The 57,671-nt window shown below is 53.4% G+C and carries 39 protein-coding genes (2 of these 39 only partly in view); 10 read left to right on the forward strand and 29 right to left on the reverse strand.

The window, feature by feature from the left end; genetic code table 11:
- Both porW and CCY01nite_RS01185 read left to right on the forward strand, forming a co-directional pair.
- Window positions 1-180, forward strand: the 3' end of a protein-coding gene (porW, locus tag CCY01nite_RS01180) for a type IX secretion system periplasmic lipoprotein PorW/SprE (protein WP_146857474.1). It extends 2,841 nt beyond the left edge of the window; only the last 180 of its 3,021 coding nucleotides appear in the window; the start codon falls outside the window, past its left edge; it ends in the stop codon at window positions 178-180.
- Window positions 181-283: 103 nt separating this feature from the next.
- Entirely contained in the window at window positions 284-2,662 is a 2,379-nt protein-coding gene (locus CCY01nite_RS01185; protein WP_146857475.1) for a penicillin-binding protein 1A, read from the forward strand.
- Window positions 2,663-2,694: 32 nt separating this feature from the next.
- Here the strand turns inward: CCY01nite_RS01185 and CCY01nite_RS01190 are convergent, their stop codons facing one another.
- From CCY01nite_RS01190 to pyrG, 3 genes are all read right to left on the reverse strand, one after another.
- On the reverse strand, window positions 2,695-3,615 hold the full coding sequence (locus CCY01nite_RS01190) for a M20/M25/M40 family metallo-hydrolase (RefSeq protein WP_146857476.1): 921 nt from the start codon (window positions 3,613-3,615) through the stop codon (window positions 2,695-2,697).
- Window positions 3,616-3,678: 63 nt separating this feature from the next.
- On the reverse strand, window positions 3,679-5,511 hold the full coding sequence (gene yidC / locus CCY01nite_RS01195) for a membrane protein insertase YidC (RefSeq protein WP_146857477.1): 1,833 nt from the start codon (window positions 5,509-5,511) through the stop codon (window positions 3,679-3,681).
- A gap of 121 nt (window positions 5,512-5,632) precedes the next feature.
- Window positions 5,633-7,288, reverse strand: a complete 1,656-nt coding sequence (gene pyrG / locus CCY01nite_RS01200) for a CTP synthase (RefSeq protein ID WP_146857478.1) — start codon at window positions 7,286-7,288, stop codon at window positions 5,633-5,635.
- A 270-nt stretch (window positions 7,289-7,558) separates the two neighbouring features.
- On the opposite strand from pyrG, the gene CCY01nite_RS01205 reads away from it, so the two are divergent.
- Window positions 7,559-8,089: an acyl-CoA thioesterase gene (locus CCY01nite_RS01205; RefSeq protein WP_146857479.1), complete on the forward strand. Its 531-nt coding sequence runs from the start codon at window positions 7,559-7,561 to the stop codon at window positions 8,087-8,089.
- Window positions 8,090-8,189: 100 nt separating this feature from the next.
- Here CCY01nite_RS01205 and CCY01nite_RS01210 read toward each other — a convergent pair whose 3' ends face one another.
- From CCY01nite_RS01210 to CCY01nite_RS01220, 3 genes are all read right to left on the reverse strand, one after another.
- On the reverse strand, window positions 8,190-8,774 hold the full coding sequence (locus tag CCY01nite_RS01210) for a precorrin-2 dehydrogenase/sirohydrochlorin ferrochelatase family protein (RefSeq protein WP_146857480.1): 585 nt from the start codon (window positions 8,772-8,774) through the stop codon (window positions 8,190-8,192).
- A gap of 169 nt (window positions 8,775-8,943) precedes the next feature.
- A complete protein-coding gene (cobA, locus tag CCY01nite_RS01215; protein WP_146857481.1) occupies window positions 8,944-9,720 on the reverse strand; it encodes a uroporphyrinogen-III C-methyltransferase in 777 nt (258 codons plus the stop codon).
- A 30-nt stretch (window positions 9,721-9,750) separates the two neighbouring features.
- The gene (locus CCY01nite_RS01220; RefSeq protein ID WP_146857482.1) at window positions 9,751-11,865 is read right to left on the reverse strand and encodes a ferredoxin-like domain-containing protein; all 2,115 of its coding nucleotides are present in this window, start codon (window positions 11,863-11,865) and stop codon (window positions 9,751-9,753) included.
- Between the two features lie 452 nt (window positions 11,866-12,317).
- Here CCY01nite_RS01220 and hxpB point away from each other — a divergent pair, with 452 nt between their 5' ends.
- Entirely contained in the window at window positions 12,318-12,971 is a 654-nt protein-coding gene (gene hxpB, locus CCY01nite_RS01225; RefSeq protein ID WP_146857483.1) for a hexitol phosphatase HxpB, read from the forward strand.
- A 147-nt stretch (window positions 12,972-13,118) separates the two neighbouring features.
- Window positions 13,119-14,666, forward strand: a complete 1,548-nt coding sequence (locus CCY01nite_RS01230; RefSeq protein WP_146857484.1) for a Fic family protein — start codon at window positions 13,119-13,121, stop codon at window positions 14,664-14,666.
- Between the two features lie 130 nt (window positions 14,667-14,796).
- Here the strand turns inward: CCY01nite_RS01230 and CCY01nite_RS01235 are convergent, their stop codons facing one another.
- The 3 genes from CCY01nite_RS01235 to rpsA form a co-directional block, all read right to left on the reverse strand.
- The gene (locus tag CCY01nite_RS01235) at window positions 14,797-16,338 is read right to left on the reverse strand and encodes a SusD/RagB family nutrient-binding outer membrane lipoprotein (RefSeq protein ID WP_146857485.1); all 1,542 of its coding nucleotides are present in this window, start codon (window positions 16,336-16,338) and stop codon (window positions 14,797-14,799) included.
- A gap of 14 nt (window positions 16,339-16,352) precedes the next feature.
- Window positions 16,353-19,499, reverse strand: a complete 3,147-nt coding sequence (locus CCY01nite_RS01240; RefSeq protein WP_222614290.1) for a SusC/RagA family TonB-linked outer membrane protein — start codon at window positions 19,497-19,499, stop codon at window positions 16,353-16,355.
- Window positions 19,500-19,770: 271 nt separating this feature from the next.
- Entirely contained in the window at window positions 19,771-21,666 is a 1,896-nt protein-coding gene (gene rpsA / locus CCY01nite_RS01245) for a 30S ribosomal protein S1 (protein ID WP_146857487.1), read from the reverse strand.
- Window positions 21,667-21,848: 182 nt separating this feature from the next.
- Here rpsA and CCY01nite_RS01250 point away from each other — a divergent pair, with 182 nt between their 5' ends.
- Together CCY01nite_RS01250 and CCY01nite_RS01255 are read left to right on the forward strand one after the other, a co-directional pair.
- On the forward strand, window positions 21,849-22,745 hold the full coding sequence (locus CCY01nite_RS01250; RefSeq protein ID WP_146857488.1) for a rhomboid family protein: 897 nt from the start codon (window positions 21,849-21,851) through the stop codon (window positions 22,743-22,745).
- Window positions 22,746-22,768: 23 nt separating this feature from the next.
- Complete coding sequence (locus CCY01nite_RS01255; RefSeq protein ID WP_146857489.1) at window positions 22,769-23,995, forward strand: 4-hydroxy-3-methylbut-2-enyl diphosphate reductase; 1,227 nt, start codon at window positions 22,769-22,771, stop codon at window positions 23,993-23,995.
- A gap of 252 nt (window positions 23,996-24,247) precedes the next feature.
- Here the strand turns inward: CCY01nite_RS01255 and CCY01nite_RS01260 are convergent, their stop codons facing one another.
- The 7 genes from CCY01nite_RS01260 to CCY01nite_RS01290 all read right to left on the reverse strand — a co-directional run bounded on the left by CCY01nite_RS01260 (window position 24,248) and on the right by CCY01nite_RS01290 (window position 35,429).
- On the reverse strand, window positions 24,248-25,009 hold the full coding sequence (locus CCY01nite_RS01260; protein WP_146857490.1) for a LytR/AlgR family response regulator transcription factor: 762 nt from the start codon (window positions 25,007-25,009) through the stop codon (window positions 24,248-24,250).
- A 15-nt stretch (window positions 25,010-25,024) separates the two neighbouring features.
- The gene (locus CCY01nite_RS01265; RefSeq protein ID WP_186830840.1) at window positions 25,025-26,983 is read right to left on the reverse strand and encodes a tetratricopeptide repeat-containing sensor histidine kinase; all 1,959 of its coding nucleotides are present in this window, start codon (window positions 26,981-26,983) and stop codon (window positions 25,025-25,027) included.
- 562 nt (window positions 26,984-27,545) lie between these two features.
- Window positions 27,546-28,235 (reverse strand): (d)CMP kinase, encoded by a 690-nt coding sequence (gene cmk, locus CCY01nite_RS01270; RefSeq protein WP_146857492.1) that lies wholly within the window; start codon window positions 28,233-28,235, stop codon window positions 27,546-27,548.
- Window positions 28,236-28,314: 79 nt separating this feature from the next.
- Window positions 28,315-29,913: a T9SS type A sorting domain-containing protein gene (locus CCY01nite_RS01275; RefSeq protein ID WP_146857493.1), complete on the reverse strand. Its 1,599-nt coding sequence runs from the start codon at window positions 29,911-29,913 to the stop codon at window positions 28,315-28,317.
- Complete coding sequence (locus tag CCY01nite_RS01280; protein ID WP_146857494.1) at window positions 29,914-30,699, reverse strand: phage tail-like protein; 786 nt, start codon at window positions 30,697-30,699, stop codon at window positions 29,914-29,916. It abuts the gene before it with no gap.
- Window positions 30,700-30,768: 69 nt separating this feature from the next.
- Window positions 30,769-32,508: a phage tail-like protein gene (locus CCY01nite_RS01285; protein ID WP_146857495.1), complete on the reverse strand. Its 1,740-nt coding sequence runs from the start codon at window positions 32,506-32,508 to the stop codon at window positions 30,769-30,771.
- A gap of 389 nt (window positions 32,509-32,897) precedes the next feature.
- On the reverse strand, window positions 32,898-35,429 hold the full coding sequence (locus CCY01nite_RS01290) for an ATP-dependent Clp protease ATP-binding subunit (RefSeq protein WP_146857496.1): 2,532 nt from the start codon (window positions 35,427-35,429) through the stop codon (window positions 32,898-32,900).
- Between the two features lie 257 nt (window positions 35,430-35,686).
- Here CCY01nite_RS01290 and CCY01nite_RS01295 point away from each other — a divergent pair, with 257 nt between their 5' ends.
- The 3 genes from CCY01nite_RS01295 to CCY01nite_RS01305 all read left to right on the forward strand — a co-directional run bounded on the left by CCY01nite_RS01295 (window position 35,687) and on the right by CCY01nite_RS01305 (window position 37,919).
- Entirely contained in the window at window positions 35,687-36,061 is a 375-nt protein-coding gene (locus tag CCY01nite_RS01295) for an STAS domain-containing protein (protein ID WP_146857497.1), read from the forward strand.
- Window positions 36,062-36,104: 43 nt separating this feature from the next.
- Window positions 36,105-37,013 (forward strand): ribonuclease Z, encoded by a 909-nt coding sequence (locus CCY01nite_RS01300; protein WP_146857498.1) that lies wholly within the window; start codon window positions 36,105-36,107, stop codon window positions 37,011-37,013.
- A gap of 90 nt (window positions 37,014-37,103) precedes the next feature.
- Window positions 37,104-37,919: a DUF3575 domain-containing protein gene (locus CCY01nite_RS01305; RefSeq protein ID WP_146857499.1), complete on the forward strand. Its 816-nt coding sequence runs from the start codon at window positions 37,104-37,106 to the stop codon at window positions 37,917-37,919.
- Between the two features lie 130 nt (window positions 37,920-38,049).
- Here the strand turns inward: CCY01nite_RS01305 and dapA are convergent, their stop codons facing one another.
- From dapA to CCY01nite_RS01370, 13 genes are all read right to left on the reverse strand, one after another.
- Entirely contained in the window at window positions 38,050-38,931 is an 882-nt protein-coding gene (gene dapA / locus CCY01nite_RS01310; protein ID WP_146857500.1) for a 4-hydroxy-tetrahydrodipicolinate synthase, read from the reverse strand.
- Between the two features lie 93 nt (window positions 38,932-39,024).
- Window positions 39,025-39,978, reverse strand: coding sequence for an acetyl-CoA carboxylase carboxyltransferase subunit alpha (locus tag CCY01nite_RS01315; RefSeq protein WP_146857501.1), 954 nt, complete (start codon window positions 39,976-39,978; stop codon window positions 39,025-39,027).
- Window positions 39,979-40,136: 158 nt separating this feature from the next.
- Window positions 40,137-40,769: a carbohydrate-binding family 9-like protein gene (locus CCY01nite_RS01320; RefSeq protein WP_146857502.1), complete on the reverse strand. Its 633-nt coding sequence runs from the start codon at window positions 40,767-40,769 to the stop codon at window positions 40,137-40,139.
- Window positions 40,769-43,483: an MGH1-like glycoside hydrolase domain-containing protein gene (locus CCY01nite_RS01325; RefSeq protein WP_146857503.1), complete on the reverse strand. Its 2,715-nt coding sequence runs from the start codon at window positions 43,481-43,483 to the stop codon at window positions 40,769-40,771. Before CCY01nite_RS01325 ends, CCY01nite_RS01320 begins: the two co-directional genes overlap by 1 nt.
- On the reverse strand, window positions 43,480-44,844 hold the full coding sequence (locus CCY01nite_RS01330; protein ID WP_146857504.1) for a putative oxidoreductase C-terminal domain-containing protein: 1,365 nt from the start codon (window positions 44,842-44,844) through the stop codon (window positions 43,480-43,482). The genes CCY01nite_RS01325 and CCY01nite_RS01330 overlap by 4 nt, the downstream gene beginning before the upstream one ends.
- 10 nt (window positions 44,845-44,854) lie before the next feature.
- Window positions 44,855-45,595, reverse strand: a complete 741-nt coding sequence (locus tag CCY01nite_RS01335) for a glucosamine-6-phosphate deaminase (protein ID WP_222614291.1) — start codon at window positions 45,593-45,595, stop codon at window positions 44,855-44,857.
- On the reverse strand, window positions 45,592-46,800 hold the full coding sequence (gene nagA / locus CCY01nite_RS01340; protein ID WP_146857505.1) for an N-acetylglucosamine-6-phosphate deacetylase: 1,209 nt from the start codon (window positions 46,798-46,800) through the stop codon (window positions 45,592-45,594). The genes CCY01nite_RS01335 and nagA overlap by 4 nt, the downstream gene beginning before the upstream one ends.
- A gap of 4 nt (window positions 46,801-46,804) precedes the next feature.
- Window positions 46,805-48,130, reverse strand: coding sequence for a sugar MFS transporter (locus CCY01nite_RS01345; RefSeq protein WP_146857506.1), 1,326 nt, complete (start codon window positions 48,128-48,130; stop codon window positions 46,805-46,807).
- A 17-nt stretch (window positions 48,131-48,147) separates the two neighbouring features.
- On the reverse strand, window positions 48,148-49,491 hold the full coding sequence (locus tag CCY01nite_RS01350; protein ID WP_146857507.1) for a Gfo/Idh/MocA family protein: 1,344 nt from the start codon (window positions 49,489-49,491) through the stop codon (window positions 48,148-48,150).
- 11 nt (window positions 49,492-49,502) lie between these two features.
- Window positions 49,503-50,480 carry a Gfo/Idh/MocA family protein gene (locus tag CCY01nite_RS01355; protein WP_246129817.1) on the reverse strand — a complete coding sequence of 326 codons (978 nt, stop codon included), beginning with the start codon at window positions 50,478-50,480 and terminating at the stop codon, window positions 49,503-49,505.
- Between the two features lie 170 nt (window positions 50,481-50,650).
- On the reverse strand, window positions 50,651-52,945 hold the full coding sequence (locus tag CCY01nite_RS01360) for an alpha/beta fold hydrolase (RefSeq protein WP_186830841.1): 2,295 nt from the start codon (window positions 52,943-52,945) through the stop codon (window positions 50,651-50,653).
- 37 nt (window positions 52,946-52,982) lie between these two features.
- Window positions 52,983-56,372 carry a TIM-barrel domain-containing protein gene (locus CCY01nite_RS01365; protein WP_186830842.1) on the reverse strand — a complete coding sequence of 1,130 codons (3,390 nt, stop codon included), beginning with the start codon at window positions 56,370-56,372 and terminating at the stop codon, window positions 52,983-52,985.
- A gap of 5 nt (window positions 56,373-56,377) precedes the next feature.
- Window positions 56,378-57,671, reverse strand: the 3' portion of a protein-coding gene (locus CCY01nite_RS01370) for a RagB/SusD family nutrient uptake outer membrane protein (protein WP_146857511.1). 452 nt of this gene lie beyond the right edge of the window; the window shows 1,294 of its 1,746 coding nt (coding positions 453-1,746); the start codon falls outside the window, past its right edge; the stop codon is at window positions 56,378-56,380.

Raw genomic sequence — 57,671 nt, forward strand, 5'->3', positions numbered from 1 at the left:
AAAGCGCTCAACTATTTCGACGAGATCGTGAAAGCCGCGCCGTCCGCGATCGTTCCGAGAATAAAACCTACTGAGTATAAATTCTTTATCATATCACGCGATAATTTCATTTTGTTAAATAATACCAAAGACATCAGCGGATACCGGAAATTCTTCGACAACAACTATATAACGGAATAATATTTGTACTATTAACCACTGCTGATGGGTGGAGCATCCCTATCCCGGAAATCCCGGCAATTTTGAATAATTTAGCAGCAGACTGTTATACACTTTTTAACATATGAAGAAATCTGTAAAGTTATTGTGGATATTGTTCGGCGGAGGACTTGCGTTCTTTCTGCTCCTTATCCTGTTGATCAATCTCCGCATTATCGGGCATATGCCCAGTATTGAGGAGCTCGAGAATCCCCGTACTGCCCTTGCCTCTACCGTATATGCGGAAGACGGCACGCTCATGGGTAAATATTTACAGGTAGACCGTTCCAATATCGATTACAAGGATATTTCCAAGAATGTCATCAACGCCCTGCTGGCTACGGAAGACCGCCGCTTTTACGAGCACTCCGGCATCGACGCCAAAGGCACGCTGGCGATCCCGTTCTACCTGATGATCGGTAAAAAACGCGGCTCCAGCACCATCACGCAACAGCTGGCGCTGAACCTGCAGCAGGACGGCGAAGGCAAACGCCGTTCCCGGAATACTTTCGTGCGCGCATTCCAGAAGCTGACCGAATGGGTGATCGCCATCAAGCTGGAAAGGAATTTCACCAAGGAAGAGATACTTACCTTATATCTGAACACCGTGGCCTTCGGCGACAACGTATACGGCATCGAGAACGGGGCGCGGACATTCTTCAGTAAAGACCCTTCCCGCCTGAGCGTGGAAGAAGCCGCCGTGCTGGTGGGCATGCTGAAAGGCGTTACGCAATATAACCCGCGGAGGAATCCGCAGATGTCCAGAGACCGGCGCAATACCGTGATCGAGAACATGGTGGATGAAGGATACATCACCCGGGCGGAAGGCGATGCCGCCAAAAACCGCCCCATCGTGCTGCGGTATAACAAGATCGACCATAACAAGGGCCTCGCCCCCTACTTCCGCGAAGTACTGCGCGGCGAGCTGAAAGCCTGGTGCAAGGAACATAAAAAGGCCGACGGCACGGAATACAATCTTTACCGCGACGGCCTCAAGATATACACCACCATCAATCCCCGCATGCAGATCTATGCGGAAGAAGCGGTGGCCAGGCATTTGAAGGACCTGCAAAAATCTTTCTACGCGCAGTCCAATATCAAATCCGGCAGCGTATGGAAAAAACGCGGGAACGATCTCGAACGTTTCATGAAAGATTCTGAACGTTACAGGCAAATGAAGGAAGATGAGGCTACCGATGAAGAGATCGAAAAGGCGTTCAACACCCCCACCAAAATGCAGGTATTCGCATGGCGCAGCTTTAACGATCCCGAAATGAACGAGATCGATACGGTGATGACGCCGATGGATTCCATCCGTTATTCACGCGCGGTATTGCAGGCCGGCTTTATGGCCCTCGATCCTGAAAGCGGCGAAGTGAAAGCCTGGGTGGGCGGTCCGGATTTCCGTTATTTCAAGAATGACCACGTCATTAAAACACAACGCCAGGTAGGTTCTACATTCAAGCCTTTCCTGTATTGCTTTGCGCTGATGAACGGCATGAGCCCCAACACCATGCTCCCGAACGAACCGGTGACCATTGGCAACTGGACGCTCAGCCGCAACTCCGAAGGCAGCGTTGGCGGCGAGATCACGATGGCCGGCGCGCTGGCCAAATCGCTGAACCTGGTGAGCGCATATCTTATCAAACAAATGACCGCAAAGGCATTCGCGGAATTTGCGAACTCCAAGATCGGCTTCTCCAAAAAGATCGATCCGTACCCTTCCATCGCGCTTGGTACGTCTGAACTGTCGCTGTACGACATGCTCCGCGCATATACCATGTTCCCCGCACGCGGTGTGATCACCAAACCGATATATATCACCCGCATTGAGGACAGGAACGGCAACATCCTGGAAACCTTCGTACCGGAAAAGCGCGAGGTGATCAGCGAAACAGATGCCTACACCATGGTGAAAATGATGGAAGGCGTAACACAAACCGGCGGTACCGCCGCCCGTGTGCGCTTCCGCTACAATATCCCCGGCGAGATCGGCGGCAAGACCGGCACTACGAACGATAATACGGACGGATGGTTCCTCGGCTATACACCGCAGCTGCTGGCCGGCGCATGGGTAGGTTGCGAGAACAACTACCTGCACTTCAACACTACGGCCATGGGGCAGGGCGCCAACACCGGCCTTCCCATCTGGGCGCTGTTCATGCAGAAAGTATACGCGGATAAAACGCTCGGCATCGATCCGAAATCCACGTTCCCGGTCCCCGCCAACATGCGCAACGACCTGTATTTTAACTACGAATCCAATGTACAGCCGGGCGCGGAAGCCGAAGATGTGGGCAACGGCGCGGCCAGCGATTATGAAACGATCGACCTGAGAGATTACGGCGAGCCGGTGCAGGAAACCACACCACCGCCGGCGAAAGAAAAGGATACGGTGAAGAAGAAAAAGAAAGATGAAGAAAAGCCGAAGGCGCTGATGCCGAAGCCGATTAAAAATAATTGATAAAGAAAGCAGACCGGCCGGTCTGCTTTCTTTTATTTCACTTCCACGTAATTCAGCTTCTGATATTCCATCGCCCGCCGGATCAATTCAATAGCAATATTCAATATCCCCGCTTCCGCTTTGGCTTCCAGCTTCGGCGTATCGTCCGTAGGCTTGTGATAATCGTCATGCCCGCCGGTATGCAGGAACAGTACGGGAATGCCGGCCGTGTAAAAACTATGATGATCGGAGCCGCCTTTGCCGGCCGCATCGGTGAAGAACTTCACTTCGCCCGTCACGCCTTTGAATATCGCCGGCCATTCTTCCGCGGTGCCGTATCCGCCGATGCCCACGCCGCGCTCCGGGTTGTACCGCCCGATCATGTCCATGTTCAGCATGAAATGAATATTCGACAGTGAATCCACCGGGTTCTTCACATAATATTTCGATCCCTGCAAACCAAGCTCTTCGCCGCCGAAGGCGATGAACATGAAATTGAAATTTTCCTTCGTGCCGTTCTGCGTGTAGTACCGCGCCAGTTCCAGCAACCCGGCTACGCCGGAGGCATTGTCGTCCGCGCCGTTATGTATCTGCCCAACAGGATATTTCCCATCGAACAGTCCGCCGCGGCCAAGGTGATCATAATGTGCGCCGATAACTATCGTGTAGGCAGCGCCGTTATCGAGATAAGCGATCACGTTCCGGCTTTTCAGGCCGGTATGTTTTCCGCGGTCGAATGTAAAATCCTGGTACCAGTTGCCGTGATTGCCGGGCTCCAGTCCCAGCGCGGCAAAGCGCTGCTGCACGAAACGGCTGGCTTTCGTTCCTCCCTTCTCCCCTGTACCACGGCCCTTCAGTTTGTCGGAGGCCAGGTAGCTCACTGTTTTGATGATGCGGGCTTCAGACGGCAGATAATCCTGCGCATGAACGGAAATGCCCGCCAGTAGTAATCCTGTTAAGATGATGTTTCTCATGTCCTGAAAATGTCCTGTAAATCTCCTGAAAAATAAAGGCCCCGGGTTACGGAGCCTTTACGGTTATTTCTTTTTCGATTGTTGCTTTTGCATTTCCTGCTGCCGCTTCTGCATTTCGGCCAGCCGTTCCCCCCATTTGGAGGTCTTGGCAGGCTTCAGCTTGTTCGCCTGGATCTTTGCATGGATCTTGTCGTGATCGATGATGAAAGTCTGGATCACCCATTGCAGCGCGATACTGATCACGTTACTCAGGAAGTAGTAATAGGTCAGCGCCGCGGCCATGCTGTTGAAGATACCGAGCAGCATCACGGGGAATACGTACGGCATGTACTTCATCACCGGGTTGCTCTGATCGGTCATGCCGCGGTTATAGAACGCGAGGATCAGGCTGGTGATGGTCATCAGGATGGTGAACAGGCTGATGTGATCGCCGTACAGCGGTATGGTGAAGCCAAAGTTGTAAATGGAATCGTAGGTGGACAGGTCTTTCGCCCACAGGAAGCTTTCCTGCCGCAGCTCGATGGACGAGGGGAAGAAAGAGTACATCGCCACGAGGATCGGCAGCTGCAACAGTGCGGGGAGACAGCCTCCCAGCGGGTTTACGCCGGCGCTGCGGAAGAGCTTCATCTGCTCCATGCCGAATGCCTGCTGGTCGTCGCCGTGTTTCTTACGCAGCTCGTCCAGCTCCGGTTTCAGCACTTTCATCTTGGCGGCCGATACATAGCTCTGGTAAGTGAACGGCGCGATGATCAGGCGGATGAAGATGGTGAGCAGCAGGATGATCAGCCCGTAATTGCTGGTCAGTCCGCCGAGGAAGTTGAACACGGGGATGATGATCCACTTGTTCACATATTTCACGAAAGCAAAGATGCCGGTGCCGAGCGGGATGATCTTTTCCAGCTCGATGTCCATTGCTTTCAGGGTTTTGTAGTGGTTGGGACCGTAGTACACTTCCATCGGGAAGCTGTAAGCGGCGGCGCCATTGTAGGGGATCGCCAGGGTAGTCATGTTCTGACCCACGATGTTGCCGCTTTCCGGTACTTTGGTATTGATCTCCGCGCTGGCGAAGTTTTCCTTGCGGGCCAGCATGGTGATATTGAAGAACTGCTGCTTGAAGCTCACCCACTGCACCGGCCTTTCCAGCTTTTCCTGGGAGCGGTTCTGCAGGGTGAAGTAGTCGTGTTCCTTATCCGCGAAGCGGTAGTGCACCTGGTTGTTGAGGCGCTCCTGCTTCATGTCGTGCTCCTGGCGGTCTGCCTGGCTGTTCCATTGCAGGCTGATATTGCCTTTGGGCAGGGTGTTCTGCAGGCCCACGAGGTTGATCGTGAAGTCTACCAGGTAGCTGCCGGGTTTGATGGCGTATGTATATTCCAGATATTGGCCGGGCTGGTCCGTATTCAGGCGGTAGCTGATGGTTTTGCTGCCATCGCCGCCCTGCTGGATGTTGCCGGCGGTGAAATATACGTCAGAGGTATGCAGCGTCTGGTTGTTCTGCAAAGGTATCTTCAGGCCGGTGCGGTTGAAAGAGCCGGCTTGCAGGAACAGGGGCTTGCCTTCCGATGTTTTGAAGTCCTTCAGCTCGATGGTCTTCGGTTCGCCGCCTTTATTGGTAAATACGATCCGGAACACTTCGTTTTCAAGCACCTGCGTTTGTTCGGTACCTGCTGCGGCGGCGGCGAAGGAGCCGTATTCGCTGCTCAGGCGGGCGGAGTCCAGTACAGGGGAGGATGCAGTATCAGTGCTGACCTGCTGGTCCTTCGGCTTATTCAGGTTGGCGATGGAATCCTGACGGGCCTTTTCCAGTCTTGCTTCTGTAGTTGAATGTTGATTCCAGAAAATATATCCGATCAGCAAAGCTCCTAACAGTACAAAACCAATGACCGAGTTTCTATCCATGTCGAAAATTAAAATTTAAGGAGCAAAGGTAATATATAAGGTAGAATGATGTACGATTTCTGGCAGATGAATAATGTTAAATATCCATCTGCCGGGAACCGCACATCATGTATAAGGATTATTAATCATGCACAACCTTCTCTTCCGCCTGCTTGGTCTTGCCATTCCTGCTTTCCGCAAAGGTTTTGGCGGCTTCAATGAAGCTGACGAAGAGAGGAGCGGGACTTTCGACGGTGCTTTTCAGTTCCGGGTGGAACTGGCCGCCGACAAAGAAGGGATGGGTGGGCAATTCGATCATTTCCACCAGGCCGGTTTCCGGGTTTTTGCCGGAAGCCACGAGGCCGCCCTGTTCCATCTGGTCCAGGAAGTCGTTATTGAACTCATAGCGGTGGCGGTGGCGTTCGCTGATGACGCTGGCGCCGTTGTAGATGGCGGAAGCCTGTGAGCCGGGTTTCAGATCGCAGGTATATGCGCCGAGGCGCATGGTGCCGCCCATTTTGGTGATCTTTTTCTGTTCTTCCATGAGGTTGATCACCGGGTAGGGCGTTTCCGGGTTCATTTCGGTAGAGTGGGCTTCCCGCAGGCCGAGCACATTGCGGGCGTATTCCACCACGGCCATTTGCATACCGAGGCAGATGCCGAAGAACGGCAGGTTGTTCTCACGGGCATACTGGATGGCCGTGATCTTGCCTTCAATGCCGCGGTGCCCGAAGCCCGGAGCCACTAACAGGCCATCGAGGTTCTTCAGCTTTTCGCCTACATTTTCCGGCGTAATATGTTCGGAGTGAATATTTTGTACGATCACCTTGCACTCGTTCACCGCACCGGCGTGGATGAAGGATTCCAGGATGGATTTATAGGCGTCCTGCAGCTCCACGTATTTCCCGATCAGGCCGATGGTTACTTTTGTCTTGGGATATTTCAGTTTGTCCAGGAACTCGCGCCATTTCGCCAGCTCGGGTTCTTTTTCCACGGGCAGGTTGAGCTTTTTCAGGCAGATCACGTCCAGCTTCTCGCGCATCATTTCCAGCGGCACTTCATAGATGGTGCCTACGTCGTTCGCTTCGATAACGGCGTCTACCTGTACATTACAGAACAGGGCGATCTTTTTCTTCAGCTCGCGGTACAGGGGCTCTTCGGTACGGCACACGATGATGTCCGGATGCACGCCGTTTTCGCTCAACAATCTTACAGAGTGCTGTGTGGGCTTGGTTTTCAGCTCTTTTGCCGCCCGCAGGTAAGGTATCAGGGTGAGGTGCACTACCAGGCAGTCCTCTTCGCCCAGCTCCCATTGCAACTGGCGAACCGCTTCAATGTAGGGGAGGGATTCAATGTCCCCCACGGTGCCGCCCAGTTCGGTGATCACAATATCATACTTGCCGTCTTTCCCGAGCAGGAGGATGCGGCGCTTGATCTCGTCCGTGATATGGGGGATCACCTGCACGGTCTTGCCCAGGTATGCGCCTTCGCGCTCCTTGTTGATAACGGTCTGGTAAATACGGCCGGTGGTAACGTTGTTGGCCTGTGAGGTCGGCGTATTGAGAAAGCGCTCGTAGTGGCCCAGGTCCAGGTCCGTTTCGGCGCCATCTTCGGTTACATAACATTCCCCGTGTTCATAGGGGTTTAGTGTTCCCGGATCCACATTGATGTAGGGATCAAACTTCTGAATTGTCACTCTCAAGCCACGTGCCTGCAATAGTTTAGCGAGGGACGCTGCTATAATTCCTTTACCCAATGAGGAAGTAACACCTCCCGTAACGAAGATATATTTTGCCATAAAAACTAAGTTCCCAGAAATTTACTTGACCTAAAGAGGAAGTGCTGCCGGACTAAATTTGGTGTATCCTGTCAAGTAATTTACTTCCGTAAGGTCATGCAAAGTTACACAAATTTGCCTCGCACCCAAGTCTATTTTTCCGGGGAATATTCTGCAGCGGCCACAAACCCTTTACCACAGCGACTTTTAATATCCCTCCCGCCGTGTTCCGGGAATTTCCGCTGCATTCCCGTAATTTTGCCTGCTGAAATAAAGCTGAAACAAACAGATATGACCTTATCGCCCAAAACGGCCCATGAATCCCTCATTAATATGACGGAGCTGGTACTCCCGAACGACACCAATACTTTTGGCAACCTGATGGGAGGCCGGCTGATGTACTGGATGGACATTGCCGCCGCGCTCGCCTGCATGAAGCACTGCGCCGCGCCGGTTGTGACCGCGTCGGTGGACAATATTTCGTTCGAAACGCCCATCAAGCTGGGAAATGTAGTTCATATAGAAGCCAAGGTCACCCGGGCGTTCAACACCTCCATTGAGGTACACATGCGCGTTTGGGGCGAAGATCCCGTGCTGCAGTACCGTTACAAGTCTAACGAGGCGTTCATGACCTTCGTGGCGCTGGACCCCAACGGCAAGGCCCGCTCCGTTCCCGCCATCATCGCCGAATCAGAAGAAGAAAAGAAACTGTTCGACGGCGCCCTCCGCAGAAGGCAGCTCCGCCTGATCCTGAGCGGGAAAATGAAGCCCGCGGACGCCGGAGAGCTGAAAGCGCTTTTTGCCGGAGAGATCGAAGGCTGAAAACGGAATGCCTTCTCATCGAAAATTAACTGTCACCATAAATACAAAAAGGAGCTTCCAGGCTCCTTTTTCATTATCGTCATATCGTCAGAAATAAAATTCAATCCCCCTTCCCTACCAGCACGCTCGTCAACTCATTCAGCTTTTTCACCTTATCCGCAAAATCACCCTTCAGCCGGTCCCGTATTGCGCTCAGGTTGTGCAGCACCGCTTCCAGCGTGTCCGGTATCGCATCCTGCAGAACCTCCCGCAGCCGCTTTGCCACGGTCGGCGACTTGCCGTTGGTGGAGATCGCGATCTTCAGGCTGCCCTTCTGCACCACCGATCCCAGGTAAAAATCGCACAAGGCCGGCGTATCCGCTACGTTGATCAGCACTTTCCCGGCCTTCGCTTTCTCCCAGATGCAGGAATTCAGCTGCTTGTCCGCCGTGGCGGCGATCACCAGGTCTTTCCCGAAAATATCCCCGCAGGAAAACTCTTTCTGCACCAGCGTTACGTTCGGAAACCCCGCGGCCAGCGCTTCCAGCTCCGGCGCAAACCAGGTAGCCACCACGGTCACCCGTGCGGCGGGACAATTCTGGAGGATCGCATTCACCTTCTCGTGCCCCACGTTTCCGCCGCCCACTACCAGCACCTGCAGCTGCTCCAGCTTGAAAAACACCGGGAATAAATGATTCTGCTCCATAAAGTTGATTTACGCCTGAACAATCATCCGGACAATTTGAACGCTCTTTCCAAAATCCGGCAATCGTTCACTTTCCAAAAATACGAAGAGAAAAACGCTTCAAAGAAATCATCCCGCAAAAAATCAACCTCCTCTTTTCTTTGAAAAATTTTTCTCTCCGTGCCTTGCTTTATACTGCGAGCTTGTAATTCTCCGCGATCCTGCTCTGCAGGTCCTGGAACGCCTCATGGAACCGCACCACTTCCCCCACCACAATGATGGCCGGGTTCCGCAGCCCGTGTTCCCTGGCGATGTTGCCAAGGTCTCCGGCCACGCCCACGCCGATCTTCTGTGTGGGCAGCGTACCGTTCTGGATGATGGCCGCCGGCACCTGTCCGTACCCGAGGCGGGCGTAGACAGCGGCGATCTCGTCCAGCTTGCTCATGCCCATGAGGATCACCACGGTGGTATTCGCCTGTATGGCAAATTCCAGGTCGCGGGACAGCTTGCCGTCCTGCGTGGTGCCCGTGATCACCCAAAAACCTTCGCTCACGTTGCGCGCCGTTACGGGGATATTATTCACGCCCGGCACAGAGATAGCGCTGCTGATGCCCGGGATCACTTCGGTTTCAATACCATATTGCGCGGCGGCCGCCACTTCCTCCTGCCCGCGCCCGAACACGAAGGAGTCACCGCCTTTCAGCCGCACCACGCTGCCATATGTCAGCGCGTACTTCACGATCATGCGGTTGATCTCTGCCTGCGTATACACATGCATGCCGGCGCGCTTGCCCACGAAACGGCGAAGGCAGTTCTGCGGCGCGTGGTCCAGCAATTCGTTATTGGATAATGCGTCGTACAGGATCACCCGGGCGTTCTGGATCGCCTTCAGACCTTTAACAGTAATCAGCTCCGGGTCTCCCGGGCCGGCGCCTACCAGCGTCACTTTTGGTTGGATGGGTTGCATGATCGTTCAGTTTTGAGTTGGTTGGTAATATCAGGCAGTTACACCAGCCGCCTGTTTTTCGAGGCGGTATTGCTGTGCCTTGTCATAAAATGCTTTCGCCTGCTGGAAATATTGCTTGGCAAAGCTTTCAGTCGGTTCGTGCTGGTTGATCTGCAGCACCATGTTGCGGAAGCTGTCCATTTCAAACTTGCCGGTTTCCACAAAATGTTTGTCGAAATCGTTCATCACGCCATGTTGTGTATTGCAGCTGATGTTCTCGTCCAGCAGAATACATTTGGCGGTCTGGATCATGCAGGAATAAGTATGGTAGATACCGTCCGCCCATGCGTTGTTCGCAAAGGCCTGCGTTGCCCAGTCCAGCTTCTCTTCCGCTTCAAACAGCAGGGTGGCGATCAGGTCGATGATCACGCTGGCGCACTCACCCACGCCGATGGCCGTACTGAAAGTTTCCGCCTGGCCCCAGTCCACGAAGTCCCCGTCTTTCACAGCGCCCAGGTCAGCCAGGGGTTTCAGCAGTTCGTAAAAATATTTTTCACCGTTGCGGTCGTAATAATCGTTGAATAGTTCGTTCGGCTGGCGGTTGCTTTCATAGTTGTGCAGCAGGGTGCGCAGTACGTCCGGACCACGGCGGCTAGGCACTTTCAGCACTTTGTCCGCCACACGGCCCTCGCCGTCGCTCAGCACGCCGCCGCCCAGCAGTACCTGCAAGGCCGGCAGCACCTTGCCGCCGCTTTTCAGGGAAGAGCCGTGGAAGCCGATGTTGGCGATGCCATGCTGACCGCAGGAGTTCATGCATCCGCTGATCTTGATCTTGATGTCGTTGTTATAGATCAGGTCGGGGAACTCGTCGTGGATCACGTTTTCCAGTGCCGCGGCGATGCCGGTGCTGCTGGAAATGGCCAGGTTGCAGGTGTCTGTACCCGGACAAGCGGTGATGTCCGCAATGCTGTCAAATCCCGGTGCGTCCAGCTTTGCATCTTCGAGGAGGCTGTATACGTAGGGCAGGTATTCCGGCCGAACGAATTTCAGCAGCAGGCCCTGGTTCACGGTAACGCGAACGTCGTCCGCCACCACGGATTGCAGTTTTTCGATCAGGGTGCGGGAAGTTACGGAGCTGATGTTGCCGAGCGGCACACGTACATAAACGCCGTAGAAGCCTTTCTGTTTCTGTTCGAAAGTGTTTGTTTTCTTCCAGGCCTCGTACTGCTGCGGGTTCTTTATTTCGTAAGCCGGCAGGGCCACGTTGGCGGCGGGGGCTGCAAGCTCCGGCCAGGCCGCGTAGTCCACCGGCACTGTTTTGGATTTGATGGCCTTGTATTCTTCTTTCACGAGACGCTCAAATTCTTCCATGCCCAGCTTCTGGATGAGGAATTTCATCCTGGCCTTGTGGCGGCTGGACCGTTCGCCATAGCGGTCGAACACGCGCAGTACGCTTTCGATGTAGGGGATCAGCTGGTCTTCTTCCAGGAATTCGAAGCCCGTTTTGGCGAGGTAAGGCTGCGCGCCGAGGCCGCCGCCCACCATTACTTTGAAGCCGCGCACTTCCTTGCCGTCGATGATCCGCAGCTTGGGGATCACGCCAATGTCGTGCATGAAGGCGAAGGCCGTATCTTTTTCGCTGGAGGAGAAGGATATCTTGAACTTGCGGCCCATGTCCTGGCAGATAGGATTGCGCAGGAAGTAACGGAACGCAGCGTCCGCATAAGGCGTTACGTCGAACGGTTCGTTCGGGTCGATGCCGGCTGCGTCGGACCCGGTGATGTTGCGGACGGTGTTGCCGCAGGCTTCGCGGATGGTCACATCATCTTCCGCGAGTTTTGACCACAGTTCAGGCGTTCTGTCCAGCGACACGAAGTGTATCTGGATATCCTGGCGGGTGGTCAGGTGCAGGTTACCGGTGGAATATTCGTCTGAAATATCAGCAATACGTTTCCATTGTTGCAGGGTCATTTTGCCGTAGGGCAGCTTGATGCGCACCATCTGAACGCCTTGTTGGCGCTGTCCGTATACGCCGCGGGCGAGCCGGAGGCTGCGGAATTTCTCTTCCGGCATTTTACCTTCGCGAAACAGCCTGATCTTTTGTTCCAGCTCAATGATGTCCCTTTCTACGATCGGATTTTCCAGTTCGGTTCTGAAGCTTTGCATGATAAATAAGTTGCTCGTGATTAATTGGTATTCATAACTTCCGGCAGATGCCTTAAAAAACAAGACCTCCGTTTGCATCCGGAGGCCTTCGTTGTATGATTGTGAAAACAGTTCATATATAGAATTCCCCCTTAGTCTGTTGAGCGTTCCCAACAGCGCATGCACCTGTTCATATTCATCTGTACTTTATAACCCATATCCCTATAGATTTTGTAGAGTAATACAAAGGTAGATACCCGGCGTGTAAACACAAAACTTTTTTCACTAAAAAACAGCGGTATATATTAGAAAATATTCAAAAAAGGGGGGATTGGGGGCCGGCGGTTGGATTTTTTATGGGGCTGCCGTTGCGTCGCACTCTTCAGCGGTGGGATTGCTGATGTGCTTGCGGTTGCTTGCATGCTGCCGTTTTCCTCATTTCTGCGTACCTTTGCGGCGCAAAAACGAATAAAATGATCAATACGGTGATTTTTGATATGGACGGCCTGCTGATTGACTCCGAGCCCCTTTGGGGCGTGGCCATGCAGGAGGTTTTCTTGTCCGTGGGCGTGGAACTGAGCCCCGAACTGACCTCCCTTACCACCGGCCTCCGCACCAAAGAGGTAGTCAGCTACTGGCACGACTACTTTAAATGGAACAGCAAATCCCCGGAACAGGTCACCACCGAGATCATAGAAAGCGTTACCGGCAAGATCCTCCGCGAAGGCCAGGCGATGGAGGGCTTACATTATATCCTGGATTTCTTTCAGCAGCGGAACTTCAAAATGGGCCTCGCCTCCTCCTCTCCCATGCAGCTCATTCAGTCCGTGCTGGACCATCTGGGTATCCGCCAGTCTTTTCACGCTGTAATTTCCGCGGAGTTCGAGCCTTACGGCAAGCCCCATCCGGCCGTATACCTCTCCTGCGCCCGGGAGCTGAACAGCAATCCGCTGAGCTGCCTCGCATTTGAAGACTCCGTAACCGGCATGACCGCCGCCAAGGCCGCCCGCATGAAAGTGGTGGTAGTGCCCGAGGCCCACAAACGCAACGATAAACGTTTCGGGCTGGCGGATATGCAGCTGGATTCTTTACTGGAATTTAACGACGCGCAGTTTGCAAAATTGTAATTTTTTTTATTGATAATCAATAAATTAAGAAATAAATTATCGTATATTTCAAATATGCCCACTTCACATCGCAATTAATCCTAACTTTAACACAGCATTTAACTCTAATTAAAGCACATCAACTAACCCTGATTTTAACGCTATAGTATGGCTACTCCAGCAGAACGGTTGGCGGATTCCTTAAATGAACTTCGAAAGCTTCAGGAAGAAGGAAAGGTCGCTGTTAAATCGGATGAATTATCTCGTACCCATAAGGATCGATTAGTCGCAAACGGCTTTTTGAAAGAAGTTTTACGAGGATGGTATATTATTGCCAGTCCTGATGAAAAGCCGGGAGATACTACCTCCTGGTACAACAGCTTTTGGGAATTTTGTTCAACTTTCCTTACTGAACGGTATAAGGATAATTGGTGTATATCGCCTGAACAATCAGTTTTGTTATATGCCGGAAACTGGTCAGTGCCCACTCAACTGATTGTAAGATCCCCGGGAGCAAGTAATCACAAAACGGAACTGCCGCATCACACCTCAATATTTAATATCAAATCTGAACTGCCGGAAGTGAGTGAAACAACTGTGATGAACGGAATAAGGATGCTCACTTTACCAGCGTCATTAATTCACTGCTCCCCGTCAACTTTTACGCAGAATACCACAGACATCAGAACTGCATTGTCAATAATACCGGATTCGTCTGAAATATTAAGCATATTACTGGACGGAGGCCATACTACTATCGCGGGAAGATTAGCAGGAGCATTTAGAAATAATGGACAGGAAAGAATCGCTGAAGATATCTTTAAAACGATGAGATCCGCGGGCTATGATATACGGGAGATAGATCCATTTGAGGATAAATTACAGATAAAGCTGAGTCCGCGGGAAAAATCTCCCTATGTAAACAGGGTGAAGTTGATGTGGAATGCCATGCGTTCAGCGATTCTGGAAGTATTTCCCGAAGCTCCCGGCATACCGGAAGACAAAGATGATTACCTGCGGAAGGTTGATGCAATATATGGTACAGACGCCTATCATTCATTATCCATTGAGAAGTATAAAGTAACACCCGAACTAATTGAGCGGGTGCGTATAGGAATGTGGAATTACAAAGATAATGAAGAGGATAAAAAGCAAAGAGATGCGATGGCTGCCAGAGGCTATTGGCAAGCATTTCAAAAGGTGGAATCAAGTATCCGGAGAATTTTAACTAATGAAAATGCAGGAGCGGTAGCAGACAGCGATCATGGTGACTGGTACCGGGAACTATTTGCGCCCAGCGTAACCGCCGGACTTTTAAAGCCATCCGATTTAGCTGGCTATAGAAATCATCCGGTCTATCTTTCCGGCTCAAAGCATGTTCCGCTAAGCAGGGATGCAGTGAAGGACGCAATGCCTGCATTGTTTGAATTGCTGCGCGAAGAATCAGAACCGGCGGTCAGGGCGGTACTTGGTCACTTCATATTTGTGTTTATCCATCCGTATATGGATGGCAATGGAAGGATGGGGCGCTTTCTTATGAATGCCATGCTCGCTTCGGGTGGATATCCCTGGACTGTAATTCCGGTGGAGAGCAGAGCTGAATATATGGCCGCACTCGAAAGTGCAAGTGTGGGGCAGGATATAAAACCTTTTGCTGCATTTGTAGGTCATTTGGTTTCGCAGGGACTTAAAGGTCAGCCGGTTGCCAGTATCTGATCCGGCCGATTCCCTCCCACCGCCGAAGTGAGTGACACAACGGCGGCCCGGTCAGCGACCCCAACTGCCGACCACAAAAAAAATAGCGGCATGAGGCAAGCCCACACCGCTATCCAAATCCGCACAATCACTACTTATTCCACCAAACTTTTGTATCGATATTATCATTCCCCTGCGCGGCCACCGCTTCCTGGAAATGCTCCAGGTTCACAGCCTGCTCCTTCTGCGGGTAGTATACCCGTTTAGGCAAGCCCGTACCGGCCAGCAGCACGAACTTATGCTCGCGGACGCTGCCGTCCTGCAGTGCCTGCCGCCACACCACGTCGCCGGGCTTCACCAGGAATTTCGGGAAGCCGGTCCTCCGCACTTCCGCCCAGGCTTCACTGCCCTGCATGTACAGCGCCAGGTATTTCTGCGACAGCACCGTTTCCTGCATGGCCGCGGGCAGCGCCGCCACATACGTGTCCGCGGCAGCCTGCGCCACGCCCCATTTTCCCAGCGATGCGCGAACGCCTTTAATATATTCCTCCTGGTTCCAGTTCTGGTATTCGGACAACAGGAAATGCACCTCCGCGGCTTCCAGCAGCACTTCGCCATAGTCCGCCGCGTTCACCAGCGTTCCCGGCTGGCTGATATCCTCCGCTTTGAGAATGGACGCCACGTCCGGCAGCAAACCGTACGGCTGGCCGATGTACTCGCCGTTCTTGTTCGGGCGGGCGTATATCGGCAAACGCGGGTCGGGCGCCGTTACCGGGCCGGCCTCGCCTTTCAGTACATTGATCAGGATGTGTGAAACGGAAAAGTCTTTCCTGTTCTCGGACACCGTGATCCGGTACAGCGGCGCTTCGTTCGGGGCCTTGGCCTCGTACTTCAGCACGGCATTATCTGTGTTCTGCAATATCAGTCCGCCCGCAATCGCTTCCTGGATGTGGGTTTCCGCCAGCTGCGGCACCTTGGCGCGAATGCGCGTGGCTATCCGCAGGCGCAGTGAATTGGCGAAAAGCTTCCACTGCGCAGGGTTTCCTTTGTAGATACCATCGTAATTACCGAAGGTATTCGCGCTGAGGTCCAACTGCGCAGCCGCTTCCTTCAGCTCTTTCAATAAATCCGCATAGATCTTCTCCTGCGATGCATATTTCGGTTTCACTATTTCCGGGTTGAGCTTTAGCGCCTGGAAGTCCGGATCATCGCTGCCATAGGAGCTGTACGGAATATTGCCGAACGCATCCGTCAGCGAAAGGAATGCATATGATTTCAAAATGCGCGCGATGGCGATCTGGTTCGCATTCGGGCCAACGCCTGCCGTCACCTTCGCCTGCGTCAGCGGATCGGTGTTCAGGCGGATGATCTGCTCCAGGTTGTTCAGCGCCTTGTAAGCATTGTCCCAGTAAGTATCGGAATTGGAGCGCGGCAGATCGTACCGGGATTCATTCGTGTACTGGTTCTGGGAAAAGAACTGCGCAAACAGCATGGAGCCCCGGAAATTCCCGGCGGAACCGCGGAGATTGTCTACCAGCTGCTTCTGCGCGGAAGAGATGATCGTAGTGGTAGAAACGTCAGACGGACGGTTCGGGTCTGTGTTAATCTCTTCAAAACGTTTGTCGCTGCAGGATATAAGAGCCGCTGCAAGTACTAACGTTAACGTATATATTAAAATACTCTTCTTTTTCATGACTGTTGTTTTTATCAGAATTTCACCTGCACGTTCACACCAAATGTGGCGGGCACGGGCAGGTTGCCGCCTTCCACGCCCTGGATGTTCCCACCGCTGTTGGTCAGCTCGGGATCAATGTATTTGCTGTCCGCATAAATATTCCAGAGGTTGCGGCCGTACGCCGACACGCGCAGCTGCTTCACCGTGGATGTTTTCGCAAAAGGCAGGGTGTATCCCGCGGTCACTTCGCGCAGTTTCACGAAGGTGCCGTCGAAGATGCTTTGCGTAGTGGGACCGTTGGAGAAACCGTAAGCCCAGTCGTACGCGGAGATGCGGGTGCTGTTCGGTTTGATGTTGCTCACCGTGTAAGAGCCGTCCGCGTTGAAGACCACATCTCCCTGCACACCGTCGAGGACCAAACCGTTCTCGCGGATGCCGTTCTCCGCGGTGGGTTTCAGTATGCCCGTTTGCATGCCTACTTTATACGTTTGTGAGAAGAATTTACCGCCAACGCGGCCGTCTACCAGGAAGCCGGCGTCGAAGCGTTTGTAGCTGAATGACTGCTGGATGCCGAACTGCCAGTCGGGCAGCACGCTGCCTATCGGGCGAAGCTGCTCTGTGCGCAGGTATCCGCCGTTCTCTCCGATCACTTTCTGTCCGTCTTCCGTATACACAAAATCATATCCGAGCAGCTGGCCGTAAGGTTCTCCTTCCCTCGCCACGAGGTTGATCAGCGAACCGGTAGGGTCCGTCAGCGGGAAGCTGGTAACGCCGTCTGTGAGCCTTACTACCTTGTTTTTGTTCTTCGACCAATTGATATTTACATCCCAGTTGAAGTCTTCCGTTCTCACCGGCACCACGTTCAGCGTCACTTCTACGCCCTGGTTGTTGATCTTGCCGGCATTGATGAATTTGGATTCATAACCGAAAGCGGTGGAAACAGGAATGTTGATGATCTGGTTGCGGCTGTCGTTATTATAATATGTCACGTCAAGGCCCACACGATTATCGAATGCCCGCACGGTTACGCCTGTTTCAAACGAGCTGGTGATCTCGGGCTTCAGGTCTTTGTTCGCCAGCACGGCGGGCAGCTTGTAGCCAGGATTGCCGTTAAATGACTGGGTGGCTTCGTATGCCTGTTGCAGTTGGTAAGGATCAGTATCGTTACCCACCTGCGCCCAGCCGAGGCGGAGCTTCAGGAAGCTCAGCCAGCCGGATTCCTTCAGCGCGCCCAGTTCACTCAGGATCAGGCTGGAGGAAACGGAGGGATAGGCGAATGCGTTTTTGTCCAGCGGCAGCGTGCTGCTCCAGTCGTTCCGCAGCGTTCCGTCTACGAACCAGAAGTTCTTGTACCCGAGGGATACACTGCCGAACAACGAGTAGATGCTTTTATGGTACCAGTTGGATTCGTTCAGCACGCTGTTCGCGTTCTTCAGGTTGTAGTAGTTCGGGATGATGAGCCCTCCCTGCGTGGTGGCGTTGGAAATGCGGCGCTTCTGGTTCATGATGTTGCCGCCCGCATATGCGGTGAGTGAAAGGTCCGTCCAGCGCTTGTTCACCGTGGCGAGAAATTCGTAGTTGAATTCGCTGAACGCATTCGTGTATTCGGTATAGTTACTCTGGCTGCGGGAGAATACCGCGATCCTGTCCTGGTACTGGAAATTGTAAATATCCGCATTCACTTTGGAGCTTAACTGCAGCCAGTTGTTCACGTCGTACGACAGCCCGATGTTACCGTAAAAGCGGTCGCGGTTCTCTTCGAGATAGCTTTCGTAGGCGGACCAGTAAGGATTATCAATGTATTTGGTGGCTTTGCCGGCGGCGGTGTTCTCGTAGCTCGTGCGGTTCCAGGAGCGGGGCGTACCGTCCGGACGTTTATACTCGCGCAGCTTGTCGTAGTCCACCTGCACCTGTCCCCACTGGAACGCCTCCAGCATGATGTTGCGGTTGGAAGCGCCCGTCCATGGCCGGCCGGTGCTGTTGTTCTTTACGTAATTGAAATTGGCGGTGGCCAGTAAACGGTCGAAGCGGGAGGAACCGGAGAAGTTCACCGTATTCCTTTGCAGGCTTGAGTTGGGTACGGTGCCGCGAACGGATTTGTTGGTGTAGGACAGCCGGAAGGTCTGGTTCTCGCTGCCGCCGCTTACGGAAATGTTGTTGGTGCCCGCGATGCCCGTGCGGAAAAAAGAGGTAACGTCGTGCTTCGGGTACAGCCAGGGTTCCGGCTTCAGATAGGTATCCGCATATTCCGGATCGAGGTTGTACCAGTGCAGCACGGGCGTGCCGTCCAGCCGGGGGCCCCAGCTCTCGTCCATTCCATAATCCACGATGTTGTATTGCTGGCCGTTGATGGTTGCCTGCTGGAAAGTATTGCCTTTACCGCCGCCGTATAATTGCTGGCGTTCGGGCAGGCGCGCCATGCGTTCCAACTCCAGGCCGGAGTTGATGGTTACGTCAAGACCTTTGCCGGCTCTGCCTTTGCGGGTGGTAATCAGGATCACGCCGTTGGCGGCGCGGGTGCCGTAGAGCGCCGCGGCGGAGGGGCCTTTCAGCACGCTGACGTTCTCGATGTCGTCCGGGTTGAGGTCCTGGATCATGTTGCCCACGTCCTTACCGGCGGAGCCGTTCACCGTGCTTTTGGTGTTCAGGTCCGCATTGTCTACCGGTATGCCGTCTATGACGAACAGCGGTTGGTTGTTGCCGGAAATGGAGTTGATACCGCGCAGCAGAACCCTGCTGGAGCCGCCCATATTGCCGCCGGAAGTGATCACCTGCAAGCCCGCTACTTTCCCGGAAAGTGCTCCCAGCGCGTTAGTGGGGCGGGTTTGCAATTCCGCGCTCTTCACCTCCTGCACGGCGTATCCCAGCGCTTTCTTGCTGCGGGAGATACCGAGCGCAGTTACCACCACTTCCTGCAGTTGCTTGTCTGACGGCAGCAGCGTAACGTTGATGGATTCGCCGCTGATGGGTAAGGTTTGTGTTTCCATCCCGATGAGCGAAAAGGTAAGTTGTGTAGCGGTGTCCGGAACGTTGAGCAGATAGCTGCCGTCCGCGTTGGTGGCGGTACCGGTGCCTGTTCCTTTGATAAAGACGGAAACGCCTGGTAGTGGCTGTCCGTTGCCGGCAATGACTTTGCCCTGGATTTTCCTGCTTTGTGCATAGATAGTTAGGTGGGTCATAAGCAAAAGCAGGGTAAGATTGATGATGTGTCGCATGTATTACCCTATTAATTATATAGACTAAATAGGGTGCGAAGGTATGGGAAGTGTTAAAATTTACCTAATAAATAAAATCTATTATGGGATCAGGATGTCTGTAACGATTGCCGGTAAAGGGTTACGGGACGAAATGCCTTTATCATATCGATATGGGCAGCCATAGATAGGCTCAAAAAAAATCCCCCCGGTTTTCACCGGAGGGATCTTTTATTTTCAAAACAATCAGGCTTGCTTATTCACCTTTCTTTTCTTCACCGCCTTCGGATTGTTTCAGTTTTTCTCTCAGTTCGGCCAGCGCGCCCAGGTCGCCCAGGGTTGCTTTTTCGACTTTAGACTGGATGTTTTTCACCGTTTTGCGGGTCTTTTCAGCGTCCGCGCGTTTTTCCTTGATGATGGCATCCTTCTCGTCTGCTTTCACTTGTTCCCAAACCTTGGTATGAGAAACCAGGATGCGTTTTTCGTTGCGGTCGAATTCGATGATCTGGAATTCTTTCACATCTTCAACAGCGATCGGTTTTTCATCTTCGGTGCGCAGGTGACGGGCGGGAGCGTATGCTTCCAGGCCGTATTGCAGCTGCACGGTAGCGCCTTTCTCATCTTTCTTCACAACGGTGCCTTCATGGATGGAACCGATGGGGAAGATCGTTTCGAAAGTATTCCAGGGATCTTCTTCGATCTGTTTGTGGCCGAGGCTCAGTTTGCGGTTGTCTTTGTCGATGCCCAGGATCACTACTTCGATCTCGTTGCCCACTTTCGTGTATTCGCTCGGATGATTGAAGCGTTTGATCCAGCTCAGGTCGGAGATGTGGATCATACCGCCGATACCTGTTTCCAGCTCAACGAATACGCCATAAGGAGTGATGTTCTTCACGATGCCTTTGTGACGGCTGTCCAGCGGGAATTTGGTTTCGATCGTAGACCAGGGATCTTCAGTGAGCTGTTTGATGGACAGGCTCATCTTACGCTCGTCTTTGCTCAGGGTTACTACCACTGCTTCGTACTCTTCGCCCAGTTTGAAGAACTCTTTGGCGTTGATCGGCGTGGAAGCCCATGAGATCTCGGATACGTGCACCAGGCCTTCCACACCGGGGAGGATTTCCAGGAACGCGCCGTAATCTTCGATATTTACTACTTTGCCTTTTACTTTTGCACCTTCGGTGATGGTTGCAGGCAGGGTATCCCACGGATGCGGGGTCAGCTGCTTGTAACCGAGGCTGATACGTTTCTTCTCGTCGTCGAAGTCCAGCACCACCACATTGATCTTCTGATCCATCTGGAGTACTTCGCTCGGATGGGAGATACGGCCCCAGCTGATATCGGTGATATACAGCAGGCCATCGAGACCGCCCAGGTCGATGAACGCACCGAAGTCGGTGATGTTCTTGATGGTACCTTCCAATACCTGGCCTTTTTCCAGTTTGGAGATGATATCCACACGTTGTTGTTCGATATCGCTTTCGATCAGCGCTTTGTGGGATACTACGGCGTTGCGGATGGCTTCATTTACTTTCACCACCTTGAACTCCATGGTTTTACCAACAAACTGATCGTAGTCGGTAACAGGTTTAACGTCGATCTGTGAACCCGGCAGGAAGGTTTCCATGCCATGAACGTCCACGATCAGGCCGCCTTTGGTTTTGCTGGTAACGGTACCGGTAACCACTTCGCCGGTTTTGTACACCTCAACGATACGCTCCCATGCACGTTGTGCGCGTGCCTGTTTGCGGCTCAGGTGCAGGTTGCCGTCGCGGTCTTCCTTTTCCACCACCAATACTTCCACCTCGTCTCCCACTTTCAGGTTCTGCATGTCGCGGAACTCGTTCAGGGAGATCAGGCCATCGGATTTAAAGCCGATGTTCAGTACCACGTCGGTTTTTGTCAAACCAACCACGATACCGGTCAGCAGACCATTCTCTTCGATCGTCTTGAAAGTGCTGTCGTAAGTCTGGTCGTACTTTTCTTTCTCTTCTTTTGAATAAGAAGATACGTTCCGTTTGTCCACGCTCCAGTCGAAATCATCGTGAGCAGTGGCAACAGGTGCATTTGTTGTCGCTGTTGCTGCCGTAGCTTCTGCTACCGGGGCCTGTTGTTCAGCGTTTTGTTCGTTAGTAATGTTGTTTTCTGTCAAATTTTGTTTCCTCCTTTTAAGTAAAGTATTTTAAGGGAGGCAAAGATACGGAGATATTCCCTTACAGGCAACTTTATTTGAGCGAAATATGACATGTAAATGAGTGCTATACATATAATTTTTATCATTATTAGCATGCCGCCGCCTCTTCGTGGTAAAGCAATTTTACTTAATTTGGCATTATGAACGGAACTTCTTTTCAATCGGACATACGCTACTGGCTTAAACAGGAGAACAGTGTCAATCACCTGATGTTTGTTAATATCGTCATCTTCGTGGTACTGGGGATCATCTATTTACCGGCCGTTTTCAACAACGGCGTGCCGCCGGCCATCCACCCGTTCCTGCTATTCCAGCTGGAACTGCACGTGCAGCCGGACCTGCTGCTGACCAAGCCCTGGGGGCTGCTGACGTATATGTTCGTGCATACGGGCATCTTCCATATTTTCTTCAATATGCTCAACCTGTACTGGTTCGGCAACATGTTCCGGTCCACCCTCGGCAACCAGCGCGTGCTGCCCCTGTACATCCTGAGCGGCATCACCGGCGCCCTCGTTTACATCGCCGCTTATTTCATCTTTCCCACCAACCCCTACCTGGGCGGCTCCATGATCGGCGCTTCCGCCGCCGTGATGTGCTTCCTGGTAGCCAGCGCCACCCTGATGCCGAACGTGGAGATCGGGTTGCTGTTCCTGGGCTCCATCAAACTGAAATGGGTGGCCATCGGCGTGATCGTGATCGATATCATCGCCATTCCGCAGGGAAACGTTGGCGGCATCCTCGCCCACCTCGGCGGCGCGGCCTTCGGCTACGCCTACGTCCGCATCCTGCAGAACGGTACGGACCTCTGCGGCCCGCTGATCTCCCTCTTCCGCAAAATATCCGGGATGTTCGACAAAAGCCAGCGCCCTCCCAAAAAATTCAAACCGAAAAAATCCCCGCTCCGCGTGGTGCGCAAGCACGAAACAGCGCATGCTTCGCGGCTGGACGAGCTGCTGGACAAGATCAATGAAAAGGGGTACGACAGCCTTTCGGCCGACGAAAAGCAATGGCTGCGCAAGTACAGTGATGAAAAATAGATTCTTGCTATCTTTGCGTAACAATGAAAACATTCAACGTTCCCGTCATATACCGCAGCCCGCTGATCTCCGCCATCAAACAGCAACGGAAGCAGCAGGACCGCATGAAGAAAGACTTCACGCCTACTTTGCTGGACTTCGGTCCCATCCGCATACAGCTCGCCCGGCACTTCGGTTTTTGCTACGGCGTGGAGAACGCGATAGAGATCGCTTTCAGAACGGTGGAGGAAAATGAAGGGAAACGCATCTTCCTGCTCAGCGAGATGATCCACAACCCCCAGGTGAACAACGACCTGCTTTCCCGCGGCGTACAATTCCTGATGGACACTTCCGGCCGCCAGCAGATCCCCTGGGAAACGCTGACAGCAGACGACATTGTGATCATCCCCGCCTTCGGCACCACCCTGGAGATCGAAGCAAAGCTGGAAGCCATCGGCATCACCCCGCTGCAGTACAATACCACCTGCCCCTTCGTGGAAAGGGTATGGAACAAGGCGGAGCAGATCGCCGGGAAAGATTATACCGTGATCGTGCACGGCAAGCCCAAACACGAAGAAACCCGCGCCACTTTTTCGCACAGCCGCCATCATACGCCTACCGTGGTGGTGAAAGACATGGATCAAACGCACCGCCTGGCCGCCTACATTCTCGGCACGGCGCCCGCGGAACAATTTTATGAAGAGTTCAAAGGCCAGTATTCTGAAGGTTTTGATGTACACCAGCACCTGCAACGGGTGGGCGTGGTGAACCAGACCACCATGCTGGCCTCCGAAACCCAGGCCATCGCCGATTATATCCGGCAGGCGATACAACAGCGCTACCAGCTGGCGGATGAACAGGTGCCTGAACGTTTTGCAGACACCCGCGATACGCTTTGCTACGCCACGAACGACAACCAGACTGCGGTAACCGGCATGCTGGAGGTACCGGCGGACCTTGCCATCGTGGTGGGCGGCTATAACAGCTCCAACACCTCGCACCTCGTAGAGCTTTGCGAAGAAAAACTGCCCACCTATTTCATTTCGTCGGAAGAAAAATTATTGTCGGCCAGCGAGCTGCTGCACTGGGACTTCCATCACCACCAGGAGCTGCACAGCCTGCAATTCCTTCCCGCAAAAGAGCCGGTGACCATCCTGCTCACCAGCGGCGCCTCCTGCCCTGACGCCATCGTGGAAGGCGTGATCCGGAAGCTGCTTTCCTTTTATGGACTTGCGCATAAGGTGGATGAAGCAGTGGCGCTTTTCAACTAAAAAAGTCAACATACCTGACGGCATTTGCGATGCATGAAAACAAAAAAGACACCATGAAAGGTGCCTTTTTTCTTTGGGGCTAATCAAACGCTAGTAATGCAGAGAAAATTCTTTTTAACAAACAATATATTTTCTTATTGTGATACAAATCTAATATGTATTGAAAGGGGCTGCAACCGCTATTTAATATCCGGTATGCTATTGGCGATAAGTGGCAAGATTGGGAGGGTATCTGGATGATATATTACCGCATCAGAATTGCATCGCCTTTTTAAGAAAATCCGCTTTGCGCCGCCGGGATACTTCCACCTGCGTGCCGTCGCTCATCAGCGCAAAACCTCCTTCTCCCTGAATATAAGACTCCATTTGCTGTAAATTTATCAGGTGGGAGTTGTGTATCCTGAAAAAATCCACATCCGTCAGCAGCTCTTCAAATTCTTTCAGCGGCTTGGACACGAGCAGCTGCTTCCGGTCTGTAAAAAAGATCTTCGTATAGTTGCCGGTGGATTCGCAGCGCACGATATTCTGTACCGGCATGAATACCAGCCCGTTGATCGTGGGCAGCGCGATCTTCTTATTGGTCTGCTGCATGGTTTTCATATTCTGCAGGAACACTTCCAGCGGCGCTATGCCGGCATCCTGCCTGTTGAGGCGCCGCTCATGGTATTTGCGGAGCGCTTCCTGCAGGTCCTGCACGCTGAAGGGTTTCAGCAGGTAATCCAGCGCGTTGAACTTGATCGCTTTCAGGGCGTATTGCTCATAGGCGGTGGTGAAGATCACGTCGAACAGTATCTTGTCGTAACACTTCAATAATTCGAAGCCGTTCTGATGGGGCATTTCAACATCCAGGAACACCAGGTCCGGCTGCAGTTCGTCGATATGCTGCTTTGCTTCGGCCACGCTGTTGACCCCGGCCAGTACGGTCACTTCAGGGCATTTCTTTTGCAGCATTGTTCTCAGGGCGTCTATACAATGCTGCTCGTCATCCACGATAATTGCTTTGATCTCGCTCATAACGGTGATATGGTTTTAAAACAGGAATTCTGCGGGTAATTTTATCCTGACCTGCGTGCCGGCGGCCTGCCCGCCATGATCTTCCAGGTCGTGCACCTCCACATTGGCGTCTTTCGTGTTGTTGATCTTGCGTATCAGCGCAATGCGGCCTTCCGTCACTTTCATGCCCATGGAATTGTGGGTGCGGTCTTTCTTCTCCTTGATCTCCATCGCCATTTTCCGGCCAATGCCATTGTCCGTCACCATCACTTCCAGCACTTTGCCGTTCAGCGACACGTTTATGTCCAGCCTTCCTTTTTTCTCCTTCCGGTGCACGAGGCCGTGCCAGATGGCATTTTCCACATAAGGCTGGATGATCATTGGCGGGATCAGCACTTCTTCGTCGTTGATGTTTTCCGCTACCTGTATGCGGTAGTCGAAAATATTATTGCAACGCAGCGCTTCCAGGTCCAGGTACAGGCGCAATGAATCCAGTTCCCTGTTCAGGGGAATGAAGGTATGCTGGGAATTGTCCAGGATCATGCGCATCAGCTTCGAGAACTTGGTAAGATAGTCGGATGCTTCTTCCTGGTTATTGCTCCAGATGTACCGGTGGATGGAGCTTAAAGAGTTGAAGATAAAATGTGGGTTCATCTGCGAGCGCAGGGAGCGCAGCTCCAGTTGCAGGGTCTGCCGGTTGGCCTGCAGGTTGCGGTGGCGGATGTAGAAGAAGCCGCCCACGATCAGCATGAACAGGAAGCCGGCCAGCGCAATGGCCAGCGCGAGGTTGCGGCGGATGCGCAACTGGTTAATGTCCTGCTCCTGCTGTAAAAGCCTGATCTGGTTGTCTTTCTGATGTACGTCGTACATGGCCTGCATCTGCGCAAATTCGGTGGTGGATTTTTCTTCCAGCAGGCTGTCTTTATACAAAAGGGAAATATTGGTATTGTTAATGGAGCTGTCGTATTCACCGGCCTTGTGAAAATTTTCGCCAAGGGCTTTATAGGCGTCCTGTAAAATGGACTTGAAGCCCCAGTGCAGGCCGAGGTCGATGGACTGGCGGATGTAGCCGCGCCCTTCTTCCAGTTTGTTTTCTTCATTCAGCAGGCGGCCGATGGAGAGATAGCTTTCGGCGAGGTGGATCTTGTCTTTTACCCGGTCGTTATCATTGATGACCAGCGCTTTCTGCATGTATTCTTTCGCAAGCGGATAGTTTTTCTTTTTCTGATAGGCGGTGCCCAGGCAGTTATAACAGATGGCCTGGCCTTTCAGGTCGTCGATCTGCTGGTTCACGGCGAGGGAGCGGTTATAATATTCGATGGCTTTATCCAGCTGGCCCAGTCCTTCGTAGGCATAGCCGAGGTTGCCCAGGTTGATGGCTACGCCGAGGGGGTTGTTGCTTTCTTCTTCGAGGCGGAGGCTTTTGGTAAATTCTTCGATCGCGTCGCGGTATTTGCCGGCGGAAAGCTGGATGTTGCCGATGGAATTGATGGCGATGGTGATATTGCGGACATCCTTGATCTTTTCGGCGGTCTTCAGCGCGCGGAAATGCACTTCAAAAGCTTTCTGCAGCATGTCCCGCCGGCGGTAGTCCACGCCCATGTTGTTCAGTGAAATAGCGGTGAGGCGGTCGTCGCGGATCTCTTCCGCGAACCGGAGGGCGCGCTCATGGTAATCCGCGGCAAGGATGTACTGGGATTTGTTGCGCTTGGCGGTGCCGAGCTCGTTGTAGGCTTCGGACAGGCCTTTATTGTAGCGGATCTTGTGGGACAGGGCGATGGCTTCCTGCAGGAAGGGGTTTTCCTGCCCGCGGCGGTCAAAGAAACGGAAGAAGTTCTTTGATTTCGCCAGGAGCCGGTGAACTTTCAGGGTATCGTTCGGCATCGACCTGATGGAATCCAGCGTGCGAAGTACCAGTAAAGAGTCCTGTCCGCATACATGCATCCACATGCCAACGAGAAGGACCACCGTGAAAATGACGCCTTTATGAGCCATGGTAAAAGGGTGAAACAGTAGCCACAAGGTAGAGATTTTAAATGAAATGCGAAGGGGCGAAAGAATTCGCCCCTTTCCTATTAACCGAATACACCTACTGAAAATATGAAACTGAGGCCGTCTTGCGACCGCATTCCACATTTAGTTTTAAAAGCAGCCAAATCCACGTGGGAATGGCTGTTGATTTATATAGTAGTTCGTTTATAGACGGTTAATAGCTGGTCTTTTACTGGATACACTCCGGATATGGCCGAAAGCCTTTTAATTTGGACAATCACGTGAACCGCTTCGTTGCGATAACAAGTTACGGGACCCGCAAAGCGCCATCCGGTAGCCTCTATCAATAAAAAATGCAACAAAGTTCAGGTTCTTTTCCAGGTATGATATAAAACTGGTCCAAATGTATACCGGCGTGCATCACTCACGTTCCGTTATAACGGAAAACAGGGCCAAGACCATTAAATTTTCGGAATTTCTAGAGGATGAGGTATTATTACTTGTTCAGGGATCGACGCCCCTGATATTCCAAAGGTAATAACTTTTCTTATAATGCAAAAAGAAATCAGGAAGAATGTGCCATGATTGCGTCTTCTACCCACTGCATCACCAGTTCCAGCTGCTCCTGCATTGTTAACTGACTGTTATCCAGCACAATAGCATCGTCGGCTTTGCGGAGGGGACTTACTTCCCGGTTGGCATCGATATAATCGCGCAGTTCCAGGTTCTCTTTCACTTCGTGCAGGGTGATATTTTTGTTCTTCTGATACAGTTCCTTGAACCTGCGCTCCACGCGGATCGCGGGGTCCGCGGTCATGAATATTTTCAGTTCCGCATGCGGAAAAACAACGGTGCCAATGTCGCGCCCGTCCATCACAATCCCTCTGCCCGCTCCCATCTTTTGCTGCTGCGCCACCGCGAACTCGCGTACTTCACGAACGGCGGCTACTTCACTGACCTTTTCCGCCACGAGCATTTCACGGATCATCTGCTCCACGTTCTCATCGTTCAGATACATGTCGCTTTGCCCGGAGATCTGGTTGTGGATGAATTCAAGACGGATATTGCCGAGTGCGTCCCTGACCTGCGCGGGATCGTTCCAGTCCATATGCTGCTGAATAAAATAAAGGGTGATCGCACGATACATGGCGCCGCTGTCTATATACAAATAGTTCAGCCGGCTGGCGAGTTGTTTTGCCAGCGTACTCTTTCCACAGGAAGAATACCCGTCTATCGTGATGATTATTTTTTTCAAGCCCCGGAATTTTGAGATGCAGGTTTAAACAATTGCTCTTGCAAAAGTAGCCGTAATTCCGGTAAAAATCAAGGAGAAATCAGCGCCGGTCGATCACCGTCACTTTATGCGTGCGCATCAGGCGGCTGGACTTTTTATCGTAGAACACGAGCAGGTAGGTGCCTTTGGCGAGGCCGTTCACGCGAATATCTCCCTCGCCCTGTATAGAATACTGGTTCACCACCTGCCCTACCATGTTCATGATCTGCATGATCATGTCCGTATGTTCGCCGCGCACCCTTACGTTGAAATGCCCGCTGCTCGGATTCGGCCACACTTCTATGCGCAGGAATGGCGGCACGGCCTTGATCCGGGAATAGCTTTCCCGGCCATTACGGGATACCGCGCGGATGCGGTAATAGGTCCATCCGTCATAACCGTTCGCGTCCGCATACCGGTAATCCTGCCGCACATTGGTATTGCCGCCCGGCACAGCGCTGCGCACTTCGCCGGTTTTGGTGAATGCCGTGTCCTTGTCGAAACGCCGCTCTATTTCATAGCGGTCGTTATTCATCTCGCGGCTCACGGCCCATTCCAGCTGCGCGAAGTGTTCGGAGAGGCGCCAGGCGTTGAGGTCCAGGAAAACGGCGGGTGCGTAAGGGCCGTAGGCGATGGAGGATTTCGCGAAATATTCATTGCTGCTGATGCCTTGCGGGAAAACGCGGTAGTGCATCGTGGCGTTTCTTAGTGTATTCGTAGTAGTTAGATTGCCGGGCAATGGGAAATTGTCCGGCTCCTCCAGGTAGTCCCAGGCATTGTTGATATAGCGGGAAAGATAGCTGGAACCACGGAAGGAGGCATAGTCGATGCCTTCATCGGCGTTCATGTGCTGGAGGGTTATTTTCGCTTCGTCGTTGTTATTATGCTCCCTGGCGATGTTCCAGGTTTTGTTCGTGAAATCCAGCCTGTTGGCGGGACCGGATATGGCGAACTGGTACACGCTGTCGAACACCCTCATCTTGAAATCATCCGCGGCGCCGCTGAATTCCAGTGCCGCGGGGGCGTATCCTGCCGTGGAAGTACCGATGGGAAATACCACTTTGCCTGCCGCGGCATCTACCTGCTCGCGGTACAGGAAACCACCGGCGATGTTGGCGCCCGTGACCACGAACGCCTGCTCACTGTAGCCGGTAATGGAGCCAGGCTGCCGGTCTCCCACCACCAGGTTCCACCCGTTCAGGAAGATGTGTCCGGTCATAAAATGCAGGTTGTTGCGGACCTTCATATCGCTGAGGTCTGACAGTAAAATACCGAGCCGGTTGTTCACCGCGAAATTCGGGAAAGTGCTGCCGGAGCGGGTTACCACGCTATATCCACCGAAAAGCTGCTGCGCCCCCTGGCTGCCGTACAACGGATTGTTCTCTGAAAAGCGGAACAGGCCACCTTTTCCGGAAAAGCCGTCTGTGCTTTCATCAGGGAACGTTGCACCGTTCCCGTTATTCCATGTTTTCCCGTAAAAATGTATTACCGCTACTGTGGAGGTACCGAAAGCGCCGTTGCTGGATACATTGCCGTAGATGCCCACGGGCTCGCTGCCGCTTACCTGCAACCGTGTATCCGGCGCGATGTACAGCCCCTGCTGCGCGCGGATGGATAACGGCAGAAGGAAGATCAGCGATATGACGAGCAGGTGTTTCATTTATTGCTTACTGATGACGTACCATCTGCTGACGCCATCCGATTGAAAAGTATAACAGCTGAGATTGACTGCATCAAACGAGAAAGAGGCACTTCCGTCGATGTCATCTGCACCTGTAGGCACTACTTCCACTGGGCGTGGCGTTGATCCGTCGAAGCGCTTTATTACATAGATCCTTCCCTTGCCGGACGCTGCCGGTGGCAGCGTTACCTGGAAATTACCGGCGCCGCCGGCGGGCGTTACAATTATCGTATAGTCGTCAGCGGTAGCTGCATACGGACTGTTGGTGGCGACCACGAGGTTGGTGGCCAGTGATCCGTTCACATGAAGGCGGGAGGAGGGATTGCTGGTGCCGATGCCGGTATTGCCGTTCGCATCTATGCGCATGGCTTCGGCCAGGTTGGTCTTGAATACAAGCGGCTGCGGGCCGGCGGTACCCAGAAAATGAAGCGCGGGGTCCACATTCGTATTACCCGCCATAGTCCAGAGATATTCTATTGCGGAAGCATCCGCCACCTGTTTCCATCCACTATTCTTTATCATCAATCTGTTCAGATCGGTGTTGAACACCAGCATGCCGTTGGCGGCGGTGTCCAACGGCGAAACGCCCAGCGCGGCGCTGCTTACACGCGGCAGCAAAAAGCCTTTTCTTTGCGTGCCTATTTCCAGCGCGGCATCTCCGCGGATAACGGCGGCATTCCCGCCGACCTTCAGCTGCGCCGCCAGCGGAACAGCGATGGCTATATATGCCAGCGATAAAAGTGCGGTTTTGCAATTCAAACGCATAGGTTCATGGATGTAGATATCAATGGAATGGATAGCTGTTTGTGTCCATCCATTCCATTGTATCCGGTTTTAGAGGCCGGCGCCCCTGCTCATGATATTCCAGTTCGTACCGTCGGACATTACGTTGAGCGTAGTGTTGGGAACGGTGATGGGCGTAGTGTTCTCGCCATGAAACTTGCCAGTGCCGCCGTTGGAAGCGATCACCACGGAGAAGTCTTCATTCAGCTCGTTCACAGGATTATCTTTCGCTTCTCTTTTGATCACGTATACACGGCCGGAGCAGGTCGTGGGGTCCGGTAAAGTGATGGTAACGTCGGTTGTGCCGGAAGGTTTCACGAAAACCAGGTAGTCCTGGTCCGTCAGGGTTTCATTGATGAAGACCCGGCGGAATTTCAGGCCCACGGAGCCGTTCACGCTGAGGCTGGATGTTCCGGGCGTTGAATTGTTGACGGTCACATTGCTGGCGAAGAGTTTGTGCCCGCCGAACGTTTGCTGGTCGTTGTTCACAAGACCGCGGTCGGTGGCCGTTGCCGCATCGGGAATATTGATGGTCACCTTGTTGGCCACGGCATCCGCCACTACATTAAAAGCAGCACCTGCCGAATCAACCGCAATGGTCATTCCCCCGTCTGCCGCAGCGCCCGCTACGCCGTTCACGGTAGCAATGCCGCCGTCCAGCTTCCATGCCGCGAGATTGAAGCGTTTTATTTCCGTATTTCCCGCGCCCTCCTGCACCAGCAGGTTATAGGATGCCGGAGCAGGACTTGGCGCGTATAATGAAGGAAAGCCAATGTTCAGTTTACCTTTCACGTCCAGGTTACCGCCTCCGGTACCGTTATCCACCGTTACATTATTGCTGAAAGTGGTAAGGCCGGAGAATGTTTTGTCGCCACCGAAAGTCTGCGCGCCAATGTTCACGATACCCGGTGCAGCGGCAGTTGCTTCACCCAATGCTATTTCAAAGCCTCCGCTTCCGTCCGCCGTAACGGTCGCGCCATTCGTACCCTGTGAGCCGTCCGTGATCGGGGTGGCCATGCTCACGCCGGCGGTGGCCATGTGATCAAATCTCACCCAGTCTGCATAGCTGATGAAACCCTGTGCCTGTGCGGGGTTGGCGCCGCTCATTACCGGCAGGTTCAGCGTCAGTTCGCCTGGTGTGGAGGCGTCTATTTCACCTGTCTCGTAACCGGTGCCCGCGCCGATCTTCAATGTCAGTGCGCCGGATTGCCCGTTCATGGATTCCACCATCGTGAGGCTGAGGGATTTTCTTTTCACTGTGCCGTCAGCAGCCAGCAACAGCACCTGGTTCTCTGTGTTGTCTACCGGGATGCCGGCTGCCGCCAGTATCAGCTGTCCCGTTTCTGTGATCTTGAAACGTTCTACCGCGTCGGTCTTAATGATCACGGGCTGTGCGTCTGTTGTACCCAGGAACTGGTTGGCCGGATCAATGGAGAGGTTACCGCCGAGTTTCCAGGAGCCGTCCGCCAGATCGCTGCCGGCCAGCTTCACCCAGTTACCCGCGCCGGTGCCGGCGGTTTGTTTCACATAAAGACCAGGGCCCTGGTGGCTGGAGCCGGTGTAATAGACTACCATGCCCACCGTGGCGTCCACGCCGGTCATAGCGGTAAAACCGGCATCATTCAGCCGGGGCAGCAGCAGGCCCTTCCGGTTGCTTTCCAGTTCGAGGAGCGCATTCGGATCCACCACAGCGGGATTACCCCCGATCTTGACCTGTGCTTTAAGACTGTCGTAGGAGAAGAACAACAGCGCAGCCAGCAACATACTGGCAATACGTAGCGATTTTTTCATAGGAAATAGGTTAAAAAATATAGGTTATCAGTTAAGGTTTTGTCATTAAAAATAGGATAGCGCTGATCCTGTTTCCGTCCCCCCGAAGTGTCTTTCAAGCTACTGATTCCGCAGGATAACAATGCATGTACAATATTACATATATAATTTGATTAATACATATTATTTGTGAGGTTTTTTGATGATTTAACACTGGTGATTTGATTCACAATTGGTTGGAAAAAAAGGGAGCTGAAGTCTGCATGAGGGAATCGGCATCCGCATGGGGGAGCCGGCATCTGCATGAAGCTAACGGAGCTTGCATGGAGGAACGGGCATCCGCATAAGGAACCGCATAAAAAGGGCTGACCAAATGTTTGGTCAGCCCCCGTTTTATAGCAAGTCTTCAATTATGCTTCTGATTTCTCGGGTTTACTTCTCGAAGGATTTTTCAAAGTAAACACCAGTTTCTGGTTTTCCTTGTCGAGGTCCGCGATGAGGATATCTCCGTTATGAATATTCATATTGAGGATCTCTTCGGCCAGCGGATCTTCCAGGTATTTCTGGATGGCACGGTGCAGCGGGCGGGCGCCGAACTGCTGATCGTATCCTTTCTCGGCGAGGAACCCTTTGGCCTCGTCTGTCAGTTCCAGGCTGAAGCCGAGGTTCTGCAGGCGTACGAGCACTCCTTTCATTGTGATATCTATAATGGTATAGATATGCTCTTTGGAGAGGGAGTTGAAGATGATCACATCGTCTATCCTGTTCAGGAACTCGGGGGAGAAGGTGCGTTTCAGCGCTTTCTCGATCACGGCCTTGGTGTTCTCTTCTTCGCTCACCTGCCTTGCGCTGGTGGTGAAGCCTACGCCGGCGCCGAAGTCTTTCAGCTGGCGTACACCGATGTTGGAGGTCATGATGATGAGCGTGTTCTTGAAGTCCACTTTCCGGCCCAGACCGTCCGTGAGGATACCGTCATCGAGCACTTGCAGCAGGATGTTATAGATATCCGGATGGGCTTTTTCGATCTCGTCGAGCAGGATCACGGAATAAGGCTTGCGGCGCACCTTTTCGGTCAGCTGACCGCCTTCTTCGTACCCTACATATCCCGGAGGCGCGCCAATGAGGCGGCTTACAGAAAATTTCTCCATGTATTCGCTCATGTCGATGCGGATCAGCGCATCTTCGGAGTCGAACATATATTTGGCGAGCGCTTTGGCCAGCTCGGTTTTACCCACACCGGTGGGGCCGAGGAAGATGAAAGTTCCGATCGGTTTTTTCGGGTCTTTCAGCCCTACGCGGTTACGTTGGATGGCTTTGGTGACCTTGCTGATGGCTTCATCCTGTCCCACTACGGCTCCTTTCAGGTCTTCACCCATTCTGCGGAGCTTTTCATTTTCCGCCTGCACCATTCTCTTCACGGGGATGCCGGTCATCATGCTCACCACTTCCGCGATGGCTTCTTCATCAATGGGGTAGCGTTTGTGCTTCACCTCTTCTTCCCACTCGCTTTTGGCCTTTTCGAGGTCTTCGCCGAGTTTCTTTTCAGTGTCGCGCAGGGCGGCGGCTTCTTCGAAGCGCTGGCTCTTCACTACTTTATTTTTTTCCTGCTTGATGTCTTCGATCTGTTTTTCGAGGTCGAGGATATTTTGCGGAACATTGATGTTCTTGAGGTGCACGCGCGCGCCTACTTCATCGAGTACGTCGATGGCCTTGTCCGGCAGCAGGCGGTCCGTCATATAGCGGTCGCTGAGCTTTACGCAGGCGTCGATGGCGTCATCGGCGTAGCTGACGTTGTGGTATTCTTCGTAGCGCGGTTTGATGTTGTTGAGGATCTGGATGGTTTCCTCCACGGTGGGGGGATCTACCATTACTTTCTGGAACCTGCGGTCGAGGGCGCCATCTTTTTCAATATACATGCGGTACTCGTCCAGCGTGGAGGCGCCGATGCATTGAAGTTCGCCGCGCGCGAGGGCGGGTTTGAAGATATTGGAAGCGTCCAGTGAGCCGGAAGCACCGCCCGCGCCCACAATGGTGTGGATCTCGTCGATGAACAGGATCACGTCACGGTTCTTTTCCAGTTCGTTCATGATGGCTTTCATCCTTTCCTCGAACTGGCCGCGGTATTTCGTACCGGCTACCAGGGCTGCGAGGTCCAGGCTTACCACCCTTTTGTCGAACAGCACGCGGGATACTTTGCGCTGTACAATGCGGAGGGCGAGCCCTTCCACGATGGCGGTCTTACCTACACCGGGCTCACCGATGAGGATGGGATTGTTCTTTTTACGGCGGGAAAGTATCTGCGATACACGCTCTATTTCCTGCTCGCGGCCAACGATCGGGTCCAGGCTGCCGCTTTCAGCGAGCTTGGTGATGTCACGGCCAAAGTTGTCGAGTACAGGAGTTTTGGACTTGGTATTGGTCTGTTTCGCTTTGGAAGCGTAACTTTTCCGTTCGTCTTCGAACTCCTCTTCTCCGGGATCATCGAATTCTGCTTTCGGATCGGCAGATTTTACGAAGCCCAGTTCGTTTTTAAAAGTATCGTAGTCCACGTCAAACTGTTGAAGGATTTGAGTACATACGTTTTCTTTATTCTTGAGGATGGAAAGCATGAGGTGCTCTGTTTCAACCGTTGGGCTTTTGAGCGCCTTTGCTTCCAGCACGGTAACACGGATCACTTTCTCTGCCTGCCTCGTTAAAGGTAAACTGTTGATATTCGCGATATTCTTGCCCGTCTTGTCCTTGATAGCCAGTTCCACTTCTTTGCGCAGTTCATAGAGATCTACGTTCAAAGCCTGTAGAATTTTAACAGCCGTCCCCTCACCTTCCCGAATAATGCCCAGCAGCAGGTGTTCCGTACCGATGAAATCATTTCCCAAGCGTAAAGCCTCCTCCCTGCTAAACGAAATGATCTCCTTGACTTGCGGTGAAAAATTCTGATCCATTGTAGATGATTTTTTGGTTAAACCCTTACGGGGGCTTGCTTATACAATATTACCAAATAAATTTGGATTTACTTTTTATCCTTGCACATTTATACTTTAGATTTGCTGTTGCCTCTGGGGGCCCTGTCTTGTATACTTACGAGAAGAAGGATGTCTTGTATTGAATGCGGTTTACTTCAGGCAAGGACTTTAACGGCGAGGGTTCCTTTAAGCGATGAATCCTTTTTTTTAAATGTAAGAAAATAACATCCGGCATTATGCAATTCAAAATTGATACCAAAGAAAAAATAGTGATTTTCCGGCTGGAAGAAACAACACTGGATGCTAAAATGTCAGATGAGCTGGAAAGCGCTATAGGGAATATTCCATCACTGGAAGAGAAGAACCTTATACTGGACCTGCATTCCCTTGAGTCCGCGGATGAATCCGGCCTCAAAGCCATTTTTACAGTATACGACCGTCAATATCAACGCGGACTTTCGGCCGCTATTGCCCGCCTTAACAGAACTTTAACTACTGCGCTCTCCGGCGCCTACCCGCAAATGCTGAATATCGTTCCCACAGAATCGGAAGCCATCGACATGATCATGATGGAAGATTTCGAGCGGGAACTGGACCTGGACGAGGAATAACGCGGTTAACCCGTAATTGTGGACGATTGACTATTTTCGCTATATGTTCGCGGTAACAATTTTAGGTAACAATTCGGCCATTCCTACTCCGGACAGGCATCCCACCGCGCAGGTGATCACTTATAATGACCAGCTGATACTGGTAGACTGCGGCGAAGGCACACAAATGCAGCTCACCCGCTACAAGATCAAACGCAGCCGGCTCCGGCATATCCTCATCAGCCATCTGCACGGCGATCATTACTTCGGACTGATCGGCCTGATCAACAGCCTGAGCCTCCTCGGCCGCACAGACCCGCTGTCCGTCTACGGCCCCCCCGAACTGGAAGAGATCATCCACCTGCAGCTGCGCGCCGCCGCTACCGTACTGAAATTCGACCTGCAATTCCACCCGCTCCTGCCGGACAAAACCGGCTTCCTGCTGGCGGAAAAAGACCTGGAAGTGCACTACTTCCCCACCAAACACCGCATCCCCTGCTACGGCTTTTCGTTTTCCATGCAGCGCAAAAAACGCCGGATCGTGCCGGAACAGGCCAGGGTATACGAAATTCCCGCCGCCTACTTCTCTCGCCTGCAGGAAGGTGCCGACTATGAACGGAAAGATGGCACGATCGTGAAAAACGACTGGGTCACCCTCCCGCCCCCCAAAGGCAAAAAGTACGTGTACTGCGCCGATTCCATTTATGACGAAGACCTCATCCCCCACCTCCAGGGCGCCGATGTGGTCTACCACGAAGCCACCTACCTGCACGGCCTCCTGGAACGCGCTACAGACCGCTATCACAGCACCTCCGTACAAGCTGCCACGCTCGCCCTGAAAGCCAACGCCAAACGCCTGCTCATCGGGCATTTCTCCTCCAAATACACCGAACTGGAACCCTTCCTGGAAGAATCCCGCCCCGTTTTCGCCCAGACCGAACTCGCACTGGAAGGCGTTACCTACCTGATATAAGGTAAACACATGCTTATGAAATACTTATAATTAGGTATTGCGAAATATCATACATGATTTAATTTTGCACCATAACAAATTCCTATAACTATGAAACGAGCAGCACTGTTTGCGTCCGTAATGTTATGTCTTTGCCTGAACGTATTCGCGCAGGATTCCCTGGAAACCGCCGATGCCCCGGACCGCAGGACCCGGCTCCGCAACCAGCCTTACTTCAGCAACATCGTTAAAACCAACCTTTCCACCCTCGCCCTCAACAACTACAGCCTTACCTACGAACGCCTGCTGACGCGCAAGATCTCCGCATCTCTCGGCTGGCGCTATATGCCCAACACCTATATGACCAAAACCGCGCTCATGGGAGAGGTGATGAAATATTTCGAGGACGGGGAAGACGGTATGAGCGAGCAACTGGACCAGCTGAAAATGGGCGGCAACGCCATCACCGCCGAAGTCCGCTTCTACACCGGCCGCAGGCCGGGCGCAAAGGGCTTCTATGCGGGAGTGTACGGCCGTTACTCGTCTTTTAAATATGATTATCCTTATGATTTTGAAGACCCCACCGGCGAGGTCACCCGCGTTCCCTTCAAAGGAAAAAGCAGCGGCATCGGCGGAGGCATTATCCTCGGCGGGCAATTCAACATCCACAAACGGATAGTGGTGGACCTATTTATCATTGGGGGTCATTATGGCAGCTTCAGCGGCAAAGTGGACGGCCTCACCGACCTGAGCGACCTGGACGCGCAGGACAAAGCCGACCTGAAAGAGGAACTGGAATCGCTGATCCAGATCGGCGACAAGAAAAATATCACCGCCAATGTGAGCGACGACGGCATCCGCGCGGACGTGAGCATGCCCTTTGTGGGCCTCCGCGGACTGGGATTGACGATCGGATTTGCTTTTTAGATTTAGATTGGATAACCTACGACTGAAAAAAGCATCGTTCCGGCGATGCTTTTTTAGTTTCACCCTATAAGCTAAAAAAGGGCTAACATCATCAAGATGTCAACCCTTTCAATTAAATATTATCCTTATATCAATACCCCTTCAGGTATGCATTTATCTTCTCATGCAATTCCCCGCTCACCGGTACGATCGGCAGGCGGAACGTATTCTCCACGATCTTGCCGTAATGCAGGAACGCTTTTATGCCGGCGGGGTTGTTCTCCGCAAACATCAGGTCGAAGCCTTTGAGCATTTTATAATGCAGCTTCCGCGCGGCTTCAAAATCCCCCTGCAGCGCCACTTTCACCATTTCGGAAAAATCCTTCGCGAAATAATTGGCGGCTACAGAGATCACGCCGTCCATTCCGCAGGCCAGCTGCGGCATCGCCACGCCGTCGTCGCCGCTGATCACCAGGAAGCCTTCGGGCTTGTCGCGGATGATCTCCATACATTGCAGCATGTCGCCGGACGCCTCTTTCATGGCGATCACATTTTCCACTTCCCGGGCAATGCGCAGCGTGGTGGCGGCGGTCATGTTACGGCCGGTGCGCGCGGGCACATTGTAGAGAATGATGGGTTTGGGAGATGCTGCCGCAATGGCTTTATAGTGCTGGAAGATCCCTTCCTGCGTGGGTTTGCTGTAATAAGGCGCTACGCTCAGCACGGCGGCGGCTTCATCGAGCGGACATTTTTCCAGCCTGCTCACCACGTCCTGCGTGCTGTAATCCCCCACTCCTACAACAACAGGCACCCGTTTCGCCACCTTTTCGAACGTAAACTTTATCAGGTCCAGCTTCTCATCGGAAGACAAAGTTGGCGTTTCGCCGGTGGTACCCAGGGTCACCACATAATTTACACCACCTCCGATCACGTGATCGATCAGTCTTTCCAGACCTTTCCAGTCAATCGCGCCCTGTGTGGTGAAGGGCGTTACCAGCGCCACGCCGGTACCCCTCAGTTGTTGCTGTAACATATTTAATGGTGTATCAATAGCAATTAAAAGCCCCGAAAAAATGCAAAGATGAAAATTTGGATCGGTTCCCGCAATAAAAGACCGTTAATTTATTCAACGCTCCTCAAAAAAGCCCATGCTGGAAAACTTCTCGATCCTTTGCTCGATGCGAACGTCCGGATTGATCTTCTTCAGTTCCGCCAGGGTTTCCTTCAGCTTTATTTTCAGCGTATCGGCGATCTCCTCATGGTTGGAATGGGCGCCGCCGACCGGCTCTTTGATCACGCCGTCCACCAGCCCGAACTGGCTCATGTATTCGGAGGTGAGCTTCAGCTCTTCCGCCGCCTTTTCCTTGAAATTCCAGCTGCGCCAGAGGATCGTGGAGCAGTTCTCGGGGGAGATCACGGTATACCAGCTGTTTTCCAGCATAAAAATGCGGTCGCCCATGCCAATGCCCAAAGCACCGCCGGAAGCGCCTTCCCCGATGATCACGCAGATCACCGGCACCCGCAGCTTCACCATTTCAAAAAGGTTCCGCGCAATCGCCTCGCCCTGCCCGCGCTCTTCGGCTTCCAGTCCGGGATATGCGCCCGGCGTATCTATCAGGGTGATAATGGGTTTGTTGAACCGCTCCGCCAGCTTCATCAGGCGCAACGCCTTGCGGTACCCTTCCGGGTTGGCCATGCCGAAGTTCCGGATCTGGCGCATTTTCGTATTTACTCCTTTCTGCTGCCCGATGAACATCACGGTTTCCCCGTCGAGGTCAGCAAATCCGCCTACCATGGCCTTGTCGTCCTTCACATTCCGGTCCCCGTGCAGCTCTATGAAATTGGTGGTCATCCGCTCGATATACTCCATGGTGTAAGGCCGGTCCGGATGACGGCTGAGCTGTACTTTCTGCCAGCTGGTAAGACTTTTATAGATCTGTTGCTTGGTATCGATGATCTTTTGTTCGTACTCATTCACGGTTGCGGAAACATCTACGCCTGACTTCTCTCCATTCTCCTTCAGCTTCGCGAGTTGTTCATACAGGTCCGCAATCGGTTTTTCAAAATCCAGAAATTGCATACTCAGGTTTAAAAAGGTTAAAGTACATCATAAAGATAGTAAACCCTCACAAGTGGCCCAAGGGAGCCACCGGCACAGGGATTTGCACAGGGCGGCAAATGTAGTATAATTAGGATGATATAACAATATCCCTTCTTATTTCATTGAATATCCGTCAATTACGCAGATTGAAAAATCAGTTTTCCAAAAAAGCCGGGTTGATGGAAATCCGGGCGCTCCGTTTTAATGCCGTTCCAGGCCAGGTATTGCGGATGCGGCAGGTCGTCCCCGCATTTGTAAAAGTTGCCGCGGGCGGTACGCCCTGTGAGTGAGGTGATATTGAATAGGCTCACCGGGATCACTGCGATCAGCTCCCAGTAAACGTCCTTTTCCGTTTTGATGACCGTTCCGCGCCGGATCGTGGCGATCTCTTCCGCAGACCGGTATTTGCGCTCGCCGCGGGTAGCCGGACCGTAAGCCGATAAACAGGTGCCGATGCAGTTGAACTCGAAATTGTGATAAGTGCCGTCCCCCGCAATGTCCAGGAAAAACTCCACGCAGCTATCGCGGTACACCGGGTCATTGGGTTGCAGATACACCGCTTTCACCGCTTCTTCCTTCACCATGTATTGCAGGAAAATGGACGTGCCGTTGTGCGCGATCCGGAACGAAACTTCCGGCACCGGCCCTTCGCCCGGCCATGGCATGATGTTGATGACATGTTTTTCCACGGCGGCCATCAGGCCCGAGATCTCGTATAAAGACCTTTCACTGCTCAACGTGGGCATCAGGGGAACGGATAACTGTTTCATTATTTGTTATTTGGAACGATCAATAATCTGCCATCGCGGCTGGTAGCGGGCAAGGTGATTTCCAGCATGCCGGGATAAGGCGCGGCGGCCGGGATTTCCTGCCCGTTGAAAGTAACACGGTAACCGGATGACGGGTTCATGCAAACCAGCATGGAACGTTTATGCGGCGCCGTTACTTTGTCGAACGCCAGCGCGGCATCCAGTTTCGTAAAGTCAGCGTCAAACGACCGCTGTTTGATCCTTGTTTCAAAACCTGTTGTTACGGTGCCGGGCTTGTAGTAAGCCGCGAACCAGGACAATACCGGTGTTGACAACCCGGAAAACTGGTGCCAGCCCGCACCGCGGCCGGTCTTCGCAAAAAAGTGCTCGAAGGTGTAATAGGATTCGTCCGCTTCGCGGCTGTAGACTTCCAGTCCTTTTTTGGCGATCCGCTGCGCAAGGTCCGCCCGCCCCAGGTCCAGCATGCACTTCCACATGAACCATTGATGCGGCATCCACACGGCGCCGTTCCAGTAGCCGTCCGGCCGGTAATAGGGCGCGGACTGGTCCACTACACAAATGCCGGAGGGCGTCCACATATGTTTGTCAGAAAAGATCCTGCTGAGCAGGGAATCTTCCTGGGCCGGCGTACAGATGCCCGCGAACAGGGGATATGCGCCATCCAGCCCCATGTTCATATCTGTTTGCGTATCATTTGTAAACCGGCCGGCGGCATTGCCTTTTTCATCATGCACCACATAGCTGAAATAGCCGCTGGCGGGATTCCAGGCGTGCTTTTGTATAGCAGTTGAAAATAACCGGATGTCTTTATCGTAGGCTTTCAGGTCTTCCTTTTTCCCCAACGCTTCCGCCGCCATGCGCAACATTTTCGCAACACGTATGCAGTGCGCGGTGTTGGAAACCGGCGCTACCGTTCTGGTGAGCTTTTGCCGGTGAACGGCTACCTGCGCCGGATAATCATCCCAGCCGCCGGAGTTATAGAAATAATCCCAGGTTTTGATCAACCCCGATGGGAAACGGGTGGTAGAGCTGCCGGAGCGGCCTGCCAGGAATTCATAATATTGTTTCAGGCGGGGATAAAAGTATTGCAGCAATTCGGCTGACTGCGTTCTGTTCCAGAGGTCAAAGAAGGCGTACATCTGTACGGGTACGGGCGAGCCGTGATGAATGAACGCGGATTGATCACCGAGTGAAGTGGTGTAAGCGTTGATACAATCCAGTGCGCGGTCGGGATTCACTTCATTCAGGCCGAGCGCAATGAACCCCGCATCCCAGGTGTACAGGATATTCCACCATTTACCCGGGTTAAAATGACGGATGTAGCTGCGTTGCGTATAGATCGGGTAAACGATGTTGGACAACAGTGTGGCCCGCAGCAATTGCTGACTGAAAACGAACGGTTTGCCTTCCGGCAGAATGCCCGCGAACGGGTCTTCGGGCTTTCGCTGCTGCACGGCGCTCCGCAAGGCGGCAAATTCTTGCAGTTTCGCAGAAGCCTGTTCCTTGCTGCCGGTGGACAGCATGGCGTAGATGGTGCGGTCGCTTTGCGGCGCCACTTCAACGGGACGAATGAACAGGTTGGTATAATGCCCGTTGTTGTTGCCGTTGAAAACCGTGCTGGTATGGTTGTGCACCAGCTTCCGGAAATAAATGTCCAGCTCATCGTTTTTCACCTGCCGCAATTCCGCATTTTCCTCTTCCCATGCCAGGCCGTAGTGAACGGGTACGTCCGCGTATTTCAGGAGTACGCTGCGGGAGTGCCGGGATTGTTCGGGCTGGAAGCGCTTCGGGTTGGCAGCGATCTCCGGCTGCGGGGCGCCGTCAGGTATGATGAAAAAGCCGTTCAGCTCCGCGCCTTCATTGTTTGCGGAAGTAAGTGTGAATGTATGTTCCCCTGCGCCGGAAAAAACGTAAGGCACCTCCATGTAAACAAATTCACCGGTGCCTTCCCATTTTATCGCACTTTGAGCACTTTGAGAAAGACCGCCGATCTGAAAACGGCATTGCGCGCCTTTCTTCAGGCGGTAACGGAAACGGATCATGCCTTTCCGCTCATTATCTTTTATGTTGATGGCATATGTCACCTTCGCGAAACGCTGCGCGATGGCAGACCCGTCCACATAATCATCTCCTCTTACCTCCCCCCGTTTATAGCCAAGATGCACCAGGTTATCCTGCGGGCGGACCGTCGCAAAGTCCAGCGACCGGTAATCCACCGCGTTCTGCCAGCGGCCCGTGGCGACTTTCACCGAAGGATGCACGTCCGGATAATCGATGTAGGCCATCATGTTGAGGTTCAGGGTCTGCGGGAGGGTGGTGTTGTTCACACATTTCGCCGCCACCAGCACGGATGATGAATCGATCACATGATAGGTAACGTCTACGTACACACGATCTTTCCATTCCAGTTCGTAACGGTAGGTGATGCGCCGCTGGTCAGCACTGATATTCCAGGGATAGTACCCGGATTCGAACAGCACGTTTGGCACCAGCATTTTATTACGGTAGAAGCCGGGCATCACGGAAAAATCGAACCGGATGCCGGACTGCATTTCCGGGATGTGGGAGATGCCCGCGTACTTTTTGGAATACGGGCCCCAGGGAAGCAGCCGGATGTCGTGGGTCCCATCGAGTTGCGCCGGCTGAATGCTGATTTGCGGGAAAGCCGTGCCGCAGCATAGCCATCCCGCAAGCAGCAGGTATAATTTCTTCATGGTTGTACGGTTACCGCTTTGCGGAGTGCTTCGGTAGTGGTGTAATATTTTGCGATCATGTTCGGCACTTCCCAGGCAGGCATACTGCCCTCCTGCAGGAACCGGAGGTACTTCTTCGTTACTTCTCCGAAGTGCGCTTCATGGCCGGTTTTGTATTTTTCGGGGATGATCACTTCCCATCCTTCGGCCGCTTTCTGCACCGTTACGCCCGGGTATTTTGAAAGCACCTGCTGCAGCTCGTCCTGCCAGGCTTTGCTTTCGCCGTCTTCCGGCTGATGCGGCTGGATGTACAGTACCGGCTTGTACTGCTGCTCCGCGCCCTGCCGGATCAGCAGGTTGGCCTTTGTGCCCCGCATCAGCGAATAATGCGTGTCCCCGGTGCCTTCCGGCGCCTGGAAGTTCCACATCACGGCCACTTTTGCATGTACGTTTTTAAGGGTATAGTTGATCTCGCCATTGGCATACACATTCAGCACGCTATCCTGCAAATCCTTTTGCAGATAATCCGGCCATGCGTCCGTGTTGGTCACCAGTTTGAACTGGGCCGGCGTGAGCTTCGTAGGCCAGCGGCGGGCGCTGTCGATCGCAATGTCTTTCGTATAGTCCAGCGTTACTTCCGGGAAGCAGGTCCACTGAATGAGGTCCACCAGGTGGGTGGTCACATCCACAATCCCCTCTCCCGCCTGCGTTACATCAAAGAACCAGGCCGGCCGTACCAGCGGTTTACCGGCTACATATTTAAAGAAATGATGCACACTTTCCTTTATAACCGCCGGCTCTTCCGCGGTTCCCTGCTGCAGGGTACCGAAAACGCCGGGCAGTTGCGACAGCTCGCGCTGCAGCATGCTGGTAATCTCATAGCGTTCGGTCATGATGTCATACAACAGCACTTTTTTCTCCGCGGCCGTTTTAAACGCGTTTTGCAAGGTGGCGAAACCTTCCGGCGTGATCGCCATGGGTTTGTCTGCCAGCACATTCAGTCCGGCCGCTATCGATTTGCTGATGTAGTCGATCTTCTTGCCGTTGTTCCCGGCCAGTACCACCACGTTACCCGCCTTTTCAGCCAGCATCTTCTCAAAATAGTCAGGCCCTTTGTATACTTCTTCTTTCCAGCTGGTAGGCGCTTCCGCGCGGCTATTGAACTGTTCGATCATCCCCAGGTAAGACGCCACATCATTTCCCTCCGGCGCGTACACATGTACTACGGAGTCAACGCCTGGATACATGGATTTCTGTACCAGCGCGGCGTGAAAGTGCCCGGGATCGAGGGTGATGAAGGATACCTGTTTCATGTCCGGTTCGTTTTTGCATCCCTGGAAGAAAACAGCCGCCAGCAGCAATGTACGTTTGATGTAATGCATGATGATAAGATCATTGGTTTAACAGGGAAGCGCTGTCCTTGTCCAGGTACAGCACCGCGTTCTGATGTGTTCTGAGAATGGTCGCCGGATATATTTCCGTAATGCTGCTTTGCAGGGTATGCATGACGGCCTGCGCTTTCGTAGGACCGGGCACCATGCAGAAGATATAACGTCCACGCATCAACGCGGGAACGGTCAGCGTCAGCGCATGTTCCGGCACCTGATCCAGCGTGGCAAAACATCCGTCGTTCACCTGCTGTTGCCGGCAGGCTTCATCCAGCGTTACTTTTTTTACCAGTACAGGGTCTGCAAAATCCGCCACATGCGGGTCGTTGAACGCAATATGACTGTTTTCCCCGATGCCCATGCACACCACATCCGGCTTGTGCTTTTCCAGCAATACCGCGTATCTGTTGCATTCTTCATCCGCCGAAGCGGCATTGCCGTGGATGTAATTTACAACATTGAAGGGAAGTTTTCCGAAGATCCTTTCTTCCAGGAACCGGCCAAAACGCTGCGGGGCCGCATCATCCAGTCCCACGTACTCATCCATATGAAAAGCGTTCACACGCTTCCAGTCAATGTCCGGCTCCTGCGTCAGCGCGGCCAGGAATTCGTTCTGCGAAGGCGCCGCGGCGAAGATGATGTTCACTGCGTCCTGTTCCGCCAGCAGCGAGCGAATGCGCACGGCGGCCTGCTTAGCGGCGGAAGTGCCCATCAGCTGCCTGTTATCGTATATTTCATGTTTCATGCTTCCAGAATTTTTTGCGGGTACCGTGAATACACGATCCTGCCGTTCACAATGGTCGTATCAATATTGATCTGTTCGTCGAAGATCACCACATCGGCGTCCTTGCCGGGAACGAGGCTCCCTTTCTGCGCGCTGACGCCCATAATGTTCGCGGGCGTAGCGGTGATCATGGTCACAGCGTCCGTCAGCGGTACGCCGGCAATGGAAATCATGTTATACACCAGGCGGTCCGCCGTGGCAACGCTACCGGCAAAGGCGCTGCGGTCGGGGAGCTTGGCCACGCCATCTTCCACGATCACTTTGGTGCCGGAGCGGTAATGCCCCAGCATGCTTTCTCCCGGCGGCATGCCCGAAGCACGCATGGCATCTGTGATGAGCGCGGTGCGCGCGGGGCCTTTGAGCTTGTACACCAGCTTCATCAGCGGCGGCGGCAGATGTATCCCGTCGGCAATGATCTCCACGTCCATGCCATCGATCAGGTAAGCGCTTTCTATCACGCCGGCATAGCGGAATGCATTGCGGCGCGTTACGCCGGACATGGCGGAATAAAGATGCGTGATCAGCGAATAACCCTGTTCATAGGCTTCGAGCACTTCTTCGTAAATGGCATCCGTATGCGCCACAGCGGCCAGCACGCCTTTCGAGCGGAGATAACGGCCAAATTCCAGCGCGCCTTCTAGCTCGGGAGCGGCACTCCAGCGGCTGATCACATTGGATTTGGACAATATCTCCCGGTACTCCGCAGGATCAGGTTTCCGGATATACCGTTTGTCCTGCGCCCCACGCTGGCTCATGGCAAAATACGGCCCTTCGATGTGCATGCCCAGGAACTGGCTGCCGTTCCTGTTTTGCGCATGCGCCTGCTCATAGATCGCCAGTGTATGCAGCAGGTCTTCCTTCTCACAGGTCAGTGTGGTGGGCACCATGGCTGTAGTGCCGTACCGCGCATGCGTGCGGGCGATCTCGAGGAAAGCGTCCACGCTTCCATCCATAAAATCATGCCCTCCGCCGCCATGCACGTGAATATCAATAAAACCCGGCGCAATATATTTCCCTTCCGCGTCAATCGCCACTGTTCCGGGCGCGTCCATATCTTCCGCACTCACCGCGGTGATCTTGCCGTTGCTGATCAACAGCGTGCCACCGGGTATGATGCGGTTGGGTGTAACAATATTGCCGTTATATATTTTCAGATTCGGTCTCATACTTCTACTTTATCCAACGTTTCACACGGTGGCCTATAAATGCGTAATAGATCAGGTACAGGTAACAGGGAAATAACACCCAGTATGCGGCGCGTACATCATACAAATCCGCGAAATAGCCGTATACAAGCGGGAGCAGCGCGTTCCCGCAAAGCCCCATGATCAGGATCGAAGCGCCCAGCTTGGTGAACTTGCCCAGACCGTCCAGCGCCAGCGGCCATATGCCCGCCCACACCAGCGAATTGGCAAGCCCGAGCAGCACCACGAACCAGATAGAGATGTCTGTCGTATGCCCAAGGAAGTTGATCTGCCCCTCTGTAAAAACGATCAGCAGCGTAAATATCCCGCCCAGGATGGTACACAGCCGGAGCGCATTTACCTGGCTGATATATTTCGGAATGCAGATGATGCCGAGCACATACCCGCAGATGGTGGCAGTGAGGGTGTAAGACGGGAATACCTTTGCTTCCAGCAATTGTATGTTCATAGAACCGGCGTAACCGATGATCGTGTCGATGGCGATCACCTGCGTGCCTACATGCAGGAAGATAGCCAGTGCGCCGAGGATCAGGTGCGGGAACTGAAAAATGCTGGTCTTCGTTGAATTGGCCGTAGCCGTCTCGGGACTTTCCTGTTCCGTATCGATCTCCGGCAGCGGCGAAAACCGCACTACCAGTCCCAGGCCGAACAATACAACGGCCATCGTTGCATATGGCAGGATCACACGCCGTATCAGCTGGTCCAGCGCTTCACTCCTTTCGAGGTCGGACATTAACGGCAGCTGTTTGAACAACTCGTTGTCCGTGGCTTTCAGCACCACCGCCGCAAAGATGATCGGCGCCAGGATGCCGGCGGCCTTGTTGCAGATCCCCATAATGCTGATCCGCTGCGCCGCTCTTTCTTTCGGGCCGAGGATGGTGATATAGGGATTGGCGGCGGTTTGAAGGATCGCCAGTCCTACGCCCAGCAGGAACAGGCCGATCAGGAAAATTTCGTAGGTGCGTGTGAGTGCCGCCGGCACAAAAATGAACGCGCCGATGGCCATCACCCAGAAACCCGTCATCATACCGCGTTTGAACCCGATCGCCTTTAGCAGGTAAGATGAGGGAACGGACATGATGAAGTAAGAAATATAAAATGCGAAGGTGACAAGGTAGGATTGAAAATTCGTCAACTCGCAGGCGATCTTGAAATAGGGAATGAGGATCGCATTCACCCAGCTCACAAAACCGAAAATAAAAAATAACAAACCGATGATCAGGATGGAAATAAATGTATCACGTTTCGTCAAAAGGCTTACATCTATGACTGCTGCTGCGGATTTTTTCATCTTTGTTGTTTAAACGTTTAGACTGCCGGCTCCCAACCTGGTTCGTACGTACGGCTCCAGTATTTCATCGCTTCCGGATCATTGAGGATGTGGCCTGTTTTCGGATCGATGTTCAGCGTACGGCCGGTGCGCTGCGCGATATTGCCGAGCTGTACCAGCAAAGTGCTCTGGTGGCCGCTGAGGATATCGGAGTGCAGCGATGATCCCTTACGGATGGCATCGAAGAAATTATTGATGTGCAGGGCGTCGAGCTGCTCTGAGGGGTTCATGTTGTTGCGCGCGTCGATCACTACATCATTTTTAACGGCCTTTATCACCTTGTTTTTCAGGTCATAGATGGTGTAGCTGTTGCCACCGTCTATTACGAGCGTTCCATCTTCGCCATAAAAAGCAACGCCTACGCTGCTGCCTTCCACGTTGCGGCCATTGCAGCTGCGGCCTTCCCAGCTGATGAAAGTGTTGTTATCAAATTCCAGGTTGATGATCTGCGTATCAGGCGTCTGCCAGTCGTCCTGGTAACGGTAACGCCCACCCGAAGAATTCACGCGAACGGGATAATCCACACCAAGGCCCCAGCGTGCGAGGTCTACCATGTGGGTGCCGTTGTTCAGCGCTTCACCGGTGCCCCAGTTCCAGAACCAGTGCCAATTATAGTGAACGATGTTGTCGCGGAACTGCTCGCGGGGCGCGGGGCCCTGCCAGAGGTCGAAGTTCAGCCAGGAAGGAACGGCCGTTTCTTTTCCTTTGCCGATGGATGCGCGGTTGTTGGTATACCATGTTTTTGCAAAATACGGCCTGCCGATCACGCCGGCTTTCAGTTCGCGGATAGCCTCCATCACGTTCGGCCAGGAACGGCGCTGGTTGCCCATCTGCATCACCTTGCCATATTTTTTTGTGGCGGCGATCAGCATCTCGCCTTCGTTGGGATTGTGGCTGCAGGGTTTTTCGAGGTACACGTGCTTTCCCGCTTTGGCGGCCAGCAGCGCGGCCGGTGCATGCCAGTGGTCCGGCGCTGCTACGATGAGCGCATCCACCGCTTTGTCTTCCAGCGCTTTGCGGAAGTCCGGCGCGGCCTGCGGGCGTTTTTTCTGGATCTTCTCCACCGCCACAATGAATTTATCTGATGCCCTGCTGTCCACATCACACGAATACAAAACTTCACAATTGGGCTGTTTGGCAAAATTGCAGCCTACCGCCATACCGCGGCTGTTGACTCCCATACTGGCTACCCTGATGCGATCGTTGGCGCCGATGATGCCTGCATAACTGCGGGCGCTGACGCCGGGGAGAATACCGCCGATAGAAACCGCGGCCGCGCCTTTCAACGCTTTCTTAACAAAATCTCTGCGTGAGTTTTCCATGTTGTAAAATTTTATTTGCGTTTTGCTTTTTCCATGATCTCTGCAAGCGTTACACTGGCGCCGTTCCTGCGTTTGCTTTCATCCGCAGCTTCCATAAAGGCGAATATTTCCAGCGTTTCCTCCCGGCTAACGGGGGGCTTGCCTGTTTTAAAGAAGGTGATGATCTCCGCGAGCAGCGCCTCGTAACCCTGAAAGGGACCGAGCACTGCATTTCCCGTTTCCCCGTAGGCCGTGCCCCCGAAGTCGTATTTCCCCGAGCGCTTGCCGCGGAAAGTACCGATCCTGTTGTCATCCCAGGTGCCCACCACTACGTCCGTATCCGGCGTATGCACGCGGATCACGCTTTTGCAACCCGTGCCCATCACGGTATACAGCGTTTCCACACCATGAATGCCATACCAGAAGAAATCCGGATGGGTAGGCTCGATATTGGCGGGACAATAAGTGTCCGCACCGATCACCTTTCCGATCTTGCCGGCTACCACGTCCTTTGCACTGCTCATGAAGCGAAGGGAAGAGGAAGAGAACACCGGCACCTTATATTTTTCCGCCGCATCGTAAATGGCGATCGCATCACTAAGGGAGGCGGCGACAGGTTTATCGATGAACACCGGCTTGCCGGCTTTCAGCACGGGCAGCGCCTGTTCGAGATGCAGGCGGCCATCGTTGGTTTCCAGCAACACCACGTCCACTTTTTGCAGCAGGGCGCTGATGGAATCCACGATCTCCACACCGAGGGCGGACACGTCTTTAATGTATCCCGGTATTCTTTTTACCGATGACTCAATGTCGTTGCTGCCTTTTGGATAGGCGGCCACTACCCTGTAACCCGCGAACTCCGGCTTTGGCGTTGCGGCATTCAGCGCTTTTGTAAAAGCCACGCTGTGCGAAGTATCCAGCCCAATGATGCCTACCCGCCCCTGTGAGGGTGCGCTTCCGGCAGGCAAAGCGGACAGCGGGCCGGTGATACCCAGTCCAATGCCAGCCATGGCAGCTTGTTTCAAAAATGTCCGGCGTTGATAATGTTTCCCCATATGAATAATTTTATCTGGTTTCCGTGCACGTACCCGAAATTGTACATTTTCTTTGGTAAATCAAAACCACTTGTCAAAAAAATTGTATGCTGTCCGAATCGCTGTTAAATCCGGAGTATCTATGTTCATCCTGCAAAAAACCGCAGCACCTGTCCTATCATATTATCAGACAACCTGTTGATCTCGGCAGGCGTTTGAAACTCCAGTTGCTGCGGTGCGTTGTATAGCTGATATATTTCTTCCACATTGTTCATCGTCCGGCGCACTGCTTGTGCATCCGCATGCCTGTCCAGCGAAGGCGCAATAACGAGCAGCTTGCGCGGCGCTATGCAGGACAATATCTCTCCGAAATCCACCGGCGCCTCGCCGGGCTTTTCCGCATACCCGCGCAGCGCCGGCAAAAATCCATGCAGATCGGAATAAGTACGCAGGCTTTCATATTGCCGGTTACTGCTCCGCCAGGGAGAAAATGCCGCCACTGCCGCAACGCCGGCGATCCTTTCGTCTTCCGCCGCGGCCATCAATCCTACACTCCCGCCAATGGTATTCCCCAAAACGTATATCCGTTGATGATCGATATCATCAAAACCCGTTAACGCATCTACGCAAGCCTTTACATCATTCACCATCTTCCCCATCTTCGACCATTGCGGATAACGTTCATAAAAATATTTCCCTTCTTCAATGCGTGTTCCAAAGCCCAGCATGTCGATCGCCAGCACAGCATACCCTTTTTCGATCAGCTTCCGGAAGAGCTTGCTGTTACCGTTGCCGCCGTCTTTATTATACCCAAAAGCAAATCCATGCGCGTATGCATATTGATGCAGGTAGATAATGACGGGCATCTTTTTATGCGCGGCGGTATCAGCCGGGCAATACAACATGCCGCTCAGGTGATCGCCCATGGAATTGTACGGGGTAAGATGAATGATCCTGGCGCCGGGCACCTGCGGCCTTCCGGTGATGCTGCTGATCCAGTCCTGCCGGGAAGGCAGGCCGGGCGTGATCCTGGCGGGACAAACACCCGGGGGCTCTTCTCCCAACAGCCATTGCAGGTTGTGCAGTATCCGCTGTTTGTCCGGCTTAAACGCGGTAGTATCGCTGTAGCGCGCGGAGAGGAACACCGGCTTTACCGGCGGGCGTTCTGCGGGAGTGCCGGTATTGGCGTAATACAATACGTTCTCCCAATGCAGCTTCCGGCGGGAAAAGCGGTCGTCCAGGAAATCCAGGCAACGTTCCAGGTCGCGCGTGGTTACGGCATGTTCGCCCATCCGGGGAAAGACGCCGATGTTGTCTGCTTTTCCTAAAAAATCATATACTTTTTTTACGGACTGATAGCATTGCTCATTGGCCCAGGGGTTGAGCTGGCGTTCCACGATCGAGTAATGCATGAGCAGCGCTCTCGGTGCAATGAGCGACAGCAGCAGGTTCTGATCCACCGGCAACCGGTCTTCCCGCCCGAAGAAAAACCGCAGGCGCGGATGGAACCAGTGTGCGGCATTGGCGCAGATATCGTCGATCGTCTGGTTACAATATTGCGGATCGCTGTAGCGGAATGGCGTGATCCCCCCGGTGCCGCAACTGCTGGTGACCACAGCGGCGATCCGGTCATCAAAAGCGGCTGCCCAGAGGGACTGTTTGCCGTTGCGGGAATGACCGGTGACCGCGATCCTGGCGGTGTCTATTTCTTTACGGGTGAACAGGTAATCCACCACCCGCGAAGCCCCCCAGGCCCGGCGCATCAACAGTGAAAAATCGTATTCCGGGTACAGCGCCTGGTAAGCCTCCGTATCGTCCATCCCGTCAGCCGCGGCATATACGCAGGTAATGTAACCGCGCCGCAGCGCAAGCTGCGCCCAGCTGCGGTGGGTCCATTGCGTCATATACACCGGCCGCGCGCCCGCACCTGGCGGGATCATCAGCTCCAGCGTCATGCGCGCCCTGCCTTGCGGCCCGAACTGCAACCTGATCATCTGCACCCGTACTTTTCCTTCCATCCTGTCTGACAATACCTGCGCCTTTACATTACCCGGCGCGGGCGGAATACTGCCGGACACCCAATGCTGAAATTCCTTTTTGATCCAGTCGCGCCGCGCGTTCCAGGCTTCGCGTGTGCTGATCTTCCTGCCCTTTTCATCCAACAAAGGCTCCGGCAAAAAAGGATGCGAAGGCATGTTATCAAAATCCGGCGGCAATTCTCCCGTTCTTGCCTGCCAGTCCTTCCAGGTGCTATCCAGCAAGGAAACACGGCGGCTGATGGGGAAGCGGTGCTCGTTGGGCGTATTGATGGACAATATCTCTTCAAGGAATTTCTTTCGTTTGTCCGTAACAGTTTGCGCCCGCAGGCTGCCCGCGGAGATGAGCAATAAGAGTAAAATAAATACACCGCCCGCCCGCGGCATATCGATCTGTGCAGCCATGTTCCGCCTATCAGCATACTTGTAAAAAACCGCTTCGTTACCTGTCATCCCGGTTTGTTTTGATGAATACCTGTTTGGAATTACCACGCGGCAACCGCACGATCAGCCGGCCTTCTTCGTGACGGGTTTCCTTGTCCCATTCCGGCACCGCTTCCACCGTACCGCCCGCGGCATCATACACCACGAGATACAATACCTCCGGCAGATTGTGCAGCGAAATACGGAAACCTTCCTTCGTCACCTGCAACGTCACTGCGGCCTGTTCTCCCTTATCATTCAGCAACCGTACAGAATCTGAAACGGACGGCCGCGTGATGATCATCGCGCCAACTTTATCATTCGTCATTGTTTCACCGAAGCGGAGCGCGCTGTTCAGCTTCACGGGCACAACGGCGCCTTCACGTAAGAACACGGGTATCGACTGCAGCGAAACTGCCAGCTCCGCGCGGGCCGGCATGACCTTTCCCGTCCACATGTCCGTCCATTTCCCTGCCGGGAAAACAATGGTGCGCACCGTATCCTCCCGCATCACCGGCGCAACGAGCATATCCCGGCCAAACATGTACTGATCGGCATTGGCATGCAGATCCTTATCCGCGGGGAAAGCCACGGCCATCGCGCGCATGATGGGAATGCCGGTGTGGTGCGCATCAGCGGCGGCGTTATAAATATACTCCTGCAGGTTCTGACGCACCCACACAAATTTTTTGTAATTCTCCACCGCCGCATCGCCGTATTCCCAGGGCTCGCGGGGTTCACGGCCGTGGCAGCGCATCAGCGGGCTGAAGCAGGAGAATTGCGTCCACCGCATGTACACGGCCGGTTCAGACCAGCCGCGGAATCCTCCGAGGTCGCTGCCCCAGTTGGAGAAGCCCCCGGCGCAGAGATTCAACGCGCCTGTCAACGAACCCCGCAGCCCGTCGAAGTTACAACGTACATCCCCTCCGAATTGCGCGGCCCATTGCTGCGTACCGGGCGACGCTGCTCTTCCGAACAATATAAAGTCATTTCCCCTTCTTTCTTTAAAAACGTTATGGTAAGTTCTGTGATAATCGTACGAATACCGGTTGTGCATTTCATCGCCCTTCGTTCCATCATAAAAAACAGCATCCTCCGGCACCCTGTCCCCAAAGTCTATCATGCTTCCCGCCACGCCCAGGTCCAGCCGCAGCTTCCACCAGCGGCGGGAAAGCTCCATCGCATCCGGATGGCTGAAATCCACATAACCGATGTCCCGCGACGGAAGATCCCGCGGATTCGCTTTCAATAAGGGAAGCGCATCCACCTTCCGCCCCGGAAACAAAGCCCGTTGCTGCTTTTCGGGAATGGACGAATAATGCCAGGAAAGCACTTTGATATCCCTTGGCGCCATGAAACTGTGCAGCTCCGGCATGTTGGAGCCGATGCCTTCCGCGTAAATGGCGGTATGCGGAATGTCCAGCTCCGCAAAACGTTTGGTCACGCGCTGCTGTTCCGCAACGGGATCTTTCAGCGGCGTGTTCAGCCAGCGCCTGCCGGTACGGCCCATCCAGGTGCCAAAGGCCCATTTCGGCGGCAGCAGCGGTTTTCCGGTGAGGCTGGTATAGGAACGTAATGCTTCTTCCGGTGTTTCCGTCCAGAAATAATAATCGAAAACAGGGCCGTGCTGCGTCAGGCGGTAGCGGGCTTTTTGCTGTTTGCCGATGTCCGCCCGCAGGCGGTAGGAAGAGTTGTTGAAAACCATGTAGCCGCGCGAGCTATGGAACACGGGCACCGGTTTGTAGGATTCGTTCTTCAGGCCCACGGTAAGGCCCGTCCAGTCGTCCGCGCCCCAGAGCGTGAGTACATTGTCCACTTGCGAAAAACGGTCGTTCTTCTCTCCGAAACCGAAGATCACTTCGCCGGGTTGCAGAGCGCTGCGGCTGTCTGTTGCTATAAACGCCTGGCCTGAAACAAAGCGGTTGGGCAGCCCGTTCTCACCGTCATTCGCGGCGAGAACCGAACCGGAAGCATCCGCAGCATCTCCGGAAAAAATAAATCGTATATCCTTCAACGATACCACATGCTTCACTACGCCTGCCTGATCCTTCAACGAGATCGTTGCATTTGTTTTGGATATATCGATGGAGCCGCCTGCATATCTTACCTGCATGCCGCCAGCAGACGGCACAGCTTGCAGCGGCAGCAGCCCCGAAGGTCTGAAAAACCCTTCCCTGCCGGCCAGCAGGCGAACGCCGCCGGTTTCGGGAAGGGAGAGATAAAAAAGGACAGGATGACCGGATGCCGCGCACCGGATGCTGATTCGTTTATCCTCCACTGTTATATCCTCCACCGCATCAACAGCCATCCATTTATCCTGCAAAATGTTACCGGGCGAGCCGTCTGCGAACCAGCGGCGGGACAAACTGTTCAACTCCCGCAGATAAGTATCGAGCAGCTGCCCGGCAGTTTTGATATCATTGTTTAATAAAGCCTTGTTGACTTTCCGGCGTATCTCGAACGCGAACATGTTCACTTCCGGCAGGCCGCCGGTGGTGCTGCCGAAGTTGAAACCTTCCAGCAGCAAGAGGTCCATCCAGTGCTGCGTGAGCCGGATGCGCTGCTGGATATTTTTTGCACCGGTCGGCTGATCAAGCTGCTGCTGCATTTTCCATATCTCCTCCATGATGCCCCGATTGGGGTATATCAATGAAACCGGGCGGTTCCAGCGGAGGGCGCCGGAAGGCAAGGCGTCCAGCGTAGCGCTTGCCTGCTCTACGGACGCCCGTTTGCCTAACCGGCTGTGAATATAAAGATCGTCCGCCGCACGTTCCGTGAAGTCAAGCGCAACGGGACTGCTCACTTCCGCTTCGCGCCAGCGCGTTCTGATCGGAATAAGGCCGAAAGTGCCGGCAGGCTTGCCGCCGATGGTCTTCCACGGAATGCGCATTGTCACCGTCCATGTCTTTTCCGCTTTCTGTACATCCGCTTTAAAATTCTCTATTACGCCGGACTTCGCGGTGGCTTTCTCATCGGTAAAACCCTGGGCCTGCGTTATCACTTTTGCGTATTGCCTTCCAAAGCTTTGCCCGTCCTTCGTCACAGCGAAATGGTAATACGCCGGCCGGCCGATCTCCGGCGTGATGTACAGGTCTACCTTATCCGGGAACGCGGCATCCTGGTCTGTGGGTTGCCCCAGGGTTGCGTACCAGTCTACCTGGTGACTTACAGCCGGAAAGGAAAGAAAATGCTCGGTGCAGCTGAACTGCACGTACAAGGTATCATTCGTGTACGTTATTTTGCAGGCCGTTGGCGTAGCTGGTCTGTTCTCGCCGCCGGCCCTGTAAAATTCTTTCAAAGTCACTCCCTTCGCGGGAATGGTGATGGCGGTAACGCCCCATTTTTGTTTTTGCTCCTGTCCGTATGCCAGCTGCATCGTCAGCAGCAGCACAGTTAAAATCCTTTTCATCATCATCAGTATCCCGGGTTTTGTATCAATGCGCCATTCCGTCCGATCTCCGCCTGGTTGATCGGCATCAGGTGCGTGCGTGGAACGGTTTGCAACTGCCTGTTCGGATGATTGACAGGGACGATCTCATATTGATAGGTATCGCCTGTTTTCGTGATCTTCATCGCGCGGATCAATACGTTCTGCGTTTCCATGGCGATCTTCCAGCGGCGAACGTCAAAGAAGCGCTGCTCTTCATACGCCAGCTCCACCATCCTTTCATTCTGTATCACCTTTCTCATTTCATCTTTTGTAAGATCGGGGCGAAGACCATAGAGGTCATCACTGCCGGGCAGGATGCCGGCCCTTTTGCGCAGCAGCTTCAGCTGATCATACGCTACGCCGATATTGTCCGATTCGTTGGATGCTTCGGCGTAGCCGAGCAATACTTCCGCGTAGCGGATCATCGGCAGGCAGCGTTCGGTGTTGGCGCCGCCGGTCCATGCCGTGTTATCGTCCAGCATCTTGCGCCAGAAATAACCGGTATGATAATCTCTTTTATCGAAGCCGTCGTTCGGGGCGCCCACGTAAGTGTAGATCGGTTCTTTCTGCTTGGTGGCGCCGAGGAACCAGGGCGTGCCGTTATAACAGAAGGTGTAATTGAAGCGGGGATCGCGATCTTTGAACGGATCTTGCGGATCGAAAAGCGGGGATTGTTCTATCGGGCCGCCGCTTACGATGGGCTTTCCGTCGATCATGCCGAATGCTTCCGCGAGGTTCTGAGTAGGCAGGGAATAAGCGGAGCCACCGCGGCTGGGCGCGAAGATCCAGCTTTCGGGGCTTCTGTTCGGCGCAAGCATGAACTGGAAAATGTATTCGGGATTCTTGCGCATGAGGAACACCCTGTTGAAGCCGTATCCCGGGGCGGTCACATTATCTTCATACAGCGAATATACATGCAGGTTCACCACGTCTTCCGCGGCTTTGGCTGCTTTGGCCCAGCGGGTAGCATCGTAAGTGGGATAACCTACTACACGCTTTTGCGCTTCCGTTTCACCAAAACCGCCGCCATTAAAGAGCGGGCTGGCGGCATACAGCAATACTCTCGCTTTCAACGCCAGCGCCGCGCCGCGGGTGATGCGGCCATGATTCTCCGGCAGCTGCTCCAGCGGAAGGTCCGGCGCGATCGCATCCAGTTCGCTGACGAGGTAGTTCACGCATTCTTCGTAAGAATTACGCGGCTGATTGAAGTCTGTATCGATATTGAACAATGTATCACCCAATATCGGCACTGCCGCATAGTGGCGCATCATTTCTTCG

The sequence above is a fragment of the Chitinophaga cymbidii genome (genome assembly GCF_007992715.1).
Lineage (GTDB): Bacteria > Bacteroidota > Bacteroidia > Chitinophagales > Chitinophagaceae > Chitinophaga > Chitinophaga cymbidii.

What these genes read in the sequence shown, in the direction of transcription:
- CCY01nite_RS01185 (WP_146857475.1), top strand. Translation starts at nt 284, where the DNA reads ATGAAGAAATCTGTAAAGTTATTGTGGATATTGTTCGGCGGAGGACTT.
- CCY01nite_RS01190 (WP_146857476.1), bottom strand. Translation starts at nt 3,615, where the DNA reads ATGAGAAACATCATCTTAACAGGATTACTACTGGCGGGCATTTCCGTT.
- yidC (WP_146857477.1), bottom strand. Translation starts at nt 5,511, where the DNA reads ATGGATAGAAACTCGGTCATTGGTTTTGTACTGTTAGGAGCTTTGCTG.
- pyrG (WP_146857478.1), bottom strand. Translation starts at nt 7,288, where the DNA reads ATGGCAAAATATATCTTCGTTACGGGAGGTGTTACTTCCTCATTGGGT.
- CCY01nite_RS01205 (WP_146857479.1), top strand. Translation starts at nt 7,559, where the DNA reads ATGACCTTATCGCCCAAAACGGCCCATGAATCCCTCATTAATATGACG.
- CCY01nite_RS01210 (WP_146857480.1), bottom strand. Translation starts at nt 8,774, where the DNA reads ATGGAGCAGAATCATTTATTCCCGGTGTTTTTCAAGCTGGAGCAGCTG.
- cobA (WP_146857481.1), bottom strand. Translation starts at nt 9,720, where the DNA reads ATGCAACCCATCCAACCAAAAGTGACGCTGGTAGGCGCCGGCCCGGGA.
- CCY01nite_RS01220 (WP_146857482.1), bottom strand. Translation starts at nt 11,865, where the DNA reads ATGCAAAGCTTCAGAACCGAACTGGAAAATCCGATCGTAGAAAGGGAC.
- hxpB (WP_146857483.1), top strand. Translation starts at nt 12,318, where the DNA reads ATGATCAATACGGTGATTTTTGATATGGACGGCCTGCTGATTGACTCC.
- CCY01nite_RS01230 (WP_146857484.1), top strand. Translation starts at nt 13,119, where the DNA reads ATGGCTACTCCAGCAGAACGGTTGGCGGATTCCTTAAATGAACTTCGA.
- CCY01nite_RS01235 (WP_146857485.1), bottom strand. Translation starts at nt 16,338, where the DNA reads ATGAAAAAGAAGAGTATTTTAATATATACGTTAACGTTAGTACTTGCA.
- CCY01nite_RS01240 (WP_222614290.1), bottom strand. Translation starts at nt 19,499, where the DNA reads ATGACCCACCTAACTATCTATGCACAAAGCAGGAAAATCCAGGGCAAA.
- CCY01nite_RS01250 (WP_146857488.1), top strand. Translation starts at nt 21,849, where the DNA reads ATGAACGGAACTTCTTTTCAATCGGACATACGCTACTGGCTTAAACAG.
- CCY01nite_RS01255 (WP_146857489.1), top strand. Translation starts at nt 22,769, where the DNA reads ATGAAAACATTCAACGTTCCCGTCATATACCGCAGCCCGCTGATCTCC.
- CCY01nite_RS01260 (WP_146857490.1), bottom strand. Translation starts at nt 25,009, where the DNA reads ATGAGCGAGATCAAAGCAATTATCGTGGATGACGAGCAGCATTGTATA.
- CCY01nite_RS01265 (WP_186830840.1), bottom strand. Translation starts at nt 26,983, where the DNA reads ATGGCTCATAAAGGCGTCATTTTCACGGTGGTCCTTCTCGTTGGCATG.
- CCY01nite_RS01275 (WP_146857493.1), bottom strand. Translation starts at nt 29,913, where the DNA reads ATGAAACACCTGCTCGTCATATCGCTGATCTTCCTTCTGCCGTTATCC.
- CCY01nite_RS01280 (WP_146857494.1), bottom strand. Translation starts at nt 30,699, where the DNA reads ATGCGTTTGAATTGCAAAACCGCACTTTTATCGCTGGCATATATAGCC.
- CCY01nite_RS01285 (WP_146857495.1), bottom strand. Translation starts at nt 32,508, where the DNA reads ATGAAAAAATCGCTACGTATTGCCAGTATGTTGCTGGCTGCGCTGTTG.
- CCY01nite_RS01290 (WP_146857496.1), bottom strand. Translation starts at nt 35,429, where the DNA reads ATGGATCAGAATTTTTCACCGCAAGTCAAGGAGATCATTTCGTTTAGC.
- CCY01nite_RS01295 (WP_146857497.1), top strand. Translation starts at nt 35,687, where the DNA reads ATGCAATTCAAAATTGATACCAAAGAAAAAATAGTGATTTTCCGGCTG.
- CCY01nite_RS01300 (WP_146857498.1), top strand. Translation starts at nt 36,105, where the DNA reads ATGTTCGCGGTAACAATTTTAGGTAACAATTCGGCCATTCCTACTCCG.
- CCY01nite_RS01305 (WP_146857499.1), top strand. Translation starts at nt 37,104, where the DNA reads ATGAAACGAGCAGCACTGTTTGCGTCCGTAATGTTATGTCTTTGCCTG.
- dapA (WP_146857500.1), bottom strand. Translation starts at nt 38,931, where the DNA reads ATGTTACAGCAACAACTGAGGGGTACCGGCGTGGCGCTGGTAACGCCC.
- CCY01nite_RS01315 (WP_146857501.1), bottom strand. Translation starts at nt 39,978, where the DNA reads ATGCAATTTCTGGATTTTGAAAAACCGATTGCGGACCTGTATGAACAA.
- CCY01nite_RS01320 (WP_146857502.1), bottom strand. Translation starts at nt 40,769, where the DNA reads ATGAAACAGTTATCCGTTCCCCTGATGCCCACGTTGAGCAGTGAAAGG.
- CCY01nite_RS01325 (WP_146857503.1), bottom strand. Translation starts at nt 43,483, where the DNA reads ATGAAGAAATTATACCTGCTGCTTGCGGGATGGCTATGCTGCGGCACG.
- CCY01nite_RS01330 (WP_146857504.1), bottom strand. Translation starts at nt 44,844, where the DNA reads ATGCATTACATCAAACGTACATTGCTGCTGGCGGCTGTTTTCTTCCAG.
- CCY01nite_RS01335 (WP_222614291.1), bottom strand. Translation starts at nt 45,595, where the DNA reads ATGAAACATGAAATATACGATAACAGGCAGCTGATGGGCACTTCCGCC.
- nagA (WP_146857505.1), bottom strand. Translation starts at nt 46,800, where the DNA reads ATGAGACCGAATCTGAAAATATATAACGGCAATATTGTTACACCCAAC.
- CCY01nite_RS01345 (WP_146857506.1), bottom strand. Translation starts at nt 48,130, where the DNA reads ATGAAAAAATCCGCAGCAGCAGTCATAGATGTAAGCCTTTTGACGAAA.
- CCY01nite_RS01350 (WP_146857507.1), bottom strand. Translation starts at nt 49,491, where the DNA reads ATGGAAAACTCACGCAGAGATTTTGTTAAGAAAGCGTTGAAAGGCGCG.
- CCY01nite_RS01355 (WP_246129817.1), bottom strand. Translation starts at nt 50,480, where the DNA reads ATGGCTGGCATTGGACTGGGTATCACCGGCCCGCTGTCCGCTTTGCCT.
- CCY01nite_RS01360 (WP_186830841.1), bottom strand. Translation starts at nt 52,945, where the DNA reads ATGGCTGCACAGATCGATATGCCGCGGGCGGGCGGTGTATTTATTTTA.
- CCY01nite_RS01365 (WP_186830842.1), bottom strand. Translation starts at nt 56,372, where the DNA reads ATGAAAAGGATTTTAACTGTGCTGCTGCTGACGATGCAGCTGGCATAC.